Origin of the sequence: Streptomyces sp. NPDC001914, from assembly GCF_042891215.1 — a bacterium.
Lineage (GTDB): Bacteria > Actinomycetota > Actinomycetes > Streptomycetales > Streptomycetaceae > Streptomyces.
The window spans coordinates 1-55,558 of record NZ_JBIASW010000023.1 but is presented as its reverse complement, the minus strand read 5'-3'; the positions used below and the strand labels follow the sequence as shown (position 1 = coordinate 55,558).

The 55,558-nt window shown below is 71.2% G+C and carries 56 protein-coding genes and 1 pseudogene (1 of these 57 cut by a window edge); 39 read left to right on the top strand and 18 right to left on the bottom strand.

The genetic code is table 11. The features are described 5' to 3' along the window. The 4 genes from ACFYYF_RS38055 to ACFYYF_RS38040 all read right to left on the bottom strand — a co-directional run. Positions 1-807, bottom strand: the 5' portion of a protein-coding gene (locus ACFYYF_RS38055; RefSeq protein WP_388783208.1) for a sensor histidine kinase. 624 nt of this gene lie to the left of the window's left edge; the window shows 807 of its 1,431 coding nt (coding positions 1-807); it begins with the start codon at positions 805-807; its stop codon lies beyond the left edge, outside the window. Next, positions 807-1,538, bottom strand: coding sequence for a response regulator transcription factor (locus ACFYYF_RS38050; protein ID WP_361693261.1), 732 nt, complete (start codon positions 1,536-1,538; stop codon positions 807-809). Before ACFYYF_RS38050 ends, ACFYYF_RS38055 begins: the two co-directional genes overlap by 1 nt. A 79-nt stretch (positions 1,539-1,617) precedes the next feature. Next, positions 1,618-1,797, bottom strand: coding sequence for a hypothetical protein (locus tag ACFYYF_RS38045; protein ID WP_361693335.1), 180 nt, complete (start codon positions 1,795-1,797; stop codon positions 1,618-1,620). Positions 1,798-1,811: 14 nt separating this feature from the next. Beyond that, positions 1,812-3,035, bottom strand: a complete 1,224-nt coding sequence (locus tag ACFYYF_RS38040) for a S1C family serine protease (RefSeq protein ID WP_388783204.1) — start codon at positions 3,033-3,035, stop codon at positions 1,812-1,814. Between the two features lie 490 nt (positions 3,036-3,525). Between ACFYYF_RS38040 and ACFYYF_RS38035 the strand changes: the two genes are divergently transcribed. Next, positions 3,526-5,283, top strand: coding sequence for a trypsin-like serine protease (locus ACFYYF_RS38035; RefSeq protein ID WP_388783201.1), 1,758 nt, complete (start codon positions 3,526-3,528; stop codon positions 5,281-5,283). Positions 5,284-5,378: 95 nt separating this feature from the next. Here ACFYYF_RS38035 and ACFYYF_RS38030 read toward each other — a convergent pair whose 3' ends face one another. Both ACFYYF_RS38030 and ACFYYF_RS38025 read right to left on the bottom strand, forming a co-directional pair. Further along, positions 5,379-6,401 (bottom strand): LacI family DNA-binding transcriptional regulator, encoded by a 1,023-nt coding sequence (locus tag ACFYYF_RS38030; protein ID WP_339130229.1) that lies wholly within the window; start codon positions 6,399-6,401, stop codon positions 5,379-5,381. Positions 6,402-6,424: 23 nt separating this feature from the next. After that, a complete protein-coding gene (locus ACFYYF_RS38025; RefSeq protein ID WP_361693255.1) occupies positions 6,425-7,243 on the bottom strand; it encodes a response regulator transcription factor in 819 nt (272 codons plus the stop codon). Between the two features lie 252 nt (positions 7,244-7,495). On the opposite strand from ACFYYF_RS38025, the gene ACFYYF_RS38020 reads away from it, so the two are divergent. The 9 genes from ACFYYF_RS38020 (at position 7,496) to ACFYYF_RS37980 (ending at position 13,554) form a co-directional block, all read left to right on the top strand. Next, positions 7,496-8,377 carry an alpha/beta hydrolase family protein gene (locus ACFYYF_RS38020; protein WP_388783198.1) on the top strand — a complete coding sequence of 294 codons (882 nt, stop codon included), beginning with the start codon at positions 7,496-7,498 and terminating at the stop codon, positions 8,375-8,377. 65 nt (positions 8,378-8,442) lie between these two features. Beyond that, positions 8,443-8,697 carry a MoaD/ThiS family protein gene (locus tag ACFYYF_RS38015; RefSeq protein ID WP_355759864.1) on the top strand — a complete coding sequence of 85 codons (255 nt, stop codon included), beginning with the start codon at positions 8,443-8,445 and terminating at the stop codon, positions 8,695-8,697. Between the two features lie 8 nt (positions 8,698-8,705). Next, the gene (locus ACFYYF_RS38010; protein WP_388783195.1) at positions 8,706-9,866 is read left to right on the top strand and encodes a hypothetical protein; all 1,161 of its coding nucleotides are present in this window, start codon (positions 8,706-8,708) and stop codon (positions 9,864-9,866) included. Between the two features lie 169 nt (positions 9,867-10,035). After that, entirely contained in the window at positions 10,036-10,779 is a 744-nt protein-coding gene (locus ACFYYF_RS38005; protein ID WP_388783192.1) for a DUF2993 domain-containing protein, read from the top strand. A gap of 521 nt (positions 10,780-11,300) precedes the next feature. Beyond that, positions 11,301-11,381 (top strand): putative leader peptide, encoded by an 81-nt coding sequence (locus ACFYYF_RS38000; RefSeq protein ID WP_350310325.1) that lies wholly within the window; start codon positions 11,301-11,303, stop codon positions 11,379-11,381. Positions 11,382-11,536: 155 nt separating this feature from the next. Next, on the top strand, positions 11,537-12,382 hold the full coding sequence (locus ACFYYF_RS37995; protein ID WP_365489723.1) for a sulfurtransferase: 846 nt from the start codon (positions 11,537-11,539) through the stop codon (positions 12,380-12,382). A 30-nt stretch (positions 12,383-12,412) separates the two neighbouring features. Next, positions 12,413-12,700 carry a DUF1416 domain-containing protein gene (locus ACFYYF_RS37990; protein ID WP_054232391.1) on the top strand — a complete coding sequence of 96 codons (288 nt, stop codon included), beginning with the start codon at positions 12,413-12,415 and terminating at the stop codon, positions 12,698-12,700. 167 nt (positions 12,701-12,867) lie between these two features. Beyond that, complete coding sequence (locus tag ACFYYF_RS37985) at positions 12,868-13,131, top strand: DUF3099 domain-containing protein (protein WP_361679039.1); 264 nt, start codon at positions 12,868-12,870, stop codon at positions 13,129-13,131. 27 nt (positions 13,132-13,158) lie between these two features. After that, positions 13,159-13,554 carry a VOC family protein gene (locus ACFYYF_RS37980; protein ID WP_388783188.1) on the top strand — a complete coding sequence of 132 codons (396 nt, stop codon included), beginning with the start codon at positions 13,159-13,161 and terminating at the stop codon, positions 13,552-13,554. Between the two features lie 97 nt (positions 13,555-13,651). Here the strand turns inward: ACFYYF_RS37980 and ACFYYF_RS37975 are convergent, their stop codons facing one another. Beyond that, positions 13,652-14,014 (bottom strand): DsrE family protein, encoded by a 363-nt coding sequence (locus tag ACFYYF_RS37975; protein ID WP_388783186.1) that lies wholly within the window; start codon positions 14,012-14,014, stop codon positions 13,652-13,654. A 155-nt stretch (positions 14,015-14,169) separates the two neighbouring features. On the opposite strand from ACFYYF_RS37975, the gene ACFYYF_RS37970 reads away from it, so the two are divergent. The 6 genes from ACFYYF_RS37970 (at position 14,170) to ACFYYF_RS37945 (ending at position 19,344) form a co-directional block, all read left to right on the top strand. After that, positions 14,170-14,922 (top strand): hypothetical protein, encoded by a 753-nt coding sequence (locus ACFYYF_RS37970; RefSeq protein ID WP_388783184.1) that lies wholly within the window; start codon positions 14,170-14,172, stop codon positions 14,920-14,922. Beyond that, positions 14,919-15,818 carry a hypothetical protein gene (locus ACFYYF_RS37965; protein ID WP_388783182.1) on the top strand — a complete coding sequence of 300 codons (900 nt, stop codon included), beginning with the start codon at positions 14,919-14,921 and terminating at the stop codon, positions 15,816-15,818. The genes ACFYYF_RS37970 and ACFYYF_RS37965 overlap by 4 nt, the downstream gene beginning before the upstream one ends. 305 nt (positions 15,819-16,123) lie before the next feature. Continuing rightward, complete coding sequence (locus ACFYYF_RS37960; protein ID WP_388783281.1) at positions 16,124-16,972, top strand: hypothetical protein; 849 nt, start codon at positions 16,124-16,126, stop codon at positions 16,970-16,972. Positions 16,973-17,234: 262 nt separating this feature from the next. Then, positions 17,235-17,810, top strand: coding sequence for an FABP family protein (locus ACFYYF_RS37955; RefSeq protein WP_361679020.1), 576 nt, complete (start codon positions 17,235-17,237; stop codon positions 17,808-17,810). 99 nt (positions 17,811-17,909) lie between these two features. After that, positions 17,910-18,335: a Fur family transcriptional regulator gene (locus tag ACFYYF_RS37950; RefSeq protein ID WP_361679017.1), complete on the top strand. Its 426-nt coding sequence runs from the start codon at positions 17,910-17,912 to the stop codon at positions 18,333-18,335. A gap of 43 nt (positions 18,336-18,378) precedes the next feature. After that, complete coding sequence (locus ACFYYF_RS37945; protein ID WP_388783178.1) at positions 18,379-19,344, top strand: YgfZ/GcvT domain-containing protein; 966 nt, start codon at positions 18,379-18,381, stop codon at positions 19,342-19,344. A gap of 3 nt (positions 19,345-19,347) precedes the next feature. Here ACFYYF_RS37945 and dtd read toward each other — a convergent pair whose 3' ends face one another. After that, positions 19,348-19,773, bottom strand: coding sequence for a D-aminoacyl-tRNA deacylase (dtd, locus tag ACFYYF_RS37940; protein ID WP_361679011.1), 426 nt, complete (start codon positions 19,771-19,773; stop codon positions 19,348-19,350). A 194-nt stretch (positions 19,774-19,967) separates the two neighbouring features. On the opposite strand from dtd, the gene ACFYYF_RS37935 reads away from it, so the two are divergent. From ACFYYF_RS37935 to ACFYYF_RS37925, 3 genes are all read left to right on the top strand, one after another. Continuing rightward, positions 19,968-20,621, top strand: a complete 654-nt coding sequence (locus tag ACFYYF_RS37935; RefSeq protein ID WP_388783175.1) for an AmfC protein — start codon at positions 19,968-19,970, stop codon at positions 20,619-20,621. A 145-nt stretch (positions 20,622-20,766) separates the two neighbouring features. Next, a complete protein-coding gene (locus ACFYYF_RS37930; protein ID WP_388783173.1) occupies positions 20,767-21,903 on the top strand; it encodes an asparaginase in 1,137 nt (378 codons plus the stop codon). Positions 21,904-22,326: 423 nt separating this feature from the next. After that, positions 22,327-23,718, top strand: coding sequence for a GNAT family N-acetyltransferase (locus ACFYYF_RS37925; protein WP_388783171.1), 1,392 nt, complete (start codon positions 22,327-22,329; stop codon positions 23,716-23,718). Positions 23,719-23,899: 181 nt separating this feature from the next. Here the strand turns inward: ACFYYF_RS37925 and ACFYYF_RS37920 are convergent, their stop codons facing one another. Further along, entirely contained in the window at positions 23,900-24,085 is a 186-nt protein-coding gene (locus ACFYYF_RS37920; RefSeq protein ID WP_361678999.1) for a hypothetical protein, read from the bottom strand. A gap of 216 nt (positions 24,086-24,301) precedes the next feature. On the opposite strand from ACFYYF_RS37920, the gene ACFYYF_RS37915 reads away from it, so the two are divergent. Beyond that, a complete protein-coding gene (locus tag ACFYYF_RS37915) occupies positions 24,302-25,210 on the top strand; it encodes a FadR/GntR family transcriptional regulator (RefSeq protein ID WP_388783278.1) in 909 nt (302 codons plus the stop codon). On the opposite strand, the gene ACFYYF_RS37910 is transcribed toward ACFYYF_RS37915, so the two are convergent. Continuing rightward, on the bottom strand, positions 25,200-25,394 hold the full coding sequence (locus ACFYYF_RS37910) for a hypothetical protein (protein WP_361678996.1): 195 nt from the start codon (positions 25,392-25,394) through the stop codon (positions 25,200-25,202). The genes ACFYYF_RS37915 and ACFYYF_RS37910 overlap by 11 nt on opposite strands. 186 nt (positions 25,395-25,580) lie before the next feature. Between ACFYYF_RS37910 and ACFYYF_RS37905 the strand changes: the two genes are divergently transcribed. From ACFYYF_RS37905 to ACFYYF_RS37885, 5 genes are all read left to right on the top strand, one after another. After that, positions 25,581-26,465 (top strand): GntR family transcriptional regulator, encoded by an 885-nt coding sequence (locus tag ACFYYF_RS37905; protein ID WP_388783166.1) that lies wholly within the window; start codon positions 25,581-25,583, stop codon positions 26,463-26,465. Then, entirely contained in the window at positions 26,465-27,202 is a 738-nt protein-coding gene (locus ACFYYF_RS37900) for an HAD family hydrolase (RefSeq protein ID WP_388783163.1), read from the top strand. The genes ACFYYF_RS37905 and ACFYYF_RS37900 overlap by 1 nt, the downstream gene beginning before the upstream one ends. A 757-nt stretch (positions 27,203-27,959) precedes the next feature. After that, complete coding sequence (locus tag ACFYYF_RS37895; protein WP_388783160.1) at positions 27,960-28,538, top strand: phosphotransferase family protein; 579 nt, start codon at positions 27,960-27,962, stop codon at positions 28,536-28,538. Positions 28,539-28,577: 39 nt separating this feature from the next. After that, a complete protein-coding gene (locus ACFYYF_RS37890; RefSeq protein WP_388783157.1) occupies positions 28,578-29,207 on the top strand; it encodes a TetR/AcrR family transcriptional regulator in 630 nt (209 codons plus the stop codon). A gap of 264 nt (positions 29,208-29,471) precedes the next feature. After that, complete coding sequence (locus tag ACFYYF_RS37885; RefSeq protein ID WP_388783154.1) at positions 29,472-31,625, top strand: HelD family protein; 2,154 nt, start codon at positions 29,472-29,474, stop codon at positions 31,623-31,625. Between the two features lie 174 nt (positions 31,626-31,799). Here the strand turns inward: ACFYYF_RS37885 and ACFYYF_RS37880 are convergent, their stop codons facing one another. Then, the gene (locus ACFYYF_RS37880) at positions 31,800-33,080 is read right to left on the bottom strand and encodes a hypothetical protein (RefSeq protein ID WP_388783151.1); all 1,281 of its coding nucleotides are present in this window, start codon (positions 33,078-33,080) and stop codon (positions 31,800-31,802) included. A gap of 197 nt (positions 33,081-33,277) precedes the next feature. Here ACFYYF_RS37880 and ACFYYF_RS37875 point away from each other — a divergent pair, with 197 nt between their 5' ends. From ACFYYF_RS37875 to ACFYYF_RS37865, 3 genes are all read left to right on the top strand, one after another. Then, on the top strand, positions 33,278-33,808 hold the full coding sequence (locus ACFYYF_RS37875; protein WP_388783148.1) for a helix-turn-helix domain-containing protein: 531 nt from the start codon (positions 33,278-33,280) through the stop codon (positions 33,806-33,808). Positions 33,809-33,863: 55 nt separating this feature from the next. After that, entirely contained in the window at positions 33,864-34,451 is a 588-nt protein-coding gene (locus tag ACFYYF_RS37870) for a hypothetical protein (protein ID WP_388783146.1), read from the top strand. 116 nt (positions 34,452-34,567) lie between these two features. Then, positions 34,568-34,906 (top strand): DUF2516 family protein, encoded by a 339-nt coding sequence (locus ACFYYF_RS37865; RefSeq protein ID WP_361679087.1) that lies wholly within the window; start codon positions 34,568-34,570, stop codon positions 34,904-34,906. A gap of 372 nt (positions 34,907-35,278) precedes the next feature. Here the strand turns inward: ACFYYF_RS37865 and ACFYYF_RS37860 are convergent, their stop codons facing one another. The 3 genes from ACFYYF_RS37860 to ACFYYF_RS37850 form a co-directional block, all read right to left on the bottom strand. Beyond that, positions 35,279-36,607 carry a PP2C family protein-serine/threonine phosphatase gene (locus tag ACFYYF_RS37860; protein WP_388783143.1) on the bottom strand — a complete coding sequence of 443 codons (1,329 nt, stop codon included), beginning with the start codon at positions 36,605-36,607 and terminating at the stop codon, positions 35,279-35,281. A 489-nt stretch (positions 36,608-37,096) separates the two neighbouring features. After that, complete coding sequence (locus tag ACFYYF_RS37855) at positions 37,097-38,236, bottom strand: NlpC/P60 family protein (protein WP_388783140.1); 1,140 nt, start codon at positions 38,234-38,236, stop codon at positions 37,097-37,099. A 224-nt stretch (positions 38,237-38,460) separates the two neighbouring features. Next, positions 38,461-39,273 carry a class I SAM-dependent methyltransferase gene (locus ACFYYF_RS37850; protein ID WP_388783138.1) on the bottom strand — a complete coding sequence of 271 codons (813 nt, stop codon included), beginning with the start codon at positions 39,271-39,273 and terminating at the stop codon, positions 38,461-38,463. 381 nt (positions 39,274-39,654) lie between these two features. Here ACFYYF_RS37850 and mshA point away from each other — a divergent pair, with 381 nt between their 5' ends. The 3 genes and pseudogenes from mshA (at position 39,655) to ACFYYF_RS37835 (ending at position 43,577) form a co-directional block, all read left to right on the top strand. Further along, positions 39,655-40,992 (top strand): D-inositol-3-phosphate glycosyltransferase, encoded by a 1,338-nt coding sequence (mshA, locus tag ACFYYF_RS37845; protein ID WP_388783135.1) that lies wholly within the window; start codon positions 39,655-39,657, stop codon positions 40,990-40,992. Positions 40,993-41,161: 169 nt separating this feature from the next. Then, positions 41,162-41,653: a YbjN domain-containing protein gene (locus ACFYYF_RS37840; protein WP_388783133.1), complete on the top strand. Its 492-nt coding sequence runs from the start codon at positions 41,162-41,164 to the stop codon at positions 41,651-41,653. 168 nt (positions 41,654-41,821) lie between these two features. Then, positions 41,822-43,577: pseudogene (locus tag ACFYYF_RS37835) on the top strand (glycosyl hydrolase family 28-related protein). 61 nt (positions 43,578-43,638) lie between these two features. Here ACFYYF_RS37835 and ACFYYF_RS37830 read toward each other — a convergent pair. After that, complete coding sequence (locus ACFYYF_RS37830; RefSeq protein WP_388783130.1) at positions 43,639-44,430, bottom strand: AraC family transcriptional regulator; 792 nt, start codon at positions 44,428-44,430, stop codon at positions 43,639-43,641. Here ACFYYF_RS37830 and ACFYYF_RS37825 point away from each other — a divergent pair. Further along, positions 44,429-44,983, top strand: a complete 555-nt coding sequence (locus ACFYYF_RS37825; RefSeq protein ID WP_388783127.1) for a DUF2000 family protein — start codon at positions 44,429-44,431, stop codon at positions 44,981-44,983. The two genes, ACFYYF_RS37830 and ACFYYF_RS37825, sit on opposite strands and share 2 nt — an antisense overlap. Positions 44,984-45,382: 399 nt before the next feature. Here ACFYYF_RS37825 and ACFYYF_RS37820 read toward each other — a convergent pair whose 3' ends face one another. Beyond that, positions 45,383-46,696, bottom strand: a complete 1,314-nt coding sequence (locus tag ACFYYF_RS37820; protein WP_388783124.1) for an MDR family MFS transporter — start codon at positions 46,694-46,696, stop codon at positions 45,383-45,385. Between the two features lie 195 nt (positions 46,697-46,891). Between ACFYYF_RS37820 and ACFYYF_RS37815 the strand changes: the two genes are divergently transcribed. The 5 genes from ACFYYF_RS37815 to ACFYYF_RS37795 all read left to right on the top strand — a co-directional run bounded on the left by ACFYYF_RS37815 (position 46,892) and on the right by ACFYYF_RS37795 (position 53,048). Next, entirely contained in the window at positions 46,892-47,653 is a 762-nt protein-coding gene (locus ACFYYF_RS37815; RefSeq protein ID WP_355841172.1) for a phosphoglyceromutase, read from the top strand. A gap of 265 nt (positions 47,654-47,918) precedes the next feature. Further along, positions 47,919-49,964 (top strand): cell wall-binding repeat-containing protein, encoded by a 2,046-nt coding sequence (locus tag ACFYYF_RS37810; protein ID WP_388783121.1) that lies wholly within the window; start codon positions 47,919-47,921, stop codon positions 49,962-49,964. Between the two features lie 181 nt (positions 49,965-50,145). After that, positions 50,146-51,156 (top strand): sigma-70 family RNA polymerase sigma factor, encoded by a 1,011-nt coding sequence (locus tag ACFYYF_RS37805; protein ID WP_388783118.1) that lies wholly within the window; start codon positions 50,146-50,148, stop codon positions 51,154-51,156. A 113-nt stretch (positions 51,157-51,269) separates the two neighbouring features. Next, a complete protein-coding gene (locus tag ACFYYF_RS37800) occupies positions 51,270-52,157 on the top strand; it encodes an HAD family hydrolase (RefSeq protein WP_388783115.1) in 888 nt (295 codons plus the stop codon). 246 nt (positions 52,158-52,403) lie between these two features. After that, the gene (locus tag ACFYYF_RS37795; protein ID WP_365488726.1) at positions 52,404-53,048 is read left to right on the top strand and encodes a hypothetical protein; all 645 of its coding nucleotides are present in this window, start codon (positions 52,404-52,406) and stop codon (positions 53,046-53,048) included. A gap of 105 nt (positions 53,049-53,153) precedes the next feature. Here ACFYYF_RS37795 and ACFYYF_RS37790 read toward each other — a convergent pair whose 3' ends face one another. Beyond that, on the bottom strand, positions 53,154-53,567 hold the full coding sequence (locus ACFYYF_RS37790) for an arsenate reductase ArsC (protein WP_388783112.1): 414 nt from the start codon (positions 53,565-53,567) through the stop codon (positions 53,154-53,156). Positions 53,568-53,668: 101 nt separating this feature from the next. On the opposite strand from ACFYYF_RS37790, the gene ACFYYF_RS37785 reads away from it, so the two are divergent. Then, positions 53,669-53,977: a metalloregulator ArsR/SmtB family transcription factor gene (locus ACFYYF_RS37785; RefSeq protein ID WP_361693883.1), complete on the top strand. Its 309-nt coding sequence runs from the start codon at positions 53,669-53,671 to the stop codon at positions 53,975-53,977. A 37-nt stretch (positions 53,978-54,014) separates the two neighbouring features. Then, positions 54,015-54,797, top strand: coding sequence for an aquaporin (locus ACFYYF_RS37780; RefSeq protein ID WP_388783109.1), 783 nt, complete (start codon positions 54,015-54,017; stop codon positions 54,795-54,797). A gap of 160 nt (positions 54,798-54,957) precedes the next feature. On the opposite strand, the gene ACFYYF_RS37775 is transcribed toward ACFYYF_RS37780, so the two are convergent. Continuing rightward, positions 54,958-55,332, bottom strand: a complete 375-nt coding sequence (locus ACFYYF_RS37775; RefSeq protein WP_361693889.1) for a metalloregulator ArsR/SmtB family transcription factor — start codon at positions 55,330-55,332, stop codon at positions 54,958-54,960. Positions 55,333-55,558: the final 226 nt, after the last annotated feature.

Genomic DNA, 55,558 nt, shown 5'->3' with positions numbered 1-55,558 from the left:
CAGGGAGGTGAGCGGCGTCCGCAGCTCGTGGCCCGCGTCGGCGATGAGCTGCTGCTGCACCTCGCGTGAACTGGCGAGGGAGGCGGTCATCGAGTTGAAGGAACGGGAGAGCCGGGCGATCTCGTCGTCGCTGTCCTCGTCCACGGGGATGCGGATGGTGAGGTCTTCCGTTCGGGCGACGTGCTCCACGGCCTCGGTGAGCTCGTCGACCGGCCGAAGCCCGGCCCGCGCGACCCAGAGCCCGGCTGCGCCCGCGCCCACCACGCCGATGCCGCCGACGAGCAGGAGCACCAGGGCCAGGTCGTTGAGCGTGGACTGGGTGCTCTTCAGAGAGGTGGCGATCACGAGGCCCACGTTGGGGCCGGGCTGTCCATCGGCGGTGGAGGTGGTCAGCGGCCTGAGCATCACACGCACCGCGTTGCCGTCTTCGTCGGTGCCGTCACGGAAGTAGGACTTGTTGAGTTCGCCGTTCTTGATCGCCGTCCTGTCGGACTGGGTCACCTTGACCTTGCCCACGGAGTTGTCGACGGGGCAGGCGGTTCCGTTCTCCTTGACCACCTGGACGTAGTTGTTCCGGAAGGGGGAATCAGTGGTGTCCGGGGTCGCGGAGCAGTAGTTGAGGGCGTTGAGGATCGCACCCGGCGGGCTTCTCATGCCCCTCTGCAGATCGTTGTCGACCTGCTCGTACAACTTCCCCTGCACGATGAACCAGCACGTCACCGACACCGCCGCCACCGCGAACGCCACCGCGGCAGCGACCAGCAGGGCCAGCCGTGAGCGCAGGGGCAGGGACCTGAAACCGCGCATCACTCCGCGCCACCGGACCGCAGTACGTACCCCACGCCCCGCACCGTGTGGACCAGGCGCGGCTCGCCGCCCGCCTCCGTCTTGCGGCGCAGGTACATGACGTAGACGTCCAGGGAGTTCGAGGAGGGCTCGAAGTCGAAGCCCCAGACGGCCTTCAGGATCTGCTCGCGGGTGAGGACCTGGCGCGGGTGGGCCAGGAACATCTCCAGCAGGGTGAACTCGGTGCGGGTCAGCTCCACCGGCCGTCCCGCACGGGTCACCTCCCGCGTCGACAGGTCCATGCGCAGGTCGCCGAAGGTCAGCGCGTCGTCCTCGACGGCCGCGCCCGCGGCCGCCGCGTACGAGCTGCGCCGCAGCAACGCACGGATGCGGGCGAAGAGTTCGTCGAGCTCGAACGGCTTGACGAGGTAGTCGTCCGCCCCGGCGTCCAGCCCGGTGACGCGGTCGCCGACCGTGTCGCGGGCCGTCAGCATGAGGATGGGTGTGGTGGTGCCCGCGCCGCGCATCCGGCGGGCCGCGGTGAGACCGTCCATGCGCGGCATCTGGATGTCGAGGACGACCAGGTCGGGCTGGTAGGCGATCGCCTTCTCCAGGGCGTCCGCGCCGTCCACCGCGACCTCGGTGTCGTATCCCTCGAAGGCCAGGCTGCGCTTGAGTGCGTCGCGCACGGCCGGCTCGTCGTCGACGATCAGGATGCGCTGGGTGTCACGGTCGCCTTCGGCGGAGCTCATGGGCGTCGGGTTCCTCGGGTGGTATGGGTCGTGATCCGGTGCTTTCAGCCTCGCATGTTCCGGGCTGTGCCGGAATGGATCAGCTCCGTACGGAGCGGCGGCGGGCGGAGGCCCGGCTCCGGGCGGGCCGGGACACGGCCGGGGCCAGTTCGGGGGCGCGCCGGACGGGCGTGTGCAGTTCGCGGGCGACCGCCAGGGCGAGGCCGAGTGCGGCCGCGTCTCCCGCGGCGGCGGTGTGCTGGACACTCTTGATCATCATGGCGACCTCCGTGGTCAGTTGTCGGAACCGCCGGCCCGCAGATCGGCGAGGTCGGACTTGACGGTGTTGATCGGGATGGCGAAGCCGAGGCCGACGCTGCCCGCGCTCGACGAGGAGGACGAGGAGTCCGAAGCGGCCGAGTACATCGCGGAGTTGATGCCGACGATGTTGCCGTTCATGTCGATGAGGGCGCCGCCGGAGTTGCCCGGGTTGAGCGAGGCGTCGGTCTGCAGGGCCTTGTACGTCGTGGTGGAGGAGCCGGTGTCGCCGTTGAACTGACGGCCGCCGAACTCGAACGGCCACTGGCCACTGTCGCCGCCCTGCTGTTGCTGCTGGCCCTGGCTCTCGTCGGTGGAGACGGTCACGTCCCGGTCGAGGGCGGAGACGATGCCGCTGGTGACCGTGCCGGTCAGGCCCTCCGGGGAGCCGATCGCGACGACCTGGTCGCCGACCTGGACGCCGTCGGAGTTGCCGAGCGTCGCCGGCTTCAGACCGGACGGCGGGTTCTCCAGCTTGATCAGCGCGAGGTCCTTCTTGCTGTCGGTGCCCACCACGGTGGCGGTGTACGACTTCCCGTCGTTCAGCTGCACCTTGATCTCGGAGGCGCCCGAGATGACGTGGTTGTTGGTGATGATCTCGCCGCCGGTCGTGATGATCACGCCCGAGCCGGTGGACGAGCCCGCGTTCGAGGTCGCGCCGATCTCGACGATGCTCGGGCTGACCGCCTTGGCGACACCGGACACCGTGCCGCGCTGGCTGGTGGGCACCACGTTGGCGCTGGTGGTGCTGGAGGTGGCGACGGTGTCGTTGCCGGTCAGCTCCTGGAAGGCGTACGCGGTGCCGCCGCCGATGGCGGCCGCGACGATCGCCACTGCGGCGAGCAGGGCGAACGGACCCTTGGCGCGCCGCTTGCCGGACGTACCCGCGGGGGGCTCGGCGGGGCCGGGGGCCACCGTCGCGAACGCGGCGGTGGTGCCGGCGGGGTCGGGCTCGGGGTAGCCGTAGCCGGCGTACGGGCCGGGACCGTGGCCCCCGTCGCCGCCGCCGTGGCCGGATCCGGAGCCCGGCCACACCGTGGTGCCCGGCTCGACGTGCACCGGCCCGGACGGGTCGTACGCCGGGGGCGGAGGCCACTCGGGGTTCACGGGGGAGGAGGGGTGCGACTGCTGCTCCGGGTACGCGGACCCGTGGTCGTCGCCCTGGGGGTACTCGCCGCTACGGCGGAAGCTCTCGGTCATGAAAAGAGACTGTCCCCCGATCATGAGAGCTCCCTGAGTGGCCCCTGAGAAGCCCGACAGAACCTCGTATGCCCGATATAAAGACGCTTTCTGCGAACCCGCTGAGAGATGCCTGCGGGCGGCTTGAGAACTCTCTGTGAGCGCGCGCCGGTGCCTTCGCGGGCCCTTCCCGCCTCCGTTCCGCCGTGTACCCGTCCGTGCACCGTGCGTGGGTCCGTCGTGCACCGTGGGTGGTTCCGTCCCTCTCCGGCGAACGGCGGGTTGCGCGCTGGTGATGTCCCGGAACGCCGGGGGCGAACACTTTTCCGACCCCTGTGTAGGCCGTGTGCCCGGAGATCGGTGAGGCCTACGATTCCCGGGCCGGAGGGGGGCTCCGCGGTTACGCCCGATGTCGATGCAAGCGATTGCCGTCGACGGCTGGGCCGGTGCGTCGTACGCCCTTCTCGGGCCACTGACGAGAGATCTACGCACCCACACCCAGGAGTCCTGAGTGATACCTGCTCTGCGCGCCCGTTGGAGACGCCCCGCCACGGCGTTGCCGACGGCCGCTCTCGCGCTGGCGCTGACCTGCGCCGGCGCCCTCGCGGCACAGCCCGCCTCCGCGGCCGGTGACCCGGCCGGACCGCCCGACGCGAGCGTCGCCCGGTCCACCGCGGCGCCCGCGCCGACGGCCTCCGACAAGGAGCTGCGCCACCGCGTCGTCGAGGCCGCCAAGACCCAGGCGACCCCCGGCACGGCGCCCAAGAGGACGCCGTTCATCATCGGCGGCAGCGAGACGACGATCTCCTCCGCGCCGTGGATGGTCCAGCTCTCCTACTACGACGACGCGGCGGGGACCGGCTACTTCTGCGGCGGCACCCTCGTCGCCCCGAACAAGGTCCTGACGGCGGCCCACTGCGTCGCCGGCCTGGACTGGGCGGACAACGGCGCGGTCGTCGCCGGAGCCACCGGTCTGCTGGACACCGCCAACGGCACCGTCGCGGGCGTCTACCGCCAGTGGAACCACCCGCACTTCGACGCCTCCACCCTTCAGAACGACGTGGCGGTCCTCACTCTGGACCGTCCGCTGGAGAAGCAGTGGGCGAAGCTGGCGGCCGCGGGCGACACCGCCTACTACCAGCCCGGCAACAACGCCACCGTCTACGGCTGGGGCCTGACCTCGGGCGCCGCGGACGCCGACCTGTCGGCGAACCTGCGCAAGGTCACCCTGCCGCTGGTCAAGGACGCGACCTGCAACAGCGCGATGAACACCGTCCTCGGCGAGGACGACTTCATCGAGGGCTCGATGTTCTGCGCGGGCACCCCCGCCACCGGTGTCGACGAGGGCACGAAGAGCCCGTGCAACGGTGACTCCGGCGGCCCGGTGATGTTCGGCGGCAAGATCATCGGCATCGTCTCGTGGGGTGTCTCCGGCTGCACCGCCAAGGGCGCCTACCCGGTGTTCACCAAGGTGTCCTCGTACACCTGGGCGGCCCAGCCGCGCATCGACGACGCCGACCTGACGTTCGACGGCCGCGCCGACCTGCTGGAGCGCACGCCGTCGGGCGGTCTGTTCGAGCAGGACAGCAAGGGCACCTCGCTCACCGCGCGCGCCTACCAGGGCAACGGCTGGCAGAACGCGAGCTGGGTCCTCCAGGCCGATCTGGACCGGGACTTCTACCAGGACCTGATCATGCGGGACAAGGGCGACGGCAAGCTCTACCGCAGCTACATGAACCACAGCTCGGGCACGTTCGAGTGGATGCAGATCAGCTCGGTGTGGGGCGGCTACAAGTCGTACGCCATCCCCGGCGACCTGACCGGGGACTCACGCCCCGACCTGGTCGCGGTGGACGCCGACGGATCGGTCTACCTCTACCCGGGCAAGGGCACCGGCCAGTTCTACGGCCGCCTCAAGATCGTCGACAGGGCGTGGAAGAACGTCAAGATCTTCGGTCACGGCGACCTGTCCGGGGACGGCCGCGCCGACCTCCTGGTCCGCAACAGCTCGGGCGTCCTGTACCTCTACCGGGGCACGCAGGTCGAGCACGCTCCGTTCGCGGCGCGCATCCAGGCCCGTACGGGCTGGAACTTCACCTCGTACGTGGCCAACGGCGACGTGACCGGTGACGGCATCGCGGACGTGCTCGCCCGCGACTCGGGCGGCACGCTCTGGCTCTACCCGGGCACCAACAAGGCCTCCACCGGTCTCTTCGGCACCCGCAAGAGCCTCGGCACCGGCTTCAACCAGTACAACCTGCTGTTCTAGGCCTCGGCACAGGAAGATCCCCGCGTCCTGGCAGGGCGCGGGGATCTTCGTCGTCCGGGTGAAGCGCGTGGGGCTGCGGGCCGCAGAGGGCGGGGCTACTCGCAGCCGCAGGACTGGCGGACGACCAGGCGCGAGGGGAACAGCTTCAGCCGCTCGCGGCGGGAGCCGGGCACCCGCAGCCCGTCGTCCAGGACGAGGTCCACGGCCGCGCGGGCCATCGCCGAGCGGTCCGATGCGATCGTTGTCAGCGGAGGGTCGGTCAGGGCCGCCTCCTTGACGTCGTCGAACCCGGCGACGGCGAGCTGACCCGGCACGTCGATGCGCAGCTCGCGGGCGGCGCGCAGGACTCCGATCGCCTGGTCGTCCGTGGAGCAGAAGATGGCCGGCGGCCGGTGCGGTCCGGCGAGCAGTTCGAGGCCGACCTTGTAGGCGTCGTAGCGGTTGTACGGGGCCTCGAAGAGGCGCCCCTCGGTCGGCTTGCCGGCCTCCTGCATCGCACGCCGCCAGCCCTCGACGTGGTCGGAGACGGGGTCGCCGACGGCCGGGGTCTCGGCCGTGCCGCCGAGACAGGCCACGTACTCGTACCCGTGCTCCAGCAGGTGCCGGGTGGCGAGCTGGGCGCCCCCTATGTCGTCGGTGACGACGGCGACGTCGTCGATCGCCTCGGGACGCTCGTGCAGGAGCACCACGCGGGCGTCCCAGGCGTCGATCTCGGCGGCCGCGTGGTCGTTCAGCGCGTGGCTGACGAGGATCAGTCCGGAGACCCGCATGCCGAGGAAGGCCCGCAGATAGTGGACCTCGCGCTCGGCGATGTAGTCGGAGTTGCCGACCAGGACCATTTTCCCGCGCTCGGCGGCGGCCTGTTCGACGGCGTGCGCCATCTCCCCGAAGAAGGGCTGGCGCGCGTCCGGCACGATCAGGCCTATGAGCTCCGTCCGCCGCGAGGCCATGGCCTGGGCGACCCGGTCGGGCCGGTACCCCAGCTCCTTGATCGCGGCGAGAACGCGCTCGCGCGTGGCCGGGGCGACCGGCCGGGGTCCGTTGTTGATGACATAACTGACGACGGCGGTGGAAGTACCCGCCAGCCGCGCCACATCATCCCTAGTCACCTTGGCCACGCGCGGAGTCTACGCGGATGGACCTACCTCTGGGCAGGGCGTACGGCGGCTTCCTGCGGCTCCGCCGAGCCCTCCGCGGAGGCGTGGCCGCCCGCGCGCGCCGTCTCGTCCGCATCATCCGGCTTTGGCTGGGCCGCCTTGGCCTTCGCCTCGTCCGCTGCGCGCTCCACCTTCTCCGGCGTAACGAATCGATAACCGACGTTCCGGACGGTTCCGATCAGGGACTCGTGCTCGGGGCCGAGCTTCGCGCGCAGTCGCCGTACGTGGACGTCGACCGTGCGCGTACCGCCGAAGTAGTCGTAGCCCCAGACCTCCTGGAGGAGCTGGGCGCGCGTGAAGACACGGCCCGGGTGCTGCGCCAGGTACTTCAGGAGCTCGAACTCCTTGAAGGTGAGGTCGAGGACCCGGCCCTTGAGCTTGGCGCTGTAGGTCGCCTCGTCCACGGAGAGGTCGCCGTTGCGGATCTCCATGGGGGAGTCGTCGTTGACGATCTGCTGGCGGCCCATCGCGAGCCTGAGGCGCGCCTCGACCTCGGCGGGACCCGCCGTGTCGAGCAGGACGTCGTCGATGCCCCAGTCGGCGGTGACGGCCGCGAGGCCGCCCTCGGTCACCACGAGGACGAGCGGACAGCCGGGTCCCGTGGAGCGCAGCAGCTGGCACAGGCTGCGGACCTGCGGGAGGTCACGCCGTCCGTCGATCAGGATGACGTCGGCACCCGGGGTGTCGACGAGAGCCGGACCCTCCGCCGGAGCCACGCGCACGTTGTGCAGCAGCAGGCCGAGAGCGGGAAGCACCTCCGTCGACGGCTGAAGGGCGTTGGTCAGGAGCAGGAGAGAGCTCATCGAGCCTCACCCGCCCGGGTCGTCCTGCCTTCGTGCACGGTTCGCTCGCCCATAACGTCTGGTTCCTCCTCGGTCCCTGCGAGGACGTTTGCGGCACTGCCCTGTACATACGGCTCCCGAACCTGAGGGACCCGCTGTGCCTTCGCGGCCCGTACACCTGCGGTTTCCCGCTTCGTATACAACGCTTCCGAAAGCACAAAAGGACCCGGGGGCTACTCTGCCCGAGTCCTCATGCCCAGCAGAATAGCCCACATGAGCCCAGGTCCGGCAGGTCACGTGACGCGTTCCTTCAAGAGTCCACGCCTTGAGACGGCGCCACGCACCCTTCTGCGGAGGTTTCTGCGTACCGCCGACGGGGTGGAGATCGACGCGGCCTACGACTCCGGAGCGGATTCGTCCGGTGACCTCGCGTTCATCGTGGCGCACGGATTCACGGGCGATCTGGACCGCCCGCACGTCCGCCGCGCGGCCCGTGTCCTCGCCGCCGGCGGGGCGGTGGTCACCTTCTCCTTCCGCGGCCACGGCGGATCGGGCGGCCGTTCCACCGTCGGTGACCGTGAGGTCCTCGACCTGGCGGCCGCGGTCGCCTGGGCGCGTGAACTCGGGCACACCAGGATCGTGACGGTCGGCTTCTCGATGGGCGGCTCGGTGGTGCTGCGGCACGCGGCGCTCCACGGGGAGCACGGGCCGGGGCTCACGGGTGGTGCGGCGGCGGCCCGGGAGCGTGAGGGGCGCTCGGAGGCGCGTACGGACGCGGTGGTGTCGGTGAGCGCGCCGGCCCGCTGGTACTACCGGGGTACGGCCCCCATGCGGCGGTTGCACTGGTTGGTGACCCGTCCGGAGGGCCGGATCGTGGGCCGCGTCGGTCTGAGGACCCGGATCGACCACCGTGAATGGGACCCGGTGCCGGCGTCCCCGGTCGAGTGCGTCCCGCACATCGCGCCTACCCCGCTCCTGATCGTCCACGGCGACCGGGACGGCTATTTCCCGGTCGACCACCCGCGCATGCTGGCCGAGGCCTCCGGCGGGCACGCCGACCTGTGGCTGGAGCCCGGCATGGGCCACGCGGAGAACGCGGCCCCCGACGCCCTGCTGTCCCGCATCCGCGACTGGTCCCTCGCGCACGCGGGCTAGCCTGGCGGGGTTCACGCAAACAGGTGCGCGGACACCACACACCAGATCGCTGATTGAGGAACGAGATGGCAAAGGGCACGGTGCGTTACTGGGCCGCCGCCAAGGCCGCGGCAGGCGTCGGCGACGAGCCGTACGACGCCGGCACGCTCGCCGAGGCACTCGACGCGGCCCGCGAACGACACCCCGGCGAATTCGTCCACGTCCTGCGGCGATGCTCGTTCCTGATCGACGGTGATCCCGTGGGGACCCGCGGGCATGAGACGGTACGGCTGGCCGAGGGCGGCACGGTCGAGGTGCTCCCGCCGTTCGCAGGAGGGTGAGCGAGACGATGAGCAACCAGCCGTACGAGGGTCGCCGCGAGGCGTACGACCCGTATCAGCAGCAGCACCAGGAACCCCAGCAGCAGGCCGACTGGCCGCAGCACACCCAGCAGTGGGAGGGGCGGACCTGGGAGACCCAGGCACAGGCGCCGGTCCAGGAGGCCGACAGCTCCTACCTGCCCCCGCAGGGGTACCAGAACTACGGCGAACCCCAGGGGTACGGCCGCGCGGGGGCCGCCCTGCCGCCCGAGGCTCCGGCGCAGCCGTGGAACCCGGCCCACGCACCGGCGGCCGGCGGCCCCGGCGACCCCTCCCGCCCCGGCGGGAGCGCGCGTGACGGCGGGACCCTGCCCGAGAGCGCGGACGAGGCCGACGTCGCCTACGGGCCCGCCACGGTCACCGGCCAGAGCCGGATCACCGACGCGCAGCGCGCCCGCGCCGAGGGACGGTCGCCGATCATCGAGCCCGGGATCCAGCCGGCCGCGCTGACCGCGCTGCTCGCGCTGCTGCTCTCGGGGACGGCGGCGATCGGGGAGTACGCGCTCGTCGTGCCCCTCGTCCTGCTCCAGGCCGTCACCGCGGCGGGCTGGTTCCGGCTGAACGGGATGTGGCCCGCCCGGCAGGGCATCGCGCTGGCGTTCCTGGGCGCGGTCACCGCCGACGTGGCGCTGCTCGCCGCGGGCCGGGAGAACGCGCCCGCCGCGATCCTCGGCACCCTCGGCGTGTGGGTCCTGCTGACCCTCGTGCTCCAGCTCCGCAGCCACGCCGACCCGGACACCCGCATGTACGGCCTGATGGCGACGGTCGTCTCCGCGGCACTGGCGATCATCGCGGCCGGTCATCTGGCGGCCGAGCCGGACGCCGTCACGGTGGGCGCGGCCGCGGTCGCCGCGGCGATCCTGGCCCGCGCGCTGCCGCTGCCGACGGCGGTCTCCGTGGTCGTCGCGCTGCTGGCCGCCACCGGCGCCGGCATCGCGCTCGGCGGGACGACGGACCTGGGCACGCAGGGCGCCTTCCTCGGCCTCGGCGCGGGTGTCTGCGCGCTGATCGGCCACCGGGTGGCGAGCTACGACTACCCCTCCCGTTTCGTCCACTTCACCGCTGGCGTGGCACTGCCGCTGGCCGCCGCCGCACCGGCGGTGTACCTGCTGGGCCGCGCGCTGGGCTGACCGGCCGGACGCGTGGCCGGTTCCGGTCGTCCGGCCGCGCCGAATCGTCACAAGTGATCGACAACTACCTTGAAGGGCCCCCGATTTGGGGGCCCTTCGGGGTTAGGCTCGCGTTCGGTGGCCACTCGGCCGTCCGGACGGGGCCTTCCCAGGTAGGGGAACAACGAGCATGCGTGCACTGCGGATAACCCTGATTCTGCTGGTCGTACTCGGCGGACTGTTCGTGCTCGCCGACCGGGTGGCGGTCGGGTTCGCGGAGGACGAGGCGGCGGGCCGTATCAAGAGCAGCGAGGGCCTCACGTCCACGCCCGACGTGTCCATCGGGGGCTTTCCGTTCCTCACCCAGGTCGTCTCGGGCGAACTCGACGACGTGAAGGTCGGCATCAAGAACTACGAGGCGCCGACGGGCGGCTCGGGCTCCGCCGCGGGCACGATCCGCATCGACGACCTCGACGCCGAGATGCACGGGGTCGCGTTCAGCGGTGACTACAGCTCCGCCACCGCCGGCAGTGCCACCGGCACCGCGTCGATCTCGTACGCCGAGCTGCTGAAGGCCGCCAAGTCCGGGCCGGCGGAGGTGGCGCCCGGCGTCAGGGCCCGGGTCATCGGCCTGTCCGACGGAGGCAACGGCAAGATCAAGGTCACCGTCTCGGCGACCGTCCTCGGCGCCAAGCTGCCCGAGCCGGTCTCGGTGCTCAGCTCCGTGTCCGTCTCCGGCGACACCGTGAAGGTGCACGCCGATTCCCTGCCCAAGCTGGGTGTCCAGCTCGCCGAGGGCAGGATCCGCTCGATCACCGACTTCGAGCAGAAGATCGAGCAGCTGCCCGGCGGCATCAAGCTCGACAAGGTGGAGGCGGCCCACGACGGCGTCCAGATCTCGGTGAAGGGTTCGGACGTCCGCCTGGTCGGGTAGAAGGCCTGGCCGCAGCAGGGTGGAATGTTCGCCGGAGGCGGGTGGCAGGACCGGCCGGGGGTGGACGAAGGGCTCCCCGGAGGCGGGGGGAAGGGCCGGCTGGAAGCGGGCACGGCCTGACCGGAAGCCGGTGGGAAGCCCGGCCGGAGGTGGGCGGGGCCTGGCCGTAGGCGGGTGCAAGGCTCCATCGCAGGCGGGCGGAAGGCCGGACCGGAGGCGGGTGGGAAACCCGGTCGGAGGTGGGCACGGCCCGGCCGGAAGCGGGCGGAAGGCCTGGCCCGAGGCGGGTGGGAAGCCTGGCCGGGCCGGTGGAACGGCCCGTTGAGGGCGGGTGTTGTCCGAAGGGCGAGACAACCCCGTCCGTACCGCAGATGGACGGTCGGGGCGGAAGGCGGCGGACCCCTCCGGCATCCGTGCGGGACGGGCCCCGGCGGCATCCTCGTATCGCCATGCGGACGATCGCGTCTCAGCATCCGACACGCCGGTGACATGCCCGCCTGTCCGTCCCTACGATCGGACTCATGAAGCGACAGGCGGATCTCACGAAGCGGCGGGCAGTAGACCTGTGCCGCGTCGCCGCCATGCTCTGTCGCACCTTCTGAGCGGAAGCGTTCCCGTCTTCCGCGAGCCGGGCCCCAGGACCTCTCTTGTCCGGGCCACCATTGCGCCGCGCGCAGCCCTCACCGGCATGCAGCACCGCACCGCGCACCCTCTCCATCGCATCACCCCGCCGCAACTGCCCCGGAGGAGAACGAGCATGAGCCGCAGCGACGTCCTGGTAGACGCCGACTGGGTCCAGGACCACCTGGACGACCCGAGCGTGGCCGTCGTCGAGGTCGACGAGGACACGTCGGCGTACGAGAAGAACCACATCAAGAACGCCATCCGGATCGACTGGACCAAGGACCTCCAGGACCCGGTCCGCCGTGACTTCATCGACCAGGAGGGCTTCGAGAAGCTCCTCTCGGCCAAGGGCATCGGCAACGACACGCTGGTCGTCCTCTACGGCGGCAACAACAACTGGTTCGCGTCCTACGCCTACTGGTACTTCAAGCTCTACGGCCACGAGAACGTGAAGCTGCTCGACGGCGGCCGCAAGAAGTGGGAGCTCGACTCCCGCGACCTGGTCGACGGCTCGCAGGTTCCCGAGCGCGCCGCCACCGAGTACAAGGCCAAGGCCCAGAACACCGCCATCCGCGCCTTCCGTGACGACGTCGTCGCCGCGATCGGCTCGCAGAACCTGGTCGACGTCCGGTCGCCCGACGAGTTCAGCGGCAAGCTGCTCGCCCCGGCGCACCTGCCGCAGGAGCAGTCGCAGCGTCCGGGCCACGTCCCGAGCGCCCGCAACATCCCGTGGTCGAAGAACGCCAACGACGACGGCACCTTCAAGTCGGACGACGAGCTCAAGGAGCTCTACGCCGCCGAGCAGGTCGACCTCGCCAAGGACACGATCGCCTACTGCCGCATCGGTGAGCGTTCCGCGCTCACCTGGTTCGTGCTGCACGAGCTCCTCGGTGTCGAGAACGTCAAGAACTACGACGGCTCGTGGACCGAGTACGGCTCCCTCGTCGGCGTGCCGATCGAGCTCGGCGCCAACAAGTAACCCTCAAGGCCTGAAGGACGGAATCGAAATATGTGTGGAGCGAAGGCCGGCGGCCCCGACGCCTCGACGATCAAGCCCGGTGAGACCACGATCCAGGGTCAGGTGACCCGCGACGGCGAGCCGGTGACGGGCTACGTCCGTCTGCTGGACTCGACCGGCGAGTTCACGGCGGAGGTCCCCACCTCCGCGACGGGCCAGTTCCGCTTCTACGCGGCCGAGGGCACCTGGACCGTCCGCGCGCTGGTGCCCGGTGGCACCGCGGACCGCACGGTCGTCGCCCAGACGGGCGGCCTCGCCGAGGTCGCGATCGCCGTCTGAACGGCGGACCGCCGTCGATGACGGCAGTCGACTGAACGGCCGAAGGGCCGCACCCCCGGGGGTTGGACGCTTACCGGATCGGGGTGCGGCCCTTCGGCTCGTCCTCACCCGCTTCCGGGGCCCGCCGGCACTGCGCCGGACGGGTTGTCCGGGCCTACGCTGGTGGTATGTACGCGCGCAGGCGTCACGTGTATTTCGCCATGATGGGGACGTGCGTCGTGCTGTTCGTCCTCGCCTGGGCAGTCGTGCGGCTGTGGTCGGTTCCCGCGGCCGTCGCCATGTGCGTGGTGGCCATGCTGATTCCGCCGGTGGCCGCGATGGTGGCCAACCGGCGGGGGCCCGAGGACCGATGGTGGGACGACCCGTCCGGGGACCCGAAGTCCGACGAGTGGTGGGACGAGCTGGACGGCAAGAAGCGACGGCAGCAGTAGGAAGCAGCAGGAGCGGAAAAGGCGTCTATGTCGCGTACGAGGTTGTCCACCGTGGTGCTCGACGCACCCGACGCCCATGAACTCGCCGACTTCTACCGGCGGCTGCTCGGCTACGAGGTGCGGTCGGAGGAGCCCGACTGGGTGCTCATCGGCCCGCCGTTCGAAGGGATGGCGCTCGCCTTCGAGACCGAGCCGCTCTACACGCCGCCGGTGTGGCCCGCGGGCCCCGGCGACCAGCGGATGATGCTCCATCTCGACATCGAGGTCGACGACCTGGCCGAGGAGACCGACCGCGCCGTGGAACAGGGCGCCCGGCTCGCCGAGCACCAGCCGCAGGAGGACGTACGGGTGCTGTTCGACCCGGCGGGCCACCCCTTCTGTCTCTGGGTGGACACCCGCACGCGGCGCAGGTGGGGTCAGTAGCGGCGCCGAGAAGACGGGTCGACGGCCGGCGGGGCGACGGCGGCCGGCCGGGGAGGGGGCCCCGGCGGGAGCGCCGGCCCCGGGAGCGGGGCGGCGGTCAGTAGACCAGCGCCTGCGTCCCGTCCGTCATCGCCTCCTGCACGAACACCTGCGCGCCCGCGATCCGTACGCCGTCCAGGACGTCCTTCTCCGTGATGTCGCGCCGGGCCGCGCACTGGGTGCACAGGGTGATGCGCCCCGCCGCCAGGATCGAGTCGATCAGATCGGGCAGCGGTGCCGCGTGCGGCAGCTCGAATTCGGCGGCGCGGCCCGGCAGCGCGAACCAGGCGGATTCGCCGGTCAGCCAGAGGGAGACCTCCACACCGCTGGCCACGGCCACCGCGGCGACGGTGAACGCCTGGGAGCAGCGTTCCGGGGCGTCGGCCCCCGCCGTCACCTTGATCACGAGCTTGTTCGCCATGGCCGTCATCGTAGTCCGAATCGTGATCAACGGCTGTGCAACCCCGTGCACAGGCCATGGGTCTCCTGTGCGCGGATATGGAATCTGTGCTTCACCTTCTGTGGGGGGACGTCTTGGTAGTACCCGAAGGATCCGAAACACCGGAAAGACCGAGCGTGCCCGATGGCGCGCCGATTGTCGGTCCGGACACGGCGTCGGACGCTCCGTCAGGGCCGCGGCCCCGTAGGCGCGGCCGTACGACGCTGCTCATCGCCACGGCCGCCGTGCTCGGTCTCGTCGCCGGTACCTGCACCGGATTCGTGATCCAGGCCCACCGCGAGCCGACCCGGCTGCCCTCGCTGTCCCAGCCGGTGGTGGCCCGGGCGAAGGGCCCCGGCCCCGAGCCCCTGTCCGCCGCCCAGGACCACCGCGTCAAGACGAACGGCGACCTGCGCAAGCTCCTGATCCCCCGGCCGAAGGGCAAGAAAGCCCTCGACTGGGCGCCCGAAGAGGACGGTTGGCTGGACCTGGGGACCTACGCGGACTCCCTGACCCACGCCGACCGGGTGTTCGGAGATCTGGTCGCGGCGGAATTCCGCCGGGCGGCCGGGGTCAGCTGGTCCGAGGGCAGCACGGGCAGCACTGAGGTCCGGCTGGTGCAGTACCGCCAGGAGGAAACCCTCGGCGCCTCGGAGCGGGCGAGCCGATGGGACGTCGACGGCGCCCGCGGCTATGACGTCCCCGGCGCGGGCGACGGTATGGCCTACCTCTTCGACGCGGAGCGGAAGCCCGGCTACCTGCCGTTCTACAAGGCGCTGGCGACGGCCTCGCGCGGTGACATCGCCATGGAGATCTGGATCTTCGACTCCAAGCCGATCCCCAAGCAGAAGATCATGGACCTGGCGAAGCGTCAGTTGGAGCGGCTGTGAACGAGCGACCTGCCGGCCCGGAGGACGTGACGTCCGTTCCGGAGAACGCCGTATCCGACACCGCCGTCCCCGTCGAGGGAACGCCGGTGGAGCCGATCCCCGCGGACGTGGTCACGACGGAGGCCCGGCCCGCCAAGAGGCGAGTGCGGCCCGGTCGTATCGCCGCCGTCGCCGGGGCCGTCCTGCTGGCCGGGGCCGTCATCGCGGGCGGCGCCTACACCGTGGTGACCGTCCAGGACGCCGACCGGGACGCGGGCGCGCCCGTCTGGAAGCTCCCCAGGGGCGGGAAGCCCGAGTCCGCGCAGGAGCTGAAGGCCTCCTCGGAACTGGCCTCCGTGCTCGTTCCGTACGACGACAGCTGGAGCCGCGGTCCTGACATCGCGGAGTTCGGTTCCGACGCCGCGCTCAGCGGTGGCGAGGCCACGGCCCTGCGCAAGGAGTCGATCCGCGATCTGCCCCGTTCCCAGCGGCGCCGGCTCGAGAAGCAGATCGACAAGCAGCACACCAAGGGCATGGCGATGCGCAGCTACCTGAGCACGTCGAGCGCGAGCGACTCCACGCTCTACTCGGCCCATGCCTTCACGGTGAGCATCGAGCTGGTCCAGATGGAGGACAAGACGGCGATCCGGAACCGGTCCGATTTCCAGAACGAGTTCTTCGACGCTCTCAAGATCTTCCGCGCCGGTCCGAAGATCGAGGGCCACAAGAACGCCAAGTGCTTCCTTCCGCCCAAGGACAAGAAGGAGAAGCTCGACATGATGATCTGCTCGGGCTACCAGGGCGACGTGCTGGTCAGCGCGACCGCCTACGCGGCCAAGCCGCTGAACGCCAAGGGGGTCGCACAGCTCTTCCGCGAGCAGCTCGACCGCATCAAGGAGCCGGGGGAAGCGGTATGACCGAGCAGACGGCACAGACACCGGCCGAGGAGACCGAGCCGGAGGTCGTCGCGCCGGTCGCGACGGAGCCGGCCGGACCCGAGGTCGTCGCGCAGGCCGCGACGGAGTCGGCCGGACCCGAGGTCGTCGCGCAGGCCGCGACGGAGTCGGCTGAACCCGAGGTCGTCGCGCAGGCCGCGACGGAGCCGGCTGAACCCGAGGTCGCCCCGCAGGCGGCGACGCAGCAGGTCGAGCCGGAGGTCGCCCCGCAGGCCGGACCGCAGGCGGTCGACGCCTCGGCCGGGCCGGAGGCCGTGGGTTCTCCGCTGCCGCCGTTGCCAGCGGCGCCCCCCGTGGCCGCCGTCGGGGGCGTGACCCCCGACGTCCCGTCGGCCCCGGTCAAGGCCAGGAAGGACCGCCGGGTGCTCCGCGCCGTCCTGCGCTGGACCGCCGCCACCGTGGTCTTCGCCGCCGTCGGCTCCGCCGCCGCGTACGGCATCACCGGCATGAAGCGGACCGACGTACCCGGTCTGGCGACGGAGAACGACGGTCGCTGGGACTATCCGACGATCTCCGAGCCGCCGCTGCCTTCCGGCAGCCCCGGTCCGTTCGCGAAGCTCAACAAGGCCGGCATCCACTACGCCGACCTGCGCGAACTCCTGCTCCCGGCGCCGGAGGGCGCCAAGGCGGACGCGACTCTGCGCGGTGAGGACGGCTGGCTGGCACGCAAGGCCTTCCTGGCGCAGTACGCAGACGCGGAGGGCCGGGAGACCCTCGGCGGCCTGCTGACCGACAACGCCCTGCGGCACATCGCCGCACGTGGCTGGACCGCCGCCGACGGCACCCGCACGCGGATCTACCTGCTGCAGTTCGACACCGCCGCCGTCGCGGAGGACATGGCCTCCACGCAGCTGGCGAACTACGACTCCCCGCAGTACGCGCTGCGCGGAGCCGACCTGACCGAGCGGGACGAGCGCTTCCCGGAGCGGTCCGCGGTCGACGACGTCACCCGGTACGCGTACACGGAGAGCAAGCCGTACGGCGCCGAACAGGTCCGCGAGGCGTATCTGTCGGCCGGGGACACCGTCGCTCTCGTCGTGCAGTCCCGCAAGGGCGGCGCGTCCGAGATCCCCTTCCAGCAGACGGTCGTGCTGCAGAGCCAGCTTCTGGGCTGAGTCCGACGGGCCCGACCGGCCCCACCTGGACGAGAGGGCCGGGTCCCAGCCGCGTAAGCTGGGGCCCGGCCTTTGTGTACTCCCCCAACTCGGCAGTGCCCGAGCGGGGACCCCGTTCCGCTCACCGAGGAGCACCGCGTGGAGATCTTCTTCGAAACCCTGCTGGCCCTGGTCTGCGTCGGCGTGCTCGCCTTCGCCGCGCTGACCGTGAAGAAGCTGTACCAGGGCCAGCGCTGACCCCCACCAAGGAACTGTTCAGCTCATGATCGAGATCCCGTCGGACCTCCACAAGGACCTGGTCCCCCTTGTCTTCCTGCTCGGCGACTGGGCCGGAGTCGGTGTCCACGACTTCCCCGGCTCCGAGAAGTGCAACTTCGGGCAGGAGGTCAGCTTCACGCACGACGGGCGGGACTTCCTCGAATACCGCTCGCACAGCTGGGTGCTCGACGAGAACGGCGAGAAAGTCCGGCCGCTGGAGACCGAGTCCGGCTTCTGGCGCGTCGACGCCGAGCGCAAGGTCGAGGTCGTCATGACCCGCGACGACGGCGTCGTCGAGATCTGGTACGGCGAGATCGCCGACAAGAAGCCCCAGATCGACCTCGTCACCGACGCCGTGGCCCGTACCGCCGCCTCCGGCCCCTACAGCGGTGGCAAGCGTCTGTACGGCTACGTGAACAGCGACCTCATGTGGGTCGGCGAGAAGCAGACCCCCGAGGTCGAGCTGCGCCCCTACATGTCCGGGCACCTGAAGAAGGTCGTCACCCCGGAGGACGTCGAGCGCTGGGCCAAGGCCCTGCCCGACGACATGCCGGACGACGGGATCGCCTTCTTCAAGTAGCATCCCGCCGCTTCCCCGACGAGGACACCGCCGCGCGCTTCCGGACCGCCCTGCCGTTCCCCAGGGCGGCTCCCACGGGACAGGCCCTAGACTTCCAGTGTGGTGAGCACCGACTGGAAGAGCGACCTCAGGCAGCGCGGCTACCGGCTGACGCCCCAGCGCCAGCTTGTCCTCGAAGCAGTGGACACCCTGGAGCACGCGACCCCCGACGACATCCTCGGCGAAGTGAGGAAGACGGCGTCGGGGGTCAACATTTCCACGGTCTACCGGACCCTTGAGCTCCTGGAGGAGCTCGGGCTGGTCAGCCACGCCCACCTGGGACACGGCGCGCCGACCTACCACCTGGCCGACCGGCACCACCACATCCACCTCGTCTGCCGCGACTGCTCGAACGTCATCGAGGCCGATGTCTCCGTCGCCGCCGAGTTCACCGCGAAGCTCCGGGAGTCCTTCGGCTTCGAGACGGAGATGAAGCACTTCGCCATCTTCGGCCGCTGCAAGGACTGCCAGGGCCGCCAGGAATGACAGAAATAAAATCGGCGACCGCTCGGTCGTAGTGTGTATGTCCATGAAGAGTTCCCTCCTGTCCCTGCCCGGCGCCGTTCCCGCCGAGGGCGTGGACGAAGGCGTCGCCGCCCACTACGGCGACCTGTTCCGTGAGCAGCGCGCCCTCGCCGACGGCGTCGGCTTCGTGGACCTCTCGCACCGCGGCGTCGTCACCGTCACCGGGGACGACCGGCTGGCCTGGCTGCACCTGCTGCTCACCCAGCACGTCACCGACCTCCCGGCCGGCCAGGCCACCGAGGCGCTGATCCTCTCCGCGAACGGCCACATCGAGCACGCGCTGTACCTCGTCGACGACGGCACGACGGTGTGGATGCACACGGAACCCGACACCCAGGACGCGCTGGTCGCCTACCTGGAGTCGATGAAGTTCTTCTACCGGGTCGAAGTCGCCGACCGCACCGCCGACTTCGCGGTCGTCGAGCTGCCGGCCGGTTCGATCGCCGAGGTCCCCGAAGGCGTCGTCGTCCGCGAGACGCCGTACGGCCGTGATCTCTTCCTGCCGCGCGCGGACCTGGAGTCCTTCGCGGAGAAGGCCGGACCGCCCGCCGGACTCCTCGCCCACGAGGCCCTGCGCGTCGAACAGCACCGGCCCCGCCTCGGCTTCGAGACCGACCACCGCACCATTCCGCACGAGCTGGGCTGGATCGGTACCGCGGTGCATCTCCAGAAGGGCTGCTACCGCGGCCAGGAGACCGTCGCCCGCGTCCAGAACCTGGGCAAGCCGCCGCGCCGCCTGGTCTTCCTCCACCTCGACGGCAGCGAGGTCGTCCTGCCCCCGCACGGCACCGAGCTGCGCCTCGTGGACGAGGACCCCGCCGGCCGCAAGATCGGCTTCATCACCACGTCCGTACGCCACCACGAACTCGGCCCGATCGCCCTGGCGCTCGTGAAGCGCAACGTGCCCGTGGACGCCCCGCTGATGGCGGACTCGACGGCGGCGGCACAGGAGGTCGTGGTCGAGCCGTAAGGCTCACATTTCCAGAAGGACCGTGAACGGGCCGTCGTTCGTCAGGGACACCCGCATCTGGGCGCCGAACCGGCCCGTGGCCACCGTGGCGCCCAGGCCGCGGAGCTGGGCGACGACCTCGTCGACCAAGGGCTCGGCCACATCGCCGGGGGCGGCCGCGTTCCAGGTGGGGCGGCGGCCCTTACGGGCGTCGCCGTACAGCGTGAACTGGCTGATGACGAGCAGTGGCGCGTCGACGTCGGAGCAGGACCGCTCGTCGGTCAGCATCCGCAGAGACCAGAGCTTGCGGGCCAGTTGGGCCGCCTTCTCCTTCGTGTCCTCGTGGGTGACCCCGACCAGGACGCACAGGCCCTCGCCGCCGATCTCGCCGACCGTCTCGCCGTCCACGACGACGCTCGCGCCGTCCACTCTCTGCACCACCGCACGCATGCGGACCATGATGCCGTGTCATGGCTGCGTCGCGCGGTGCGGGCCCTTCGCGTGATTTTCCGGGGTAACCAACCCGCCATCTGGGGCCGATCGGGTCACTCGGTCACATAGCGGCCATCTGGGGTGGCACCATGCGGGGTGTTGCGGTCCGGCCGTTGGGCGGACCGTGCCGGTCGAGGGGACGGTAGAGGTACATGAGCACATCGAGGACCGGGCAGACCGGAGCCGTGTCATTGACCCGTACGAGCGCGCGGGCGAAGGCGATGACGGCCCGGCCGCCGGTGCAGCGCACCGACAGCGGCCCGCTGGCGGCCGATCCGGCCCCGACCGGCATCACCGTGCTCCGGCTGCCCGAACTGCGGACACTGCGCCGGGACGCCCAGCGGGACGAGGCCGACCTCAGCTATGTCCGGCGGCTGCTCCAGGGACGTATCGACATCCTGCGCGCCGAGCTCGCGCGCCGTGGCGAACACCGGACGCCCGCCCCGGCCTCGGGACACCTCCCGCCCGTGGACGGGGGGAAGCCCTCGGTCGTGGAGCGGCTGTCGGAGATCCTGACGGACGCGCCGGCCCGGTACCGCTCCTCGGCCCGCCACGTGACCGTGGGCACGCCGCACGGCGAGGAGTACCGCGCGCTGGCCGCCGACATGCTCGCCGAGGTGGAGCTGTCGGACCTGGAGGCCCGTACGGACGACGAGCTGGGCGCGGGGCTCGGCCGCCTCGTCCGCTACGAGCGGCAGGTCTCCCGGCGGCGCCAGCAGCTCCAGCGCACGGCCGACGATTGCAGCGCAGAGATCGCCCGCAGGTACCGTGAAGGGGAAGCACAAGTAGACGACCTGCTCATGTGACGTGGCGGCTCCGGCGACCCCGTGGCCGAGGGGCGCGCCGGCATCCAGGAGGCGCGCTTCCGCTCCGCGCGGGCGGGGGCGCCGTCCGGGACACGACCCGGCCGCCGCCTTCCGAGCGGGTCCCCGTTCCGGAAGGCCACCGCCGATGTCCCGAGCTCCCCGCACGCCCGAAGGCCCGCGCATATCCGACGGCACCCCGGGTGCCCCGGGTGAGGCCGGCGCACCGAACACTCCGACCACGTCCGGCATCGCTCGTACGCCCGGTACGGCGCCCGCGCCCGAGGCGACTCCGTCCGACACGTCCGGGATATCAGGGATATCCGGGACATCCGGTACGCCCGGCTCGCTCCCGGTGCTCGCCGAGGTCGTGCGTTCCGGCTTCGTCGAGGGGCATCACCGCGGCAGCCTGGTCGTCCTGGCCGCGGACGGGACGGTCGAGCTGGCGCTCGGCGAGGTGGCGACGCCCGTCTTCCCGCGCTCGTCGAACAAGCCCATGCAGGCCGCGGGCATCCTGCGCGCGGGCCTGGACCTGGCCGGGGAACGCCTCGCCCTGGCCGCCGCCAGCCACTCCGGCGAGGTCTTCCACCGCGACCTGGTCCAGAAGATGCTCGTCGAGCACGGGCTGGACGCCGGTCAGCTCCAGTGCCCGCCCGACCTGCCGCTGGACCCCGTCGAGGCGGAGACCTACCTCGCCTCCGGAGCCGTCCGTGACCGGGTCACCATGAACTGCTCCGGCAAGCACACGGCGATGCTCGCGGTGTGCGCGCAGCGCGGCTGGTCCACCGAGTCCTACCTCGACCCCGGGCACCCCCTCCAGCAGCTCATCCACTCCGTGGTCGAGGAGGCCGCCGGGGAACCCGTCGCGGCGGTCGGCACGGACGGCTGCGGGGCGCCCCTGATGGCCATCACCCTCACGGGTCTGGCCCGTGCCTTCCGCTCCTTCGTCCTCGCGGCCCCCGGCTCCGCCGAACGCCGGGTCGCCGACGCCATGCGCGCCCACCCCGAGTACGTCGCCGGCACCCGGCGCCCCGACACCTGGCTGATGCGCGAGGTCCCGGGCGCCCTGTCCAAGATGGGCGCCGAAGCCGTCCAGGCGGTCGCGCTGCCCGACGGCCGCGCCCTCGCCTTCAAGATCGACGACGGCGGGGGCCGGGCCCTGGGCCCCGTCCTGGCCCGCGCCCTGGGCCTGCTCGGTGTGACGGGCCCGGTGGTGACCCGCATAGGCACCGCCCCACTCCTGGGCGGCGCCCGCGAGGTGGGGGAGATCCGCGCGGCCTTCTGACCGGGCCGGCCTTCTGACCCGGGCCAGCCTTCTGACCCGGGCCGGGCTTCTGACCCGGGCTGGCCTCCTGACCCGGGCTGGCCTCCTGACCCGGGCCGGCCCCCTGACCCGGGCCGGGCTGCGCCCGGCGAGGACCGGTCGGGCGAGGTTGTGCGGGATGCGGGCGACACCTTGGCGGGCCGGCAGGGAGCGGTTGTGCGGATTCGCGCGCGACTCCTCGGGGGGCCGACTGGGAAGGGCTTTGCCGGATGCGCACGACTCCTCGGGACTGCCGGGAGAGGCTTGTGCGGGATCGGCGCGACCCCTTGGCAGGCCCGCCGGGAGGGGTTCTGCGGCATCGGCGCGATCCCTCGACGAACCGGCCGGGACGGCCGTGCGGAAATCCGCGCGACACCCCGGCCGGGGTCCGCCTAGCGTGGCTCCATGACCTCGCACGAAGCCCTCGCCGCCCAGAACGCCACAGACGCGGCCGCAGCCGCAGCCGCAGACGTCAGGAGTGTGGACGCCGGGGGCGGGGGAGAGGCCGGAGGTGGGCGGGACGCCGGTGAGACGGCCGCTGCCGCCGTCGACGTGATCGACGTACGGCCGATCGCCGGATCCGACCTCCGGGACTGGCTGCGCGCCGTGAAGACGGGGTTCCTCCAGGAGCCTGCCGTCACGGACGAGGACGTCGAGAACCGCAGGACGGCGTTCATCATGGGCAGGACCCTGGGCGCGTTCGACGGCTCCCGCTGCGTGGCGACCTTCCGGTCGTTCCCGCAGGAGCTCACCGCGGTCGGCGGGGCGGCCGTCCCCGCGGACGCCATCTCGAACGTGACCGTCTCTCCCACGCACCGCCGCCGGGGCCTGCTCACCCGGATGATGAAGGCCGACCTGGCGGCGGCCAGGGAACGCGGCGACGTCGTCGCGACCCTCATCGCCGCCGAGTACCCGATCTACGGCCGGTACGGCTTCGGGCCCGCGACGACCTCCACCGAGTGGACCGTCGACATACCGCGCACCGGTCTCGACCCGCGCTGGTCGGGCCCGGCCGACGGCGGCCGTATCGACCTCGTCGACGCCGAGGACGTCCGCAAGGCGGGACCCGAACTGCACGACCGGTTCCGGCGCGCCCGGCCCGGCGCGATCAACCGCGACGCCCGGTGGTGGCAGATGAACACCGGCCTGCTGAGGTTCGCCGGCTTCCCCTGGAAGGAACCGTTCTACGCCGCCTACCGCTCGGCGTCGGGCGAGATCGAGGGCCTTGTCGCCTACACCGCGGACGACGACTGGGCGGACTCCAACCAGCCCCACAACACCGCGGAGGTGAAGTGGCTGATCGCGGTGACGCCGGCTGCCGAGCGCGCCCTGTGGAGCTACCTCTGCTCGATCGACTGGATCACCCAGGTCAAGACGGGCCGACGCGCCCCCGACGACCTGCTGCCGCAGTTCCTGCCGGACCCGCGTGGTGCCAGGCTGACCAGCCAGACGGACTGGCTCTGGGTGCGGATCCTGGATGTCGTACGGGCTCTTGAGGCGCGGACCTACGGCACCGCGGGGACGCTCGTGCTGGACGTGAGGGACGAGAGCGGACCGGACGGAGGCCGCTACCGGCTCTCGGCCGCCCCGGACGGCACGGCGACCTGTGTGCCGGTCACCGAGGAGGCGGACCTGTCGCTCTCCATCGCCGATCTGTCGACGCTGTGGCTCGGGGACGAGTCCGCGGTGCGGCTGGCGGCGCTGGGCCGGGTCCGGGAACGGCAAGAGGGCGCCGCCGCTCTGGCCGACGCCCTGCTGCGGACCTCCAGGCGACCGTGGTGCCCGGACATCTTCTGAACTGCGGTTGCCTGTAAGGGCGTTCTCCTTCCGTGCGGGTGGCGGACGACTGCCGTGACTGCTGATCCGTAGCGATTCAGTTGTGAGGTGCGGGTCGTGCGCGTGGTGCGGACTGACCGTGCTCCCGGCTCCCCTCCGGAAGGGAGCGCGGTCAGCCGGACTGGCGGACGGCGGCGTCCGCTCAGCCGGACTGGGCGAGCAGCATCACGAGGATCACGGCCCCGATGCCGCTGATGGTGGTGTTCCGGGCCTTGAGCCCGACGGACAGCGCGACGAACGCGATGATGCCCATCGGCCCGTACTCCCACTGGATGAGTTGCTCGAATCCGATGGCGAGGGCGGCGACGGCGAGGGCGACGAGCGGCATGACGGTCCCTCCTTGGGGACGGGGAGGCGGACCCCCGCTGAGGACCGTCCGCCCCGGCCACCTGGCGTCCAGGTGGAACTTCGGCGGCCAACCCTCCGGAAGTTTGACCATGTTGCGCAAGTTGGCGACCAACTCACTCTTACTTATCTCCGTGTTGGGACGACTCATAACCACCTATCCGGCAACTGCCCAAAGATGGCGGGAAGTTGTAGGGTTCTGGTTGTGGAGCCGAAGCACGCCGTCGTCAACGGACGGAACAGGTCACCACGGCCGCCGAGGTCACACCGCGAGGTGGCCGACGAGCTGCGCAGCCGGATCAGGTCCGGTGAGCTGCGGGCCGGCCAGCGCATGCCGACCCAGGCCAGACTGGCCGACGAGTTCGGCGTCGAACGCGGCGCGGTGCGCCAGGCGCTGCGCATTCTCCAGTCGGAGCACCTGCTGGTCGACGTGTCCAAGGGAAGCCCGGCGACCGTCGCGGACCATCCCGAGAGGGCTCTGACCGGGCCGCAGGCCTGGCCGCAGTCGACCATGGTGGCGCTCGCCCCGCGGATCACGGCGGCCTTCGAGGTCCCGCACGTCGCGATCGACGCGCTGTGTCTGACCGCCGTGTCGCTCACCCTCGCCATGGGCGAGCCGTTGCGCGAGATTCACGCGGGACGCATAAAACCGGCCAGGGTCGACGTCCGGGTGCTGCTTCCCAGCCGCGACATCGACCTCGCGTTCCCCGCGCCGGTCGACGGCACGGCGGACGACCGCCCGCGGCGTCGCTGGCTGGTCCAGCGCAACGCGCAGGTGCAGGTGCTGCGGCACAATCTGCTGGCGCTGCGGACCACGCACGACGTCGACGTGCGGGTCTCCTTCCGGTCGCTGCCCTTCACCCCGCCCGTGAAGCTGTACCTGCTCAACGAGGCGGAGGCGCTCTTCGCGTACTACACGCTGGCGCGGCGGGGCGAGGAGTTCGACCACGAATACCTGGAGACGTACGACGCCGAGGGCACGCAGTCGATGCTGTTTCCCTTCAGGCAGGGGGTGGGACTGCGGGACACCACGTTCGTGGAACAGTCCCACCTCTGGTTCAACGCGCTGTGGGAGACGATCAGTTCGGAACCGCTGATCACGAACTGATGGCCGGTCCCGCCACCAGCAGGGCCAGGACGACGGCTCCGATGGAGCTGCACGTGGGGTTCTTCGCCTTGATCCCGATGGTGAGCAGCAGCAGGCCGACGATGCCCGTCGGTCCGTAGTGCCATTGGACGAGTTGCTCGAAGCCGACGACGAAGACGGCCGAGAGGAGGGCGATGGCGGGCATGGTGGTTCCTCCTGCTTCTCTTCGGTGACGTGCCGGGTGCCGGGTGCCGTGGATGGGTGAGAGGAGGCAAAACTTCCGCCATCTTGGCCAAGTTGGTAACCAACTCTGGTTAGGTTGTCCCCACTTGGTAAGTATCCATAAACAACTTTCGGGTAACTCCCCAAAGATGGGAGACAGTTGTACCGTTTGGTCGTGACTCAGGAGAACGTTGTGGTGAGTGACAGCAGCAGAAGGCTTTCGCCCCCGGAGATCGCCGAGGTCCTGCGGGAGCGTATCCGCACCGGCGAGCTGAAGGCCGGCGACCGTCTGCCCACCCAGGCGGAGCTGGCCGACGAGTTCGGCGTCGAGCGCGGCACGGTCCGCCTCGCCCTGCGCGAGCTGCAGGAAGGCGGCCTGCTCAGCAACGTCAGCAAGGGCAGTCCGCCACGGATCGCGCAGGTCACTCCCACCCGCAACGGACCGCAGCCGACCATGGTGGGCCTCGCCCCGCGGCTCACCGAGGCGTTCTCCGTCCCCCACGTGCGGATCGACGCGGCCTGTCTCACCGCGGAGACGCTGATGCTGGCGCTCAGCGAGCCGGTGCGCCAGATCCACGACGGAAGGATCCGCCCGGAGCGCATCGACGCCCGGATCCTGCTGCCCAGCCGGGAGATCAACCTGGCGTTCCCCATCTCCGTGGACGACCGCGGCGACGACGACCCGGTCCACAGGCGCTGGCTGGAGCAGCGCAACGCCCAGGGCCACGTCCTGCGCCACAACCTCCAGTCCCTGCGCTCCTCGCACGGCATCGACGTCCATGTGACCTTCCGGGCCCTGCCCTTCACGCCGCCGGTGAAGCTGTACCTGCTGAACGGGACGGAGGCGCTGATCGCCTACTACATGATCGCCAGGCGGGAGGAGGAGATCTCCGCCGACGAGACGCTGGACATGTACGACACCCTCGGCACCGAGTCCCTGCTCTTCTCCTTCGAGAAGCGGTCCGGCGCGCGGGACACCGCCTTCGTCGACGAGTCCCAGAGGTGGTTCAACGCCCTCTGGGAAACCATCACCACGGACCTCAGACTCTCGTAGTGACTTCTGATACGACGCAGACTGATGCGGTGGCGACACAGACGGAGAACCTGCGGGACACGATCACCCGAGCGCGCTTCGTGCTTTTCGACTTCGACGGGCCGGTCTGCCGGCTGTACGCGGGGCACGCCGCCGAGAAGGTGGCCAGGGATCTGGTCGACTGGCTCGAACGGCAGGGGATGCGCGGGCTGTTGACCCCGCAGGAGCGTGAACACCCCGATCCGCTGGAGGTCCTGCACGCGGTCGACCGACGCCGTCCGCACAGTGACCTGGTGGCCGAGCTGGAGGCGCGGTTCACCCAGCAGGAGCTCAGGGCGGTGGCCAAGGCCTGGCCCACCGAGTACGCCGACGCGGTGATACGGACCTGGACGGCCGTGGGCGCCCGGCTGGCGATCACCACCAACAACTCGCCCCGTACAGCCGCCCGTTACCTTGAGGGCCGGGGCCTTGCCGAATGCTTCGCGCCCCACATCTACGGCCGCACCCAGGACCTGCACCACCTCAAGCCGGACCCCGACTGCCTCAACCGGGCTCTGAAGGCCCTCGGCGCGGAGCCGTCGAAGGCGCTCATGATCGGCGACACCCCCTCGGACCTGTACGCGGCCCAGCGGGCCGGGGTCCCGTTCCTCGGCTACGCGCGTCACGAGGACAAGGAGAAGCAGCTCCGGGACGCCGGGGCGGAGCATGTGGTGACGTCCATGAAGACGGTGCTCCAGGCCTTGTGGGGTCAGCGCTGAGGGGGCGTGCGCCGTGCCCCGACGGGGTGAACCGCGAGGCGTCCGCGCGCCGGCCCTCGCGAGCCGTAGCCGCTGCTCAGTGCCCGCGTCGCGGAAGGGCGAAGACGAGCTTTCGCTTGGGCGCCCAGCGCGCTGAGGAGCGGCTCTTCTGGAACTATGCCCATTCACGAGTGGTGACGGAGTACCGTTCTCCCCTCTTTTCTCTTTGGTGTGCGGTCGCGTGAGAGAACGGTCAATGTCACCCGAATCGGTTTCCTCGGCTCTGCGGCGAGCCGTTGAGGTGAGTGGCGACGCGGGAGTGGTCGAGGGACCACTCCACGGCTACCACCATGAGACGTATGTCGTTCCACTGGCGGGGTGGGCGGTAGAGGCGGAACCGGTTCGCTGGAAGTGCCGGGAGCCGCGACCCGGACTGCTGTGGTTCGACCGGCGCTGCTTCGCGTCCGAGGAGCAGCTGCTCCGGGCGTTGCAGGGGCGCATCGAGGGCATCCCCGACCTCATCCAGGCGGGCTCCGCAGGTCTTCAGCGGTTCATCGAGGGCGAGACGCTGGGAGCGCTGTACGGATCCGGCGACGGGATCCCCCGGTCCCTCTCCGGACAAATCGTTTCCCTCTTCGGGCAGTTGGCCCGTGTGAAACCCCATTCCCTGACCGTGAAACGGACGTGCACATCCGTTTACCGGGCTGCGGAAGGCGACACCGACGGCTTTTTGGAGCGGCTGATCCTTTTCACGGAAGAGGAGGTGTACCAGAGGAATATGCCCGACTTCAGAGGCCTGTTCCACGAACTCGGGCTGTACGACGCCTCTTTCGGAACGCTCCGCGAGCATGTGTCGGGACTGACCCGCCGCCCTTTCTGTCTGCTGCACGCCGATCTCCACCGCGAGAATTTCGTGGTCGACGGAGCGGGCCGGCTCTGGACGATCGACTGGGAGCTGGCGATGTTCGGCGACCCGCTCTACGACCTGGCCACCCACCTCTATCTGATGCGGTATCCGTCGGACCAGGAGGACCGGATGACCGAGCGGTGGTGCGAGACGGTCGAGAGCGTCGCACCCGGCAGTTCGGCCGGCTGGGAGGCGGACCTGCCCAAGCTGCTCGCCTACAAGAAGGCCCAGTCCGTCTTCACCGACGTCATCCGGACGGCCTTGTCGCTGGCCGAGGAGGCAGAACTCGACGAGGATCTCCTCGTCCGTGCCGGCGGCCGGGTCCGGGAAGTGATGAGCGCCGCGACGGAGCCGCTGGGAGTCGGGACGCCGTCCGAGGAGGTCGTCACGGCCTCGCTCCGGAAGTGGTTCGAGAACTACGACCCGGTCGGTGGCGAGCACCGGCCGTGACCCGCTCCGCGGCCCCCGGCCATGCGTAGGCTCGTGACCATGAGCGACACCGGACTGCGTGAACGCAAGAGGCGACGGATGTACCAGTACGTCTCCGACACCGCCATCGGTCTCTTCCTGGAGAAGGGGTTCGACGCCGTGTCCGTCGCCGAGGTCGCGGCCGCCGCCGAGATCTCCAAGCCGACGCTGTTCCGGTACTTCCCGTCCAAGGAGGACCTGGTCCTGCACCGGTTCGCGGACCACGAGACCGAGGCCGCGCGGGTGGTCGAGGAGGGCCGGGCGGCCGGGCGGTCCGCGATCGACGCGCTCCGCGAGCACTTCCTGGACGGTCTGCGCCGGGAGGACCCCGTCACCGGGCTCAACGAACACCCCGGCGTTCTCGCCTACCACCGGCTGCTCTACGGGACGCCCTCGCTGGTGGCGCGGATGTACGGGTACCTGGAGCGGTCCGAGGACGCGCTCGCCGAAGCGCTCGCGCGGCAACTGGCTGCCGGGCTCGACGCGCGGCTCGCCGCCGGACAGATCACGGCCGTGCGCCGCATCCTCGCCGAGGAGAACCTGCGGCGGATCGCGGCGGGCGAGCGGGTGGCGTCCGTACGGCCGGACGCGGTGGCGGCGACGGAGCGGGCGTTCGCCCAGCTCGCGGCAGGATTCCCCGGACTCGCCTGACCGGCTCCCGTGAACCCGGACTTGCCCGACCCGCTCCCGTGACCCCGGGCTCGCCTCACCCGCCTGTGAACCGTGACCTTGTCCGGCTCGCTCCCGTGAACCGTGACCTTGTCCGGCTCGCTCCCGTGAACCGGGACCCGCCCGGCTCGCTCCCGTGAAGGAGACCCGCCCGGCCCGCTCCCGTGAGCCTGGATCTATCGACCCCAGAAGCATGCCTAAGTTAAAAATGTTACTCGGTTACGTTATTCCGGTAGCCTGGATGGAATGACGCCACCCGACCCCGCCCGACGGCCTGCCCAGGATCCGCCGCCCACCAGCAGCCTCTCTCGCTCCCTGTCCCGCGAACGGGCCTTTCACGACACCTGCCGTGCCGCCCTCGCCGCGATGGTCGACGGTGCCGAGGAGCAGGTCGTCACCGGCGAGGACGTCTCCGCCTCCGGCGCCGACGCCGAAGTGCTCGGGTACCGGCTGCGCAGCCGGGCCAAGGAGATGCGGGAGCTGCCCCAGGGCCCGCTGTTCTTCGGCCGGCTGGACTTCCAGGACTCCGTCGCGGCGGCCGGTGACCACGCCGGGCAGAGCTACCACATCGGTCGGCTGCGGATCAGGGAACACCCGGCCGCCCCGCCCCTCGTCGTCGACTGGCGGGCCCCCGTCTCGCGCGCCTTCTACCAGGCGGGCGCCCGCGACCCCCAGGGCGTCGCCGTCCGCCGCCGGTTCGGCTGGGCCCCCGGCAGCCGAGGCGACTCCGCCGACCTCACGGGTCTGGAGGACGAACCCGTCGGGCTGCGGCGGCCGTCAACGGGAATGGCCCCGCAGGAGCGGCCCGGCACCGGGACCGCGGAGGGCGAAGCCGGCCGAGTCGAGGGCGGGGCCGCTCGGGGCGGTTCGATCCTCGCCGAGGAGATCGAGCGCCCCCGCGTCGGCCCCATGCGGGACATCGCCGCCACCATCCAGCCCGAACAGGACGATCTCGTACGGGCCGATCTGACGGCCTCGGTCTGCGTGCAGGGCGCCCCGGGCACCGGCAAGACGGCCGTCGGCCTGCACCGGGCCGCCTACCTCCTCTACACGCATCCGCAGCGCGTCCGGCGCGGCGGACTGCTGATCCTCGGCCCCAACCGCACCTTCCTGTCGTACATCGCGGAGGTACTTCCCGCGCTCGGGGAGGCCGGCGTGCGTCAGTCGACGATCGGGGAGGAGATCGCCCGCCGTCCGGTCACCGGCGAGGACGACGAACGCGCCGCGACCGTCAAGCACGACGCCCGGATGGCGCGGGTGCTGCGCCGGGCGCTGTACGGGAACATCGGCGTACCGGAGGACGACCTCGCGGTGCCGGACGGTACGTATCGCTGGCGGGTCCCGGCCGCCGTACTGCGCCGCATCGTGGACGACGTACGTGCCGAGGAACCGCCGTACGCCGTCGGGCGGGAGCGCGTGCGGACGCGGGTCGTGCGCCACGTGCGGGAGAAGGCCGAGCTGAGGGCCGGCCCGCAGACGAACGCGTGGGCGCAGCGGATCTCACGGGCCCGGACGGTCGGCGCGTACGTCGACGCGGTGTGGCCCCGGGTGCGCCCCGAGGAACTGCTCGCCCGGCTCCTCACCGACGCCGGGACGCTGGAGCGGGTGGCCGAGGGGATCCTCGACGCCGAGGCGCGGAAGGCGCTTCTGTGGGCGAAGCCGCCGCGGTCGTGGAAGTCGGCGCGCTGGTCGGCCGCCGATCTCGTCCTCCTCGACGAGATCGCCGGACTGATCGAACACCCCGAGGGATACGGCCACTTGGTGATCGACGAGGCGCAGGACCTGTCGCCGATGGAATGCCGGGCCATCGCGCGACGGGCCTCCTTCGGGTCGCTGACGGTGCTCGGTGACCTCGCGCAGGGCACGACTCCCTGGGCCGCGCGGGAGTGGGGCGAACTGCTGGGCCATCTGGGCAAGCCGGATGCCGCCGTCGTCCCCCTGACGGTCGGATTCCGTGTGCCCGGGGCCGTCGTCGAACTCGCCAACCGGGTGCTCGGCCGCCTGGACGTGGACGTCCCTCCTGCCCGGTCCCTGCGCAAGGACGGCGAGTTGAGGATCCGGTCGGCCTCCGACCTCGCGGCCGGGACCGTCGCGGCCGTACGGGAGGCGCTGGCGCACGAGGGGTCCATCGGGGTCATCACCGCGGACACGGACGTGGCGAAGGTGCGGGAGGCGCTGTGCGCCGCGGGGATGAGCGTGGCCGGGGTCGACGAACTCGGTGCCCGGATCGCGGTGCTGCCCGCGAGTCTGGCCAAGGGCCTGGAGTACGACCACGTGGTGGCCGTGGAACCGGCGGCGATGGCGGAGGCCGAGGCGCGGGGCCTGCACCGGCTCTACGTGGTGCTGACCCGGGCGGTGTCACGCCTGGACGTGATCCACACCCGCCCGCTGCCCTGGTGATTCCCGCCGCGGCGCCCACGGCCTGAGCGGGCCCGGCCGTCGGCCGGTGTCCCGCTCAAGCGGCTCAAGCGGCTCAAGCGGCTCAAGCGGCTCAAGCCGTGCAGGGCGTACGGGGCGTACGGGGCGTACGGGGCGTACGGGGCGCGACGCACTCAGATGTGCGCGCCTGTCCGGTCAGCGCCGGGCCGTGCGGCGGCGTACGAGCAGGACCGCACCCGCCCCGGCGGCGACGGCCGCGGCCGCGGCACCCGCTAGGGGCAGCGCCGGGCCGGAACCGGTGGCGGCGAGGTCACCGCCGGTGGTGGCGCTCCCCGAACCGCCGGTGGCCGAGGAGCCGCCGGTGGTGTCCGCTCCGCCGCCCGTGGTCCCGGATCCCCCCGTCGTCCCGCCTCCGCCGGTCGAACCCGAACCGCCCGCGGAACCGCTCCCGCCGGTGGAACCCGAACCGCCCGCCGAGCCGCTCCCGCCCGTCGAGCCGCCGCCCTCGACATCGAGCAGGATGTCGGCCTTGTCGTTCGCCTTGTTCACGTCGTACGGGCGGGATCCGGTGTTGAGGGCCACCGAGCCCTTGGCTCCCGCCACCGCTTTGTTGATCTTCAACTTGAAGGAGTAGGTGTTCACCTGGCCCTCATCCACCCAGTACTGCCCGACGTTGCAGGAGTAGGTGCCGGCCGCCGGGGTGTCGCAGTACTTGAGTCCCTCGACCACGGTCGTACCCGCGGGAATCCTGATCAGGGTCCGGGTCGGCACCAGGTCCGGCATGCTCAGCACCCACGCGGGACCGGCGTTGGTGAACTTCACCTTGACGCCGACCGTGTCCCCGACCCGGCCCTTCAGTTCCGTTCCGGACACCTGGTAGTCGGCCGTGTTCGCCGTGTTCACCCGCACCTTGGTCTTGGCGTACTGCGCGCCGCTGCCGGTGAGGACGGCGCCGGGCCTCTCCACCAGCTTCGCCGCGGGAGCGGTTCCGCGCACGGGTCCGTGAGCCTGCTCGTCAGGGCCGAAGTCCCAGGTTCCGACGGCGACTTCGAGGTCGTCGTACAGCGCTTTGCCGAGGGCCTTGAGGCTCAGCTCGGGCGTGTAGACGACACCCGGCTCCATGACCTGGTCGAACTCGCAGGTCAGGTGGAACTTGGCCGGCAACTCGTCGTACGAGCCGATTTCCCACCGTGTGCAGTTCGAGGGCACGTCGGCGTAGTCCAGGCCCCGGGTGACGGTGTACGTCAGCCAGACCTTCTCCAGCGCCTTGCTGTCCTTGGTGCCCAAGGTGACCGGCGGCTCGAAGGTGCTTCCCGGCTTCCCCGCGTCGATCGGTGCGACGCTCCCCAGCACCAGCCCGGTCGGGGGAGCGTCGGCCACGGCGGAGGGCGCGCTGCCCAACGTGATCAGCGCGCCGGCGCCGACGACGCCGACGGCCCTGCGAAGTGTGCGGAGGCTGGGCTCGGAGCGGAGCATGCGGTTTACCTCTGGGTTGAAATGGCGTGGATGCAAGGCGAATTGCGGGTCGCAAGTCCCGGACATCAGACACGCACAGAGGTCGAACAGTTGTACCGGTGCCGTCGTGATCGGCCAGGGGTCACGCCTTCGTGGCGTGACGCACTTTTGCAAGCAGGTGCTTGCAATAGTTAGCGAGGATGGGGCAAGGTGGAGTCATGGCATCGCTCAACGTCGGCAATCTTGGTGAGTATCTGCGGGAACAGCGGCGCACCGCGCAGCTGTCGCTGCGGCAGCTCGCCGACGCCGCCGGGGTGTCCAATCCGTATCTGAGCCAGATCGAGCGCGGGCTGCGCAAGCCGAGCGCGGAGGTGCTCCAGCAGGTCGCCAAGGCCCTGCGGATCTCCGCCGAGACGCTGTACGTGCGGGCCGGCATCCTCGACGCCGAGCGGGACCGGGACGAGGTGGAGACGCGTGCCGTCATCCTCGCCGATCCCACGCTGAACGAGCGGCAGAAGCAGGTGCTGCTCCAGATCTACGAGTCCTTCCGCAAGGAGAACGGATTCGAGATGGCGCCGACGGACGAGACCGGTCACGGCGGCGAGGTGCCCGGCACCGGCGCGGACCGTGACTCCGACGCATCCGAGGCTCAGGACACGACGGACGCCCAGCCTTCACAGGACAGCGCCGTCCGCGGCCCCCGCACGGCCGACGGCAGCGATGCCGGTCCGCAGCAGACCGCGAGTTGACCTTATGCGGATCACCAAACCCTCAGCTGAAAGCGATTACGGGAGGACCATCGCCATGGCCATCACCGACGACATCCGCAAGGCCGCCACGGACCCGACCCCGCTCTACTTCCTCGCCGGCACCGCCGACCTGGCCGTTCAGCAGGCGAAGAAGGTCCCCGGCATCGTGGAGCAGATCCGCGCCGAGGCCCCGGGCCGGATCGACACCGTGAAGAACATCGACCCCAACGCCGTCCAGGAGAAGGCCACCGCCCGCGCCAAGGTGGCGCAGGAGAGCCTTCAGGCCAAGGTGACGGAGATCCTCAGCACCCTCGACACCGACCTGAAGAAGCTCGGTGAGTCCGCCCAGGACTTCGCCCTGCGCGGTGTCGGCGTGGCCGCCGAGTACGCCGTCAAGGCGCGCGAGACGTACGAGAAGGTCGCCGAGCACGGCGAGCAGACCGTGCGGACCTGGCGCGGCGAGGCCGCCGAGGAGATCGAGGACTTCGCCATCGCCGTAGAGCCGAGTGCCGCGCCGGTCGAGGTCAAGGAGGAGGAGAAGCCGGCGGCCGCCGCCGTGGACGCCACCTCCAAGAAGAGCCCGGCGAAGAAGGCCCCGGCCCGCAAGCCGGTCGCCAAGAAGACGACGCCGCCCGCCAAGTAGGCGAGCGGACGGACACGATTCCGCCGTGCGCGGACGGGCCGGGCACTCTCTGAGTTCCCGGCCCGTTCTCCGGGTACGGTGGCCGTAGAGACGACTCGATCCGGGCGGTGGACATTGTGCTGATGACGGCATTCGGCGGTCTGATGTGGCTGATCTACACAGCCATGCTCGTCCTCGCCGTGGTGGCGCTCGTGCTGGCCGTGGTTGCCCGCGAAGACGCCTATCGCGCCGCCGACAAGCAGAACAAGATGTTCTGGCTGATCATCCTCGGCATCACCGTTGCGGTGAACCTGCTGGTGCCGATGCTCTTCCTGCAGATCGCCGGCCTGGTCGCCACGATCGTCTTCTTCGTCGACGTCCGTCCTGCGTTGCGTGCGGTCTCCGGCGGGGGCCGGGGTCGCCGGGGCGGCAGCAGCAGTGACGGCCCGTACGGCCCGTACAACGGCGGCCGGTAACCCCCCGCCCCCGGGGTCTTCTCCCGCAACCCAGGCGTCTTTCGCCCCCTCCGCCCCTACCCGTCCCACCCCTGGGGCGCCGCCCCAGACCCCGCTCCTCAATCGCCGGAGGGGCTGAACTTTTGCCGGCCGGGGCTGACATCTTGCCCCGCACCCAGGGGAGGCCACCTGGGGCTCCGCCCCAGACCCCGCTCCTCAAACGCCGGAGGGGCTGGATTCTGCACCCGCAGCCGGAATCGGACGTGAGGGGACGTGCCGGTACATCGATGGCCGTCGCCACTGACGGTCACTTCTCTGCCCGGCAGCGGCGGCCTGATGCACCGGCGCGGCCCCGACCCACCCACCGGACCGGAACCGGCGCAGCGGGCCGAGTCAGGGCGCGCGGTCCAGCAGCAGCACGGCCACGTCGTCCGCCAGCTCCCCACCGTTGAGTTCCCGCGCCTCGTTCACCGCCGCGCGCAACAGGTCCTCGCCCTGGAGCCCTTGCGCGAGCTGACGCCGGACCATGTCCACCATGCCGTCGAGGCCCAGACGCTCATTGCCCACGCCGGTGTGACCCTCGATCAGCCCGTCGGTGTAGAGCATCAGGCTCCACGCGGCACCCAGCTCCACCTGCATCCGAGGCCAGCGGGCGTTCGGCAGCAGCCCGAGCGCGGGACCGTTGTTGTCGTAGGGCAGCAGCTCGGCCGCCCGTCCCGGACGGGAGATCAGCGGGGACGGGTGACCGGCCAGGCAGAGCCCGGCACGCCGCCCGTCCGGCGCGATGTCCACGGTGCACAGCGTCGCGAAGATCTCGTCGTTCTCGCGCTCGTGCTCCAGGACCTGCTGCAGCGTGGACAGCAGCTCGTCACCGCACAGCCCCGCGAACGTCAGGGCGCGCCACGCGATACGGAGCTCCACACCGAGCGCCGCCTCGTCGGGCCCGTGCCCGCAGACGTCGCCGATCATCGCGTGGACCGTGCCGTCGGCCGTCCGCACGGTGTCGTAGAAGTCGCCGCCGAGCAGCGCGCGGGAGCGGCCCGGGCGGTAGCGCGCGGCGAAGCGCAGCGGGGAGCCCTCCAGCAGAGGGGTCGGCAGCAGCCCGCGCTCCAGGCGGGCGTTCTCCTGGGCGCGGAGCTTGGACTCGGTGAGCCGGCGTTCGGCCTTGTCGGAACGTTTCCGCTCCACCGCGTACCGGATGGCACGGCTCAGCAGCCGGCTGTCCAGCTCGTCACGGAAGAGGTAGTCCTGGGCACCGACGCGCACCGCCTCCGTGCCGCGCTCGGCGTCACCGGACGCGGTGAGCGCGAGGACGGCGTGGCCGGGCGCGAGCCTCAGGACGTGCTTGAGCGTCGCCAGCTCGTCGGCGCCCTCCGCCGCGCGGCCCGGCGCGGGCAGCGCGAGGTCGAGCAGGATGCAGTGGACGTCGTCGGTCAGCAGCCGCTCGGCCTCGGTGAGGTTGCGGGCGGTACGGACCCGGACCGGCCTGCCGGCCGCGTCGAGCATCTCGGGCACGCCGAGCGAACCCGCCGGGTCGTCCTCGATGACGAGCAGTGTCAGGTGGGTGGTGCCGGGGTTCGGGATCGTGGTGCGGGCTTCCGGTGCTGTGCCGGCGGGGCCGCCGGTGGTGTCGCCGGATGGGCCGCCGGGTGAGAACACGGCTTGAGCCTGACCACTCTCCACGGCCGGGATCGCTCTCTGCCGCGGTACGGGTACGGGCATCGTCTGGGTTCCTTCCCTCCCCCCGAGGGCGTGGTGGGCGAAGGACCTCGACCCACCGACGGGGACCATAGCGCCCGCCGGTGCCGCAGCGGAATGGCCGACGGCGCGCCGCCGGGCAAACGGCCACCGTCATATGCCGCATCCCGTAACGCACTTGGACAGGACGCGGTTCCACCGGGGATGACGAAGGTCACGTCCCCAGGTCCGGCCGGCCGGTACAACCGTGCGGTAGGTCACGTGCGGTGGGTCACGCGCCCCCTCGCGAGGGCACCCAGAAGGCGCCGCCCCCACCAGGCCCCCTCACGAAGCCGCCCTCACGAAGCCGCCCTCACGCCCGCGCTCAAGCGGCCACCCTCACCAGGGACGCCCTGATGGCACCGCCCTCAAAGGCCCCCCACGAGGCCGCCCTCACGCGCACGCCCTCGGGCGGCCGCCCAGAAGCCCGAGGCCGCTTGCGACACCAGGTCCCGACCGGGGCCGCCCGCACCGTCAAGAGTGTCGGCGCGAGTCCTTCTCCGCGTCGGCGGACGAGGGGGCCTGCGCGTCAGGCCGCACGACGCCCAGGATCCGCATCGAACCGGCGCCCGTGATGGTGATCGTGCGCCCGGGCCGCGGGGCGTGCACGATCGCGCCGTCCCCTATGTACATCCCGACGTGGCTGGCGTCGTCGAAGTAGATGATCAGGTCGCCGGGGCGCATGTCCTTGATGTCGACGTGCTTGAGCTGCTTCCACTGCTGCTGCGAGGTGCGGGGGATGGGGTGACCGGCGGCCGCCCAGGCCTGCGAGGTGAGCCCCGAGCAGTCGAACGTCTTCGGGCCCTCGGCGCCCCACTCGTAGGGCTTGCCGATCTGGTCGGTCGCGTACTTCACGGCCTTCCTGCCCTGTTCGGACGCCTCGCTCTTGATGTCGGCGAGGACGCCGGAACTCAGCCAGGCCGACTGCGCCTGGTGGGCGGCCTCCTCCTCCAGCTTCGCGAGCCGCTCCTTCTCCTTCTTCTCGAGCTGGGACTCCAGCTTCTCGGCGTCGGAGATCCGCTTCTTGATCTTCTTCCGCGCCTCGGCCCTGGCCTCGCGGTCGGCCTCCAGCTTCCGCCACTGCGCGGAGGCGTCCTTCGAGTACTGCCGCAAGTCCTGCTGGGTGCGCGCCATCTCGTCCAGCAGTCCCTTGGTGCCGTGCTCGCCCTGCCGCACCCGTCCCGCGCCGTCCAGGAACTCCTGCGGGTCGTCGCTCAGCCACAGCCGCGCCTCGGGCGGCAGCCCGCCGCCGCGGTACTGGGCGCGGGCCGCGGCACCCGCACGGTCCTTCAACGCGTCCAGTTTCGCCTGGCCCTTGACGATCTGCCGGGCCAGTTCCACGATCTCGGTGGACTGCTTCTGGGTCTTCTCCTCGGCCGCGTTGTACGCGTCGGTGGCGACCGCGGCCTCGTGGTAGAGCTTGTCGAGCTTCTTGCGGACCGCTTCAAGGTCCTTGTTGCTCACGGGCGTCGGGTTCGCCGCGGGGGTCCTGGTCGGCGTCGGCTTCGGTGCCGGGCTCGCGTAGGCCGTCCCTGACGACGCCAGCACCACGCAGGCACACGCGCAGGCCAGGGCCATGGCCGCCGTGGTCTGACTCCACTTGCCGGATCCCATCTCCGCCCCCCACCTGATTTACCGTCAGTAACTTATGGACGCCTGAGGGATCGTGCCATGTCGGCGCGCAATGCGACAGAGCCGGGCAAGAACTCCCCTCCTCCGCGCGCGAGGCAGGCAGGAACTCCCTTCCCCGGAGCCCCCGTCGGCATGACGATCTCATCCCCCCGCCTGTGTGACGTGCGACTCACCGAGATCGTTCCCCTCGGGTCCCGCGCGCTCCGTCAGACGCGCGGCGCCAACGCCTCCCAGCGCACCGTCACTTCGCCCTGGCGCCAGCGGGCGGTCCCGTCCGCGACCGGCCAGTCGGCCGTCAGATCGCGGACCGTGCGTATCCAGCGCTGTCTCGCGCCGTACGCGGCGTACGGCGCGGCGGCCGCCCAGGCGCGGTCGAAGTCGCGCAGGAACGCGTGCACGGGCTCGCCCGGCACATTGCGGTGGATGAGGGCCTTCGGCAGCCGCTCGGCCAGGTCGGACGGGCGGTCCAGGGAGCCGAGCCGGGTGGCGAAGGTGACCGTGCGCGGACCTTCGGGGCCGAGGGCGACCCAGACGTGCCGGCGGCCGATCTCGTCGCAGGTGCCCTCGACGAGCAGTCCGCCCCGGGAGCCGGAGCCCGCGGGCGCGAGCCGTGCGCACAGCCGTCGCCAGACCTCGGCGACCTGCTCCTCGTCGTACTGACGCAGCACGTTCGCCGCCCGGATCAGATGCGGCCGGCCCGGCACCGGGACCTCGAAGCCGCCGTGCCGGAAGGCGAGGCCCTCGCGTTCGTACGGACGGGCGGCGGCGACCCGCGCCGGTTCGATCTCGACGCCGAAGACCTGGGTGCGGGGGGCGGCGGTGCGCAGCCGGGTCAGCAGTTCCACCGCGGTCCAGGGCGCGGCGCCGTAACCGAGGTCCACGGCCACCGGTTCCGCCGCCCGGCGGAGTTCGGCGCCGTGCACGGCCGCGATCCAGCGGTCCATGCGGCGCAGGCGGTTGGGGTTCGTCGTCCCGCGCGTCACCGTGCCCACGGGGCGGGACGCTGCGCGGGTTTTCATGCGTACGAGAGTAGGCGCCCCGAACCCGACCGGTTGACCCTGTGGACAACCCTCGGCCACCCCCGCACCCCCGCTGTGGAAAACCTCGGCGGGCCCGGAACGACCCGGCGGCCCGCAGTGGCCGCCCAGCGGCGCGCCCATTGGCCCGCAACGCCCGGGCTAACACCTCGCGACCCCAGAAACGGGCAGGGGCGGACGGAAACGGGCGGAGATGAACAGGGGAGAGCGGGGAAGCAGACGCAGTACGCGATACGAACGGTTGAGCGACCTGGGGTAATGATTCGGCAAAGGGGAAATGGAGCGGGCACCTCCGGCGTTCCACCTTGCGGAGGGCGTGACACGTCCTCCGACCGGCATGCCCGCAGCGAGGAGGATCGCCACGTGAGTCAGTACGTGAGCAGGCTCGGGCGCCGCTCCCCGGCAGCGCCCTCGCGGCTCAGACTGCACCGCAGGCCCCGCCGCGTGGCCATGCTCTCCGTGCACACCTCGCCCCTGCACCAGCCCGGCACGGGCGACGCGGGCGGCATGAACGTGTACATCGTCGAACTCGCCCAGCGGCTCGCCGCGATCAACATCGAGGTCGAGATCTTCACGCGGGCCACCACCGGGACGCTCCCGCCAACCGTCGAGCTGGCCCCGGGCGTCCTCGTCCGGCACGTCGACGCGGGCCCGTACGAGGGCCTGGCCAAGGAAGACCTCCCCGCCCAGCTGTGCGCCTTCACGCACGGCGTCATGCAGGCCTGGGCCGGTCACCGCCCCGGCTACTACGACCTCGTGCACTCCCACTACTGGCTCTCCGGCCACGTCGGCTGGCTCGCCGCCGAACGCTGGGGCGCGCCCCTGGTGCACGCGATGCACACCATGGCCAAGGTCAAGAACGCGGCGCTGGCCGAGGGCGACACCCCCGAGCCCGCCGCCCGTGTCATCGGCGAGACCCAGATCGTGCGCGCCGCCGACCGCCTCATCGCGAACACCTCCGAGGAGGCCGACGAGCTCGTACGCCACTACGGCGCCGACTCCGCCGGTGTCGCCGTCGTCCACCCCGGGGTCAACCTCGACCGCTTCCGGCCCGCCGACGGCCGGGCCGCGGCCCGCGCGCGGCTCGGTCTCCCGCAGGACGCACTGATCCCCCTCTTCGCGGGCCGCATACAGCCCCTCAAGGCCCCCGACGTGCTGCTGCGCGCGGTCGCCGTGCTGCTCGACGAGCGGCCCGAGCTGCGCCGCCGGATCGTCGTCCCCGTGGTGGGCGGCCCGAGCGGCAGCGGCCTCGCCAAGCCCGAAGGGCTCCAGAAGCTGGCCGCGCGGCTGGGCATCGCCGACGTCGTACGGTTCCGGCCGCCCGTCGGGCAGGACCAGCTCGCGGACTGGTTCCGGGCCGCGAGCGTGCTGGTCATGCCCTCGTACAGCGAGTCCTTCGGGCTGGTGGCCATCGAGGCGCAGGCGGCCGGTACCCCCGTACTCGCGGCCTCGGTCGGCGGCCTGCCGGTGGCCGTACGCCACCAGGAGACCGGATTCCTGGTCCAGGGTCACCATCCCGCCGACTACGCGCGCGTGCTGGGTGAGTTCGCCGACGACGAGACCCTGGTGGCCCGGATGGGCGACGCCGCGGCCCGCCACGCGGAGCGCTTCGGCTGGGACACCGCGGCGGCGGCGACGGCGGACGTGTACACGGCAGCGGCCCAGGACCACCGGCGCCGCCTGCGCGCCCACCACGCCTGACGCGTCGCCCCGCGCCTGACGCGTCGCCCCGCGCCTGACCCGTCGCCCCGCGCCTGACCCGTCACCCCGTGCCTGACCCGTCACCCCGTGCCTGACGCGTCGCCCGGCGCCTGACGCGTCGCCCGTGCCCGCCGCGTCTCCCCGCGGCCCGGTCACGTACGCTCGCCGCATGGCTGACGCAGCGTCGATCATCGAGCGGGTCCTCACCGAGGCCGAGCTGGAGTGGGAGAGTCCCGACGCGGGCTCGTACGTCGTGAAACTGCCTGGCACCCGCAAGCTCTCGACGACGGTCTCGCTGATCGTCGGTCGGCACTCGCTGTCGCTGAACGCCTTCGTGATCCGCCACCCCGACGAGAACCACGAGGCGGTCCACCGCTGGCTCCTGGAGCGCAATCTCAAGCTCTACGGGGTCGCCTACGCCGTCGATCCCCTCGGAGACGTGTATCTGGTCGGCAAGCTGCCGCTGACCGCCGTCACCCCGGAGGAGGTGGACCGTCTGCTCGGGTCCGTCCTCGAAGCCGCCGACGGCTCCTTCAACGCTCTCCTGGAGCTCGGTTTCGCCTCCGCGATCCGCAAGGAGTACGCCTGGCGGGTGTCCCGCGGTGAGTCCACGCGCAATCTCGACGCGTTCACACATCTGACTCAGCGCCCCGCCAACTGACAGTCGCCGTCCGGCGGTTCCACCAAGCCTCACCCTTCAATTACCTATTACGGGACCCTTTCCCCGCCCGGGGTTCCCGTGGCATGCTCACCGCCGACGCAGATCTGAACGTCGTTCACATCCATGAAGAGCCGCACGAACGGGAACCACAGGGAAGGGCGGACGGGCATGAACAGCAGGCACGGGTACACGGGGATCACCAGGCGGGCCCTGCTCGGCAGCGCCACGGCCGTGGCGGCCACCGCCGTCACCGGCACGACGGCCGCCGCGGCGGCGCCGGGGACGGCCGCATCGGCCCCGCCACCCGTCGTGGGCGCCGGCGCCGCACCGTCCGCCGGCGCGGCGGGCGCCTTCGCCCGGTCCGGAGAAGTCCCCGCGCTCTGGCGGGAGTTCGTCCGCTCCCCGTTCACCCACCCGCAGATCCCGTACGTCGGCAGGTCCGGCGCGTACCGCGGGGCCGTCCGGCTGCCCCGCCGCCCCTTCGTGACCGGCATCCGCGACCACGGCGCCGTCGCCGCCGACGGCACGGCGGACTGCGCTCCCGCGATCAACCGTGCCATCGCCGCCGCCGGAAGGGTCGGCGGTGGCACGGTCACCATCCCTCCCGGCACGTTCCGCATCGACGACCCTGATCCACATCGGCCACTCGAACGTGGTCCTCCGCGGCGCCGGCAGCGGCCGTACGACCCTCTACGCGACCAGGAACCTCACCGAACTCATCGGTGCCTACGGATCACGCTACGGCGGCGACAAGTCGTCCTGGTCCTGGGCCGGCGGCCTCATCTGGCTGGCCCCCGCGGCCCGTTGGGACTCCCTGGTCTCCGCGATCAAGGCGAGGTCCTGGCCCTTCGAGGGCTGGACCGGCAACACGCGCGACGCCTGGCGGACCCTCACGACCGTCGAGCCCGCACGCCAGGGATCGTGGACGGTGACCGTCGCGGACGCCTCCGGGCTGCGCCCCGGCGCGCTCGTCCTGCTCCGCCTCGCCGACGACGCCGACCACACGCTGCTGGAGCACATGTCGGGCGGCGGACCGGGACCGGAGGCGTACTTCTGGGACGACAAGACCAAGCTGACCTCGTACGTCCCCTACGAGTGGCCCGTCCGCGTCGCCCATGTGCGCGGCCGCAGAGTGACCCTGGAACGCCCCCTCCCGCTCGACGTACGACCGGAGTGGGACCCCCGGCTGACCACGCACGTCGAGGAGCTGACCGGCTCGGGGGTGGAGGGGCTGACCCTGGAGGCCGTGGAGACGCCGCAGTCCCCGCACCTCCTCGACAAGGGCTACAACGGGGTCGTCCTGCAGTGCGCCTACGACTGCTGGGTGGACGACGTCACGGTCCGCCACGTCGACAACGGCTTCGGGCTCGTCGCCGCCTCCTCCTGCACCCTGCGCCGTACGACCGTCGCCGGACGCGGCTCGCACCACCCGTACTTCTGCCGCGAGGGCTCGCACGACAACCTGATCGAGGACTTCACCGTCGAGGAGCGCACCGTTCCCGCGCCCGCCGGAACCCAGCTGCACGGCATCAACGTCGAGGGCCTGTCCTCGTACAACGTCTGGTCGCGCGGCGCCATGCGGATGGGCACGTTCGACTCCCACCGTGGGCTGCCCTTCGCGAATGTCCGCACCGACATCACCGTCGACAACAACGGCCGGCACGGCGGCGACGCCTCGGCGGGACCGCTCTTCGGGGCGCGCTTCACCCACTGGAACATCCGGGTCACCAACGGCCGGGCCGGTCTGATGAAGATCGACGGCCTCGCCCCCCGCAGCGCCACCGTCGGCGTCAACGAGGTCACCGAGTTCGACCAGACCGACGTACCCGACTTCACCGGCGACCTGCGCTCCCGGCTGGAGCTGTACGGGACGACGGACGTCGTACGGCCGCGCAATCTGTACGAGGCCCAGCGCGACCTCTAGAACACGCGGACCGGCTCCCGCCCGCACGCCCCCGGCTCACGGCCGCGCGTACCGTTCCGACTCACGACCGCGCGTACCGTCCCGGGGTCACCCCCACCAGCCGCCGGAAGTGACGGGTGAGATGGGACTGGTCGTAGAAGCCGGTCAGGGCGGCCACCTCGCCCGCGGGCCGTCCGTCGAGGAGCAGGCTGCGGGCCCGGTCCACGCGGCGGGACATCAGGTACTGGTGCGGCGCGATGCCGAACGCGCCGCTGAACGCCCGGACCAGGTGCGCCGGGTGGGCGTGCACGAGCCGCGCCGCCTCGTCGAGGGCGATGCCCTCCACCACCCGCTCGTCGAGGAGTTCGCGCAGCCGGCGGGCGAGCGGCCGGTCGGCGGCCCTGAGTTCCGGCGCCGGCCGGGGCAGGAGCAGTCCGCGCAGCCGGTCCGCGATCAGCGTCAGCCGGCTGTCGGCCTCCAGTTCGTCCCCGGGCCGGGCGAGCGCCGTGTGCACCTGGGCGACCCGGGTCCGCAGGACGGGATCGGCGAGATCGGGGCCGTCCACGGCGGGTCCGATGAGGTCGTCGGCGAGGCGTGAGCCGTCGAGGTAGAGGACCCGCTTGCGGAAACCGTGCGCGGTGGCGGGCGCGCCGTTGTGCGGGATGTGCGGCGGCAGCAGCGTCACCGTGTCGCGCGGGGTGCCGTGCTCGTGCCGGTCGAGGTCGTAGCGGACGGCGCCGTCGTCGACGATCAGCAGGGTCCAGGCCTCGTGCACGTGCATCGGGTACGCGTACTCGGTGTAGTGCGCGTGGAAGACCTCGACGACGCCCGGGACGCCGGGCCGCCACGCGGAGGTCTCGCGCCGAGGGGCCATGCAAAGAACGTACAAGACGACGGAGCGGGCGGGTCGGCAGTCTTCTCGCATGAGCAGCGAGACCGACACGAACCCGTCCGGCGCGAGCGATGCGGGCGGTACGCCCGGCACGAGCGATGTGAGCCTTCCGGGTGCCGCGCCCGTACGCTTCGACACCAAGATCACCGTCGTCCTGCGGGACGATCTGGAGCCCTGGCAGCGGCTCAACGTGACCGCCTTCCTCGTCAGCGGCCTCGGGACGACCGTCCCCGAGGTGATCGGGGAGCCGTACGAGGACGCCGACGGGGTCTCCTACCTGCCGATGTTCCGGCAGCCGGTGCTGGTCCTCGAAGCCTCGAAGGAGACGCTGACCGCCGCCCATGGCCGCGCACTGTCCCGGGCGCTGCCGCGAGCGGTCTTCACCTCGGACCTCTTCGGCACGGGCAACGACCGGGACAACCGTGCGGCCGTACGAGCCGTGCCGACCGGCGCTCTGGACCTGGTGGGACTCGCGGTGTACGGGCCGCGGAACGGGGTGGACAAGGTGGTGAAGGGGGCGCGGATGCATCCGTGAGGTGTGCCCCGGGGGCGTCGGGCCGGGGTTCCCGTGGTCCGGGGTTCTCGGGCACCTGTGCCTCCGGCCGGGCCCTCTGCCGGTCCGGGGGTCCCGGACCGGCAGAGGGCGCCGGAGCCTCCGGCGGGCTCCCCGGACCCGGGGCGCCTCGGACCGGAGTTTTCCGGGCCGGGATACCCGGCCCGGAGACCCTTCGGGCCCGGGGTCCGTCAAGCCCGGCCGGGTTCCCCGGACCCGGGGAACCTCGGACCCGAGGTTTCCGGCCCGGATGCCCGGCCGGGAGACCTTTCGGGCCCGGGGTTCGTCAAGCCCGGTCGGGTTCCCCGGACCCGGGGAGCCTCGGACCGGAGTCTTCCGGCCGGGATGCCCGGCACGGAGACCCTTCGGGCCCGGGGCCCGTCAAGCCCGGGTGACCTCGGTGCGGGGCGCCCCGGCGGGCGTGTCCGTCGCGGTGGACCCCGTGGCGGTACCGGCACCGGCGCCGGCCGCTCCCCGCGAGGACTCCCGTACCGATTCCTCCGCCGGGAGGCGTCGCATGAGCAGCCCGTACCCGAGGCCCGCCGCCGTGCCGACCACCGCGCACAGTCCCCAGAGCCAGGCCGCGCCGAAGCGGTCGATGACGAGGCCGGACATCACCGGGGCGATGAGCGAGGCGAGCGCCCAGGACAGGGTGTACATGCCCTGGTAGCGGCCGCGGCCGTGGACGGGGGAGAGGCGGACGACGAGACCGGTCTGCGTCGGGGCGTTGACGATCTCGGCGAGGGTCCACACGCAGACGGTGAGCATGAAGACCCCGACCGACCCGGCGAAGGCGGTGAGCCCGAACCCGTAGCCCGCGAGCAGCGACGAGATCACCAGCAGCCACTTGGGGTCCCGGTGCTCGATGAAACGGCCGACGGGGATCTGGAGCACGACGATCATGAAGCCGTTGACGGCGATCGCGGTGCCGTAGTCGGCCGGGGTGAAACCGGCCCGGCCCATGGCGACCGGCAGTCCGACGGAGCCCTGCTGGAAGACGAGGGCGACGAGGAACGACAGCCCGACCACGCTCATGAACCGTCCGTCGCGCAGCACCGTGCCGAGCCCGACCGCGGCCTCCGTCTCCTTGGCGGCCTGTACGGGCCTGGACTCCGGGAGCTTCGCGAAGACGACGAGCGCGCAGACGAGGGTCAGGGCCGCCTCGATGAGGAAGCCCGCGAGGTAGCTGAACTCGGCGATGAAGCCGGCGGCCATCGAGGAGACGGCGAAACCGAGGTTGATGGCCCAGTAGTTGAGCGTGAAGGCGCGGACGCGGTCCTCGGGGCGGACGATGTCGGCCATCATCGCCTGCACGGCCGGCCGGGAGGCGTTGCTGGCCATGCCGACCAGGAACGCGACTGCGGCGATGGCCACCGGGTCGTGCATGAAGCCGAGCAGGGCGACCGACGCGGCCGTCGACACCTGCGCGACGAGCAGCGTGGGGCGCCGCCCGAACCGGTCGGTCATGACACCGGCGACGAGCGAGGAGACGACGCCGCCGAGGCCGTGCAGGGAGGCGACCAGGCCCGCGTACGAGGCGGAGTAGCCGCGGTCGAGGGTCAGGTACAGGGCCATGAAGGTGGCGACGAACGCCCCGAGCCGGTTGATGAGCGTGCTCGTCCACAGCCACCAGAACTCGCGGGGGAGCCCTGAGACGGTCTCTCGGACGGCACGTCTCATGACGGCGGCTGGCATGGGTCCCCCACGGATGTAAGCGGCTCTGGCGGTGGGCACAACTTACGAGCCGCCGGCCTCGGAGAGCCACTCAATTAACAGATGCCGTCAACTGAAGGGCGTCGGAGCGGGTGTGAGGCGGCCGTCCGGGGGCTCCCCTGTCCGACTGATGGCCTAGGGAGCGAGCGCCCGCGGGGTTCGATTACGCTCGGAGCCATGGCCGACGCACCGTACAAGCTGATCCTCCTCCGCCACGGCGAGAGCGAATGGAACGCGAAGAATCTGTTCACCGGTTGGGTGGACGTCAACCTCAACGAGAAGGGCGAGAAGGAGGCAGTCCGCGGCGGTGAGCTGCTCAAGGACGCCGGCCTGCTGCCCGACGTCGTCCACACCTCGCTCCAGAAGCGCGCGATCCGCACCGCCCAGCTCGCCCTGGAGTCCGCGGACCGCCACTGGATCCCGGTCCACCGGAGCTGGCGCCTGAACGAGCGTCACTACGGTGCGCTCCAGGGCAAGGACAAGGCCCAGACGCTCGCCGAGTTCGGCGAGGAGCAGTTCATGCTGTGGCGCCGCTCGTACGACACCCCGCCGCCGGCGCTGGACCGCGACTCCGAGTACTCCCAGTTCGACGACGCGCGCTACGCGGCCCTGCCGCCCGAGCTGCGCCCCCAGACGGAGTGCCTGAAGGACGTCGTCGTCCGCATGCTCCCGTACTGGTTCGACGGCATCGTCCCGGACCTGCTGACCGGCCGTACGGTCCTGGTCGCGGCCCACGGCAACTCGCTGCGCGCCCTGGTCAAGCACCTCGACGGCATCTCCGACGCCGACATCGCGGGCCTGAACATCCCCACCGGCATCCCCCTCTCCTACGAGCTGGACGCCGACTTCAAGCCCCTCAACCCGGGCGGCACCTACCTCGACCCCGACGCGGCGGCGGCGGCGATCGAGGCGGTCAAGAACCAGGGCAAGAAGAAGTAACGCCCCACCAGCGAGCCCCCGACCTGCTGTTTCCTGGCAGGGCGGGGGCTTTTTGGTGGGATGGGACGGCTCTGGACCGTCTGCTGTGATGGCGTCGGCGGTGAACGCGGATGACGAGGGCGATCAGCAGGGGTGGGGCGTGCGGCCGCGTGGGAGACCGAGTCTTCTTCCCCCGAAACTCTGTTCCCATGCGTCTCGGGTGGGATCTACAGTTGCTCAGCCCCTGTGCGGGGCCTGTTTTCGTGATCCATGGGGGGTCGACAACTTGAGACTGTTCACGCGCCGCCGTGCCGCGGCGCTCGCGACCGCGGCGGCGCTTGCCGCGGTGGGCACCTTGGCGAGTGCTCCGGGCGCCGTCGCGGACGACGCCGGGCCCTGGCCAGGCACCGAGGGCAAGATCCTCACCGACGGCCCGACGCTGGTCGATCCGGCCACCGGAAAAGCCACCCAGGTGGGCACTCACATGGGGAGCTACGCGGCCTGGTCGCCGGACGGCAGCCGCATCGTCTCCGAATGGGGCCAGCTCGCCAGCGAACGGCCCGACGGCAGCTCGCGCTTCAGCCTGCCCTGGGCGGCGGGCGTGCGCTCCAGCGCCGAGCAGAAGGACATCGCCTTCTGGTGGGGCGGCCGGTACGTCGTCTACTCCACCGGCGGTCAGCTCGTCTACGGCCCCTCCGACGCCTCGTGGGCCCCCAAGCCCCTGCTGTCGGCCGCCCAGGAGCCGTCCACCGTCTGCGACGAGGACCCGACGGTCAGCCCGAACGGCCTGATGGCCTTCTCCCGCCGCATCAACTACGGCTGCTACGACAACGACGGCGTCTGGGTCTACGACTCGTCCGCGAGCACGGTCAAGCGCGTCCTCGCCGACGCCGCGCAGCCCGCGTTCTCCCCGGACGGCACCAAGCTCGCCTTCGTCCGCAACGTCGGCGGCGGGCTCAGCCGGCTCTTCACCGCGAACGCCGACGGCACCGACGTCAAGCAGATCACCACCGACGGCCGCGGCTACGCGAACCCGTCCTGGTCGCCGACCGGCACCCGGATCATCGCCGACGTCCACACCTCCGGCGACAGCTCCGACGTGCACACCACGGAGTACGTCGACGTGGCCACCGGCACGACGACCGCGGTCCCCGGCACGCCGTTGGGCAGCAACCCGAGTGTGCAGCCGCTGCGCAAGAACTCCGGGGGCCGTGTCTGGGGCTCCGACGTCTACGCCAGCAACATCGCCTCCTCGCGCTGGACGTGGAACACCTACGGCGGCACCAAGGTCCCGGGCCTGATGGACGCCAAGGCCGCCGTCCTGATCAACCGGGACGACTCGGCGTACTCGCTCACCGCGCCCGCCTTGGCGGGCAAGAAGCACGGCCCGGTCCTCGGCACCACCAAGAGCGGCCTGACGACCGCGGTCAAGAACGAGCTGAAGCGCACCCTGAAGCCGGGCTCGAACGTCTACCTCATCGGTGGCACGTCGATCCTCACCAGCACGGTCTCCTCGCAGGTCACCTCACTCGGCTTCACCCCGAAGCGGCTGTCCGGCACCGACCGTTACGCCACCTCGGTCGCCGTCGCCAAGTCGGTGACGAGCACCCCGAAGTACGTCTTCCTGGCCACCGGCACCGACTACCACTCGGCGCTCACGGCCGCCTCCGCCGCCGGCGCCGACGGCACGAGCAGCGCGGGCAGCGTCGTGCTCAACAACGGCAACTCGCTGACCTCGTCGGTGAAGTCGTACCTGAACAGCCTGAACCCGAAGAACACCATGATCATCACGGTGGGGTCCTCGGCGAAGTACGCGCTGACGCACACGTACTTCTCCAACTGGCCGTCGACGTACAGCTACTACCCGATCACGGGCTCGACGAACGAGGCCACCTCGGTCGCCGTCGCCAAGTTCTGGTGGACCGCGCCGAGCACGGCGGCGCTCGCCTACAGCAACTCCTGGCGCGGCGGGGTCTCCGCGGGTGCGGCCATGAACGTCTTCGGCCCCGTCCTGTGGACCGCCAAGGACAGCCTCTCCAGCGAGGTCAAGAGCTACCTGCTGCGCGAGTCGGCGAGCACGAACTCGGTGATCGCGTTCGGCGGCACCGGTTCGGTCGCCAAGGCCGCGCTGGACACCGCGGGTGCCGCGATCAGCGCGAGCGCGAGCCAGTTCGTGTACTACCCGTACTACGACGGCGCCGTCCCGACGGCTTCCCGGCAGAGCACCTACGCGGCCCGCACCAACGGCGGGCAGCCCGCCACGGTCGCCCGCACCGGCCCGACCGGCGCGGACCCCCACCTGGACTCGCTCAAGACGGTCCAGCACCAGTAGTGCGGCTGGGCGGGGGGGGGGGGGGGGCGGGGGGGCGCCCCCCCCCCCCCCCCCCCCCCCCCCCCCCCCCCCCCCCCCCCCACGCCTGTACAGGATGAAAAGAATCGAAGAGCGGCAGGGCCTGGAAGAAGTGGCAAGGCTCGGAAGAAGCGGCAGGGCGCGGAAGAAGGAGACGGTGACGATGGCGGCAGCCGATCTGATCGACAGGGCGCGGGCCGGGGACGGTGACGCCTTCAGGGAGCTGACCGAGCCGCACCTCCGAGAGCTCCAGGTGCACTGCTACCGCATGCTCGGATCCCTCGAGGACGCCGAGGACGCCCTCCAGAACACCCTGCTCGCCGCCTGGCAGAGCCTCGGAGCCTTCGAGGGGCGCGCCTCGGTGCGCACCTGGCTCTACCGGATCGCCACGCATCGGTGTCTCGACGCGCGCCGCGCGGCCGCCCGGCGCCCGGCCAAGGAGTGGAACGTGCCCGGAGTCGAACCGCCCGAGCCGACCCGGCTCGGCGAGATCGTATGGCTGCAGCCGTTTCCCGGCACCCTCCTGGAGGACGCTGCCGAGGCGCCGCTCGGCCCGGAAGCCCGCTATGAGCGCACCGAGTCCATCTCGCTGGCCTTCGTCACCGCGCTTCAGGCCCTGCCGCCCCGCCAGCTCGCCGTCCTCGTCCTGCGCGACGTACTGGGGTTCAAGGCGAGCGAAGTGGCCGACATCCTGGACGCGACCGTCGACTCGGTCAACAGCGCCCTCAAACGGGCCCGGGCCGGCCTGCGACGCGATCGAGCGTCGGACGCCGGGCACCAACCGCCTCCCACCGCGGGCTCACCGGCCGAGGACGCGATCGTGGGGAGGTTCGTCCGGGCGTGGGAGTCCGCAGACGTCGACGCGCTGGTGGCCCTTCTGACCGACGACGTGTTCATGTCGATGCCGCCGATGCCCTTCGAGTACCAGGGACGGGACCTCGTGGCCCGCTTCTGTGCCGGCCTGTTCGACGCCGGCCGCAGGTTCGACCTCGTCCCGTCGCGGGCCAACGGCCAGCCGGCGTTCGGGGCCTACCTGCGCACGCCCGACGGCATCAGCCACGGGGTGGGTCTCTACGTCCTGACGCTCACCGGCGACCGGATCTGCGCCATGACCCGATTCGACAACAGCGTGCTCCCCTGGTTCGGGCTGCCCCGCTCCCTTCCGAGCCGATGAGGAGAGCCCTCGGCCCGAACAGCGCCCGCCGCCGTTCGCGGTGACCATGGATCCGTGAACACCCTTGAGTCGCCGTACGGGGACGACGCGACCGCCGAGCCGAGGAGTGGCCCGTGAACGAGCAGGCGCTGGCGAGCTGGAACGAGGGCCCGGCCAGGCAGGCGATCCTGGACTACGTCCAGCGGGCGACGACACCGGGGCCCGCGTTCGTCGAGCCTGCCGACCGGATCGCCACGTTCGACAACGACGGCACGCTGTGGGTCGAACAGCCGATGCCGCCGCAGTTCGACTTCGTGTTCCGCACCTGGGAGGAGGAGGTGAAGGCCGACCCCTCGCTCGCGGAGCGGCAGCCGTACAAGTCACTCGTGCAGCGGAACCAGGCGTTCTTCGAGGGCCTGGCGACACAGGAACCGGAGACGGTGGCGAGCCTGCTGGAGGCGTTCGCCCGGTCGTGGGCGGGCACGACACCCGAGGAGTTCGACGCGCAGGTGCGGGAGTGGACCAGGACGGTGCGGGACCCGCGGTTCGGTGTTCCGTACGTGGAGCTGGTCTACCGGCCGATGCTTGAGCTGTTCGACCTCCTGCGGGCGAACGGCTTCAGGGTGTTCGTGTGCTCGGGCGGCGGCCGCGACTTCATGCGCGTGTTCGCAGAGGACACGTGGGGAGTCCTGAAGGAGAACGTCATCGGTTCGGCGGCCGCCTACGCCTACACCGGCGGCAGGATCGTCCGCTCCCGCGAGCTCCTGGGCAGCCTGGACCTGGGGCCGGGCAAACCCGAGCACATCTTCGCCCACACCGGCCGACTGCCCGCCTTCGCGGGAGGCAACGCCGACGTCGACATCGAGATGCTCCAGAGCGCCGCGTTCGCCCTGCTCGTCCGCCACGACGACGAGCAGCGCGAGTACGCCTACACCAAGGGCGCCGAGGAATCGCTCACCACGGCCGAGCAGCGCGGCTGGACCGTCGTGAGCATGAAGAACGACTGGGCCACCTTGTTCTGACCAGAACGCCGCCAGCACCTTGCTGCGTCCAGAACGCCCGCAACACCCTGCTCCGACCGGAACGCGCGCACCACTCTGCTGCGACCAGAACGCCAGCACCACCCCGCCCCGGTCAGAACGCCCGCACCACCTTGCTTCGACCGGAACGGCAGCACCACCCTGCTCCAGCCACTGTGAGCCGACCACCCCGCTCCAACCGGAACGACCGGAACGACCGGACGCCCCTGCTCCGACCAGGAGGACGTGTTGAAAGACCTGACCGCCGTCGACGTGCTCGTCAACCCGGACGAGGCGACCCTGCGGCACGCCCACGCCTGGAACGCCCGGATGCGCGAGAGCGTCCCGGACGGCTTCGCCCTGGACGCCAGCCACCAGCCGCACATCACCACCCTGCAGCGCTACGTCCGCACGGCCGCCCTGGACGACGCCTACGAGGCCGTCCACCAGACCCTGGCCGCGACCGACACGAGCACCCTCTCCTACCAGGCCGTCGCCATCAGACACGCCGACTGGGGAGTGCCTGGCCAGGGCCTCGCGGTCATCCTTCTGAAACCGGCCCCGCAGGTCCTCGCCTTCCAGGCCGCGCTGCTGGCCGCGATCTCCCCGTTCACCGAGTCCGGCGGCACGGCCGACGCCTTCGTGACCGACCCGGGCGAGGACATCAGCCAGAGCACCCGCGACTGGGTCGACGGCTACGTCCCCGCGCAGATCGGTCCCGACCGGTACACCGCGCACGTCACCGTCGGCTTCGCCACCCTCGACGACCTCACCGCCATCGAGGCCGAGCCGTTCGACGCCTTCACCGTCCGTCCGGCCGCCGTCGCGGTCTACCAGCTCGGAAACAGCGGAGCCGCCCGCAAGCTTCTGCAGAGCTGGCCCATCCCGAACTGACCGGTCGGCCGCACGGCCGTCTTGATCCGTGGCGGCCCGCCGTGTATCCGTCGCGCCCGCCTGTATCCGTGGCGCCCGCCGTGTGTGCGACGGGCATGAGAAGGCTCAGGCCCGAGGCGCGGGTGCGATCTCGTCGATCAGGCCCTCGACCAGCTTCCGGATCTCGTCGCGGATCGGGCGTACGGCCTCGACGCCCTGGCCGGCCGGGTCCTCCAACCGCCAGTCGAGGTAACGCTTGCCGGGGAAGACGGGGCAGCTGTCACCGCAGCCCATGGTGATGCAGACGTCGGACTCCTTGACCGCGTCCACGGTGAGCATCTTCGGGATCTCGGCGGAGATGTCGATGCCGACTTCGGCCATGGCCGCGACGGCGGCGGGGTTGACCCGGTCGCCAGGGGCGGAGCCTGCGGAGCGGACCTCGACGCGGTCCCCGGCCAGATGGGTCAGCCACGCGGCGGCCATCTGGGAACGGCCGGCGTTGTGGACACAGACGAAGAGAACGGAGGGCTTGTCGGACATCGGAGGTCTCTCTTGGTCTCGCGCACTCACGGCGGCTGCGGACGGGCACGGACATCAGCACCCGGTGGTATCAGTCACCACTGATGTGACAGTATCAGCGCATGCTGACGTCAGTCGACGCTGATCTGATCCGGGTCCTGGCCGACCCGCTCAGGCTCCGGATCGTCACCCTCCTCGCCCAGGAGACGCTGTGTACCACCCACCTCGTGGAGGAGACCGGTGCGCGGCAGACCAACCTCTCGAACCATCTGAAGGTGCTGCGCGAGGCCGGGGTCGTCGAGACGGAGCCGTGCGGCCGGTTCACCTACTACAAGCTGCGCGCGGACGTCGTCGCCTCCCTCGCCGGCCAGTTCGCCGACCTGGCCGAGTCCGCCCGCAGAGCCGCCGGCAACAAGCGGTCCTGCCCCTGACCGGTCGCCGCCCCGGTGGCCGCACCAAGGAGTCTTCTTGAGCGTCGCGCACGAAGCCGCCGCCCAGTCGCCGGCAACGGCAGCCGAGCCGCGGTCCGTCCCGGGTGCCGTCCCGCCGCGCAGGCCACTGGCCGCCGGCGCCGCCGCCGAGTTTCTCGGCACCGCGGCCCTCGTGACCGTCGTGGTCGGTTCCGGCATCCAGGCCACCGAACTGACCAAGGACGTCGGCCTGCAACTGCTCGCCAACTCCACCGCGACGGTCCTGGGCCTCGGCGTCCTCATCCTGCTGCTGGGCCCGGTCTCCGGCGCGCACTTCAACCCGGTCGTCACCCTGGCAGAGTGGTTCACGGCCCGCCGCGGCGGCGCCGGAGTCACGCTGCGCGAGGCCGCGGTCTACGTACCCGCCCAGATCGTCGGTGCGATCGCGGGCGCCGTCCTGGCCGACGCCATGTTCGGTGCGCCGCTGGTCGCATGGTCCACCCACGACCGTTCCGCCCGGCACCTGCTGCTGGGCGAGGTCGTGGCGACGGCCGGACTGATCCTGCTGGTCTTCGGGCTGGCGCGCACCGACCGGTCGCGTTTCGCGCCCGTCGCGGTCGCCTCGTACATCGGCGCCGCCTACTGGTTCACCTCGTCGACGTCGTTCGCCAACCCGGCGGTGACGATCGGCCGCGCGTTCACCGACACCTTCGCCGGTATCGCACCCGGCTCGCTTCCCGGGTTCATCGGCATGCAGATCATCGGCGCCGTGGTGGGGCTGGCCCTGGTGGCGCTCGTGTTCATGCCCGGCCGACGCGAGGCCGGGGAGCCCGCCGCCTGACGTCTGCGAGGTCGGGCGGCCCACTGCCTGACGTCTGTGAGGTCGGACGGTCCGCCGTCTTGTCTTCTACGACGTCGGGCTGTCCGCCGTCCGACCTCTGCGACGCAGGTCGAGGCGACCCGCGACGGTCGTGTCCGTCGTCCTCCCGGTCCGGTCTTGGTCAGGCCACGGCCGGGGCGATGGCCAGCAGGTTGCCCATCGCGGCCAGCACGGACGGCTCGACCCGGTAATAGACCCAGGTGCCGCGCCGCTCGGAGGTGAGCAGGCCGGCTTCCTTGAGCTTCTTCAGATGGTGGGACACCGTCGGCTGGGAGACGCCGACGTCGGAGATGTCGCACACGCAGGCCTCGCCGCCCTCGTGCGAGGCCACGGCGGAGAAGAGCCGCAGCCGCACCGGGTCGCCGAGTGCCTTGAACATCCGCGCGGCCGTCTCCGCCTCCTCGGCGGTGAACGGGCGCTCGGTGAGCGGTGGGCAGCACGGTTCCACGGCCTGGTCGGAGGACTCCAGCAGCGGCAGCAGTTCCGTATTCGACATGCATCTATGTTGACACACGTCGAACCAGCCTGGCGAGGTCGAGACTGCCCGCTCAGGCGCTTCCCCCGCCTCGCTGGATTGATGAATGTCTATGTTGACGTCCATCGAATCAGGTGCCAAGCTGGCCACGTAAGCCATCGACAGATGTCGAAACAGCGAGGAGTCGACCGTGAACGCGCCCGTCACCACCGATCTGCCCGTCGTCGTGATCGGAGCCGGTCCCACC

Excerpts from the sequence above, each read along its gene's own strand:
- ACFYYF_RS38050 (WP_361693261.1), bottom strand. The coding sequence starts at position 1,538 with ATGAGCTCCGCCGAAGGCGACCGTGACACCCAGCGCATCCTGATCGTC.
- ACFYYF_RS38045 (WP_361693335.1), bottom strand. The coding sequence starts at position 1,797 with ATGATGATCAAGAGTGTCCAGCACACCGCCGCCGCGGGAGACGCGGCC.
- ACFYYF_RS38040 (WP_388783204.1), bottom strand. The coding sequence starts at position 3,035 with ATGACCGAGAGCTTCCGCCGTAGCGGCGAGTACCCCCAGGGCGACGAC.
- ACFYYF_RS38025 (WP_361693255.1), bottom strand. The coding sequence starts at position 7,243 with ATGAGCTCTCTCCTGCTCCTGACCAACGCCCTTCAGCCGTCGACGGAG.
- ACFYYF_RS38020 (WP_388783198.1), top strand. The coding sequence starts at position 7,496 with ATGAGCCCAGGTCCGGCAGGTCACGTGACGCGTTCCTTCAAGAGTCCA.
- ACFYYF_RS38015 (WP_355759864.1), top strand. The coding sequence starts at position 8,443 with ATGGCAAAGGGCACGGTGCGTTACTGGGCCGCCGCCAAGGCCGCGGCA.
- ACFYYF_RS38010 (WP_388783195.1), top strand. The coding sequence starts at position 8,706 with ATGAGCAACCAGCCGTACGAGGGTCGCCGCGAGGCGTACGACCCGTAT.
- ACFYYF_RS38005 (WP_388783192.1), top strand. The coding sequence starts at position 10,036 with ATGCGTGCACTGCGGATAACCCTGATTCTGCTGGTCGTACTCGGCGGA.
- ACFYYF_RS38000 (WP_350310325.1), top strand. The coding sequence starts at position 11,301 with ATGAAGCGACAGGCGGATCTCACGAAGCGGCGGGCAGTAGACCTGTGC.
- ACFYYF_RS37995 (WP_365489723.1), top strand. The coding sequence starts at position 11,537 with ATGAGCCGCAGCGACGTCCTGGTAGACGCCGACTGGGTCCAGGACCAC.
- ACFYYF_RS37990 (WP_054232391.1), top strand. The coding sequence starts at position 12,413 with ATGTGTGGAGCGAAGGCCGGCGGCCCCGACGCCTCGACGATCAAGCCC.
- ACFYYF_RS37985 (WP_361679039.1), top strand. The coding sequence starts at position 12,868 with ATGTACGCGCGCAGGCGTCACGTGTATTTCGCCATGATGGGGACGTGC.
- ACFYYF_RS37980 (WP_388783188.1), top strand. The coding sequence starts at position 13,159 with ATGTCGCGTACGAGGTTGTCCACCGTGGTGCTCGACGCACCCGACGCC.
- ACFYYF_RS37975 (WP_388783186.1), bottom strand. The coding sequence starts at position 14,014 with ATGGCGAACAAGCTCGTGATCAAGGTGACGGCGGGGGCCGACGCCCCG.
- ACFYYF_RS37955 (WP_361679020.1), top strand. The coding sequence starts at position 17,235 with ATGATCGAGATCCCGTCGGACCTCCACAAGGACCTGGTCCCCCTTGTC.
- ACFYYF_RS37945 (WP_388783178.1), top strand. The coding sequence starts at position 18,379 with ATGAAGAGTTCCCTCCTGTCCCTGCCCGGCGCCGTTCCCGCCGAGGGC.
- dtd (WP_361679011.1), bottom strand. The coding sequence starts at position 19,773 with ATGCGTGCGGTGGTGCAGAGAGTGGACGGCGCGAGCGTCGTCGTGGAC.
- ACFYYF_RS37935 (WP_388783175.1), top strand. The coding sequence starts at position 19,968 with ATGAGCACATCGAGGACCGGGCAGACCGGAGCCGTGTCATTGACCCGT.
- ACFYYF_RS37930 (WP_388783173.1), top strand. The coding sequence starts at position 20,767 with ATGTCCCGAGCTCCCCGCACGCCCGAAGGCCCGCGCATATCCGACGGC.
- ACFYYF_RS37925 (WP_388783171.1), top strand. The coding sequence starts at position 22,327 with ATGACCTCGCACGAAGCCCTCGCCGCCCAGAACGCCACAGACGCGGCC.
- ACFYYF_RS37920 (WP_361678999.1), bottom strand. The coding sequence starts at position 24,085 with ATGCCGCTCGTCGCCCTCGCCGTCGCCGCCCTCGCCATCGGATTCGAG.
- ACFYYF_RS37910 (WP_361678996.1), bottom strand. The coding sequence starts at position 25,394 with ATGCCCGCCATCGCCCTCCTCTCGGCCGTCTTCGTCGTCGGCTTCGAG.
- ACFYYF_RS37895 (WP_388783160.1), top strand. The coding sequence starts at position 27,960 with ATGCCCGACTTCAGAGGCCTGTTCCACGAACTCGGGCTGTACGACGCC.
- ACFYYF_RS37890 (WP_388783157.1), top strand. The coding sequence starts at position 28,578 with ATGAGCGACACCGGACTGCGTGAACGCAAGAGGCGACGGATGTACCAG.
- ACFYYF_RS37885 (WP_388783154.1), top strand. The coding sequence starts at position 29,472 with ATGACGCCACCCGACCCCGCCCGACGGCCTGCCCAGGATCCGCCGCCC.
- ACFYYF_RS37880 (WP_388783151.1), bottom strand. The coding sequence starts at position 33,080 with ATGCTCCGCTCCGAGCCCAGCCTCCGCACACTTCGCAGGGCCGTCGGC.
- ACFYYF_RS37875 (WP_388783148.1), top strand. The coding sequence starts at position 33,278 with ATGGCATCGCTCAACGTCGGCAATCTTGGTGAGTATCTGCGGGAACAG.
- ACFYYF_RS37870 (WP_388783146.1), top strand. The coding sequence starts at position 33,864 with ATGGCCATCACCGACGACATCCGCAAGGCCGCCACGGACCCGACCCCG.
- ACFYYF_RS37860 (WP_388783143.1), bottom strand. The coding sequence starts at position 36,607 with ATGCCCGTACCCGTACCGCGGCAGAGAGCGATCCCGGCCGTGGAGAGT.
- ACFYYF_RS37855 (WP_388783140.1), bottom strand. The coding sequence starts at position 38,236 with ATGGGATCCGGCAAGTGGAGTCAGACCACGGCGGCCATGGCCCTGGCC.
- ACFYYF_RS37850 (WP_388783138.1), bottom strand. The coding sequence starts at position 39,273 with ATGAAAACCCGCGCAGCGTCCCGCCCCGTGGGCACGGTGACGCGCGGG.
- ACFYYF_RS37840 (WP_388783133.1), top strand. The coding sequence starts at position 41,162 with ATGGCTGACGCAGCGTCGATCATCGAGCGGGTCCTCACCGAGGCCGAG.
- ACFYYF_RS37825 (WP_388783127.1), top strand. The coding sequence starts at position 44,429 with ATGCAAAGAACGTACAAGACGACGGAGCGGGCGGGTCGGCAGTCTTCT.
- ACFYYF_RS37830 (WP_388783130.1), bottom strand. The coding sequence starts at position 44,430 with ATGGCCCCTCGGCGCGAGACCTCCGCGTGGCGGCCCGGCGTCCCGGGC.
- ACFYYF_RS37820 (WP_388783124.1), bottom strand. The coding sequence starts at position 46,696 with ATGCCAGCCGCCGTCATGAGACGTGCCGTCCGAGAGACCGTCTCAGGG.
- ACFYYF_RS37815 (WP_355841172.1), top strand. The coding sequence starts at position 46,892 with ATGGCCGACGCACCGTACAAGCTGATCCTCCTCCGCCACGGCGAGAGC.
- ACFYYF_RS37805 (WP_388783118.1), top strand. The coding sequence starts at position 50,146 with ATGGCGGCAGCCGATCTGATCGACAGGGCGCGGGCCGGGGACGGTGAC.
- ACFYYF_RS37790 (WP_388783112.1), bottom strand. The coding sequence starts at position 53,567 with ATGTCCGACAAGCCCTCCGTTCTCTTCGTCTGTGTCCACAACGCCGGC.
- ACFYYF_RS37785 (WP_361693883.1), top strand. The coding sequence starts at position 53,669 with ATGCTGACGTCAGTCGACGCTGATCTGATCCGGGTCCTGGCCGACCCG.
- ACFYYF_RS37775 (WP_361693889.1), bottom strand. The coding sequence starts at position 55,332 with ATGTCGAATACGGAACTGCTGCCGCTGCTGGAGTCCTCCGACCAGGCC.